Raw genomic sequence first — 57,671 nt, forward strand, 5'->3', positions numbered from 1 at the left:
ATGATGTTAACGGCATTACCGGTAATGAGTATAAATACTCCGATCTTATCGCTCAGGAATATGGGACAGAGCACAACCGAATTCATGTGAGCCCAAAAGAAACGCTTTCTGCATTACCAGCAGCCGTTGCGGCAATGTCTGAACCTATGATGAGCCATGACTCTGTTGGCTTTTACTTGCTCTCACAACAAGTTACGAAAACCGCTAAAGTTGTCCAAAGCGGACAAGGCGCTGATGAGGTTTTCGGAGGATATCATTGGTATCCGAAGCTGGAAAACTCACAAAATCCTCTAGATGATTATGCGAAGCTTTATTTTGACAGAGATCATGCAGAGATGCAAAAGACGCTCTCCCCACACTATATTGGCGACGACCACAGCAGAATTTTTGTTAAGGAGTACTTTGAAAAACTAAGTGCATCTTCACCGATCAACAAAGCACTTCAAATTGATACAGACATTATGCTGGTTGATGATCCGGTTAAGCGTGTTGATAATATGACAATGGCCTTCGGCGTAGAAGCAAGAGTTCCGTTTCTTGACCAAGAGCTCGTAGAGCTCGCTGCACGCATTCCTTCTCAGTTAAAAGTCGGGCATGGCGGGAAATACATTTTGAAAGAAGCTGCCCGAAAGATCTTACCGGCAGAAGTTATAGATCGTCCAAAAGGATATTTTCCCGTACCAGCCTTGAAATATATCCAAGGGGATTATCTAACTTTCATCAAAGAGATTTTAAATCAACCAGCTGCTCGTTCGCGCGGGTTGTTTAATCCGGCTTACATTGATGGATTATTTGCAGCGCCAGACGCAGCTCTAACCCCTAAAGGTCATTCCAAGCTTTGGCAGATCGGTTCTCTTGAACTCTGGCTGCAGTCACATGGAATTTAATAAGGGAGGATTAACAATGTCACTGACCGACCTGCACCGATTGAACGGTTTTGAAGGGTTGTGTCGCAAATTTTGCAGTAAGTTAAGTGCGGCCTTATCTGTGGGCACAATTATGCTGCGAGCTCCGCGAACACTACGAATGGCGATTGATTGTCGTTGGCGAATTGATTCTTGCGGATCATGTGAGCCACTTCGATCCCTGCAATGGTGGCTGAAGCGGAATGGAATGCTTTGAAGCCCATCATCGGCCGGGTGACCCGCTTGATGAAACGATGATCCTGTTCAAGAATGTTGTTCAGGTATTTGACCTGAAGAATCTCAATCAGCTTGTCCGTATCGGTGATCTTAAGGATATTATTTATAGCCTGCGCACCAGCCAAATTAGCTCCGCTTTTATCAATAACAATCTTGTTCGGAACACTATTGCTTGCGATAGCCTTTTTAAGGAAACGCCGCGCAGCGCTGAGGTTGCGGCGCTCAGAGAGCATGAAATCAAGGGTTTGGCCGTCACGATCAACGGCCCGATATAGATAGGTCCATTTCCCTTTGACCTTTATATAGGTCTCGTCAACACGCCATGAGCCTAGTGTTGCGCGTTTACGCTTCTGAGCATGAGTTGCAATCTGCGGCGAGTATTTAACAACCCATCGGTTCAGTGTTGCATGGTCAATCTCTACGCCTCGTTCGGCCATTATTTCCTGAAGATCACGATACGAAACTGAATAACGAACATAGAAGAAAACGGCATACAGGATGACACTTTTGGGGAAATGCGTTCCCTTGAAGTCGACCATGTTCAATGCCTCTCATCAATCTGTAACCGACGCCACTCATCGCATATATGGTCCGACATAAAAAGTTTGCGACAAAACCGGCACGATTGGGTTGGTGGCGTATGTATCTCAATCTGCTCAATATCAAGACCAGAGAAGGGTGTAAGGCGATGGACATCGTAAAAATACTCTATCCAGATACCGCTCATCTGTCCGACACTGAAATAACCGTCGAAGCATGGGATCTGAAATTCGAGCTTCAGTACGGCGTCCTGCGACGCTTATGCTGGCTCGGCCTGCTTTTTGAGGCAAGAGAAGGGCTCAACTTGCTTGACGACGGAACCTTCCACAAAACACCGCTCTGGGCAGCTTGCCTGCAATTGGAATCGGATACGCAAAGCGATATCGGCGTCCATTGACGCCCGTTATTCCGGCGCCGGCTGCCTCAATAAAGCTTGCTCTCGCCGGGCAATGACGGCGGGGTCGTTCATGTAAGCTGTGCGCGATTTACGCTCTCGCTTCTGATAGCCGTTGGCGGTACTGCCGTCGCGAACACCAAACATATGGTTGGTCTGACCGGTACGGCGCGGACCGCTTTTGCTGCGTTGCTGTTCCCGTCCCGCCTGCATCTCAGCGACGATCGACAGCATGTCATCCAGCCTTTTGTTCTCGACAACAGGCGAACGATGGATGGAGCGAAGCTTGTCGAATGTTGTATAGGGCAAGATGTCTGTGCCATGCAGGATCTCCAGACGTCCGTCGGGGTAGTCACAGACAATGACCTTCTGCCGCGCAAGCCGCTTTGCAACCTCGGTCGGTTCCAGGATGAACAGCACCTTATCATAGCGTAGTGTAAGTGTTTGTGACAGCGTTCGCACTTCCTTCCGGCACAGCGCGCCATCGATGTTCTCATACAGCTCCAGTGGCCGATGCATGTCTTTGGGATTGCGTGGCTCCTTGCCAAACCGCGCATTGAAATCTGCAATATATTCAGTCGCATACGCATTGGCAGCCTCGATCGTATCGATGCCCCGCAGCCGTAACTCCTTGACCAGACGATCCTGCAACGTCCTGTTTGCCCGCTCGACACGGCCTTTAGCCTGCGGAGTATTGGCACAGATAATGTCAATGTTGAGCTCGTAAAGAGCGCGACCAAACTGCGTCAAACCGCTCGTACGATCGAGCTCCGAGGCGTGGGTCGTGCGAAACACACCATGCTTGTCACTGTAAAATGCCAGTGGCTTGCCCCATTCCTTCAGATACGCCTTCGTCGCCTGAAAATAATCAAACGTGTTCTCTGAGCGGGCAAAACGCAAATGCAGGAGCTTGCCGGTGGCATCGTCGATATAAACGAGGAGGGCGCATTTGGGACCCCGATCCTCAAACCACCAGTGATGTGAACCGTCGATTTGCACCAGTTCACCAAGGCAATCCCGCCGGCCGCGCGGCTGATGCAGTTGCCGCTTGCGTTCGCGACGTGACGTCCACAAGCCAGCCGCCGTCATCCATTGTCGCAGCGTCTCCTTGCTGACCGAAATTTGATGGCGTTTAACCAGCTTCTCACAGGCCAGTGTCGGCCCGAAGTCCCGATAATACGTCCGTAAAAGATCCAGAACATCATTCCGGAAATCTTCGCTATAACGACGATTGCTCGGGTGGCCGCGCTTACCCGAAACAAGGCCCGCTCCACCGAACCGATCAAAGGCCTTTAAAAGCCGATGAACCTGGCTGCGACTGAGATCAAGCAGCGCCGCTGCCTCCACCACGCGAAGGTGATTATCTCTGATTTGCTGAACGGTCTTCAGCCGGTTGAGTTCTTTCTGCGACATAGTGATCAGACAAGACATGACGGCTCCCATCCGCTGTTTGCAGCTAAAAACCCAGTCTTCCTTTCCGCCTTCGATTTGAAAAGGGCAAGAGCTGCAAAAATTGTCGCATCTCTAAATTGCCCAACTGTCGCATCTGCATATTGCTGTTATAAGAATTGAGTTGATAATATATATTATGGAACTAATAAAGAGTTTTACATACAAGTATCTTGCAATTATTAATTGATTGCGCAATGATGTTTTATAGATCCCACGGCAAAAGGAGTTCACCAGTAATGGCTGCAGAAATCATTGATCACAATACGCTGTCACGCCTTGTTGAAGCCGGTGCTGTGCGTGGTGCCCATGTTATCGGTCAACCCGGCGGATGGTCGCTGATGGTCAAATATGGGATGGCCGAACGGGCTCTTGCCGCGCAACGTAGCCGTCAAGTGCGTGTATTCCGGCGTATGGAAACGCTTGTTACCTATCTCAAAGACATGGGAATTCAGCACTTCGATGTTGATGCTGCTGATTATGAGAACGACGGTGGAAAATCCTATACGCGCCCAGACCGCAGTGCTGCTTTACGCCAGACTCACGAAGCTGCAACCCATAATAAATGGTTCCTAGAACAGGTTGAAACAGCCCTACATGAGGCCGAAAATCCTAATACAGAGTGGGTTTCTCATGAAACTGTTAAAGAGGACATGGCACGCCAACGCATAGAATTATTGGCGCGTATCAAAGGCGAAACTGAATGAAAATTGTCTGGCTCCCACAAGCACAGGCTAATCGCATGGATCTCATTACCTATATAGGTCAGGAAAACCCACGTGCCGCTCTTAATCAACTCGACGAGATTGAGCAACAAATAGATAGGCTGATCGATTACCCTGAAATGGGACGTGTCGGACGAAAGCGTGGCACCCGAGAATTGGTTCTCAACCGAACGTCGTTTGTTCTTGTTTATCGCATTCAATTAAAGTTACAGAGTATAGAAATTTTGCGTCTGCTGCATGGTGCGCAAAAATGGCCGCCGACCTGAGGTATTTTGTTAAAGGTGGGTAATAACAGTTCTTCTTAAATCGAAAACAGATCATCCGAATAAGATTGACAAGGAATAACACATGACAAAACTACCCTTTTACCATAAGTTGCTTCACAACGATTTTGCTAACTGATTGAGTTGTTATTTCGCCCGTTTACGCTTGGCGCACATCCTTTTGGTCGGCTGCCGGTTTTTTGGACGCGAGGTTAAGCTAATCCCACCTTGGTTTCAAAGTCATTGGAGCTAAGATGCCCAGTGTCGAGTGGCGCCGCTTAACTGTTACGCCCATCAAGCGACATATGCGTGAATATGAAATGTAACCACGATAATTACTAATAACCTGAAATTTCACGGCTTTTGAGCCGCGAAGAATATTGCAGCTTTTTTAATATTTCTCTCTCCTCGCGAAGTATGCGTTTTTTACGCAAACACTCATTCTCACGCAGAAGATCAGCACCGTGTGCCGGAACCTGTTCTCATCGGTATCACTCACATTCCATTTTCCATGTGTCAAAAGTCCAAAGCTTAAATCCGATGTAACTTGATACCCTGTTAAGCCACTGGTGAGCGCAATGCGAACTGCGTCACGTTTGTGCTTTGCTGACATATATGGATTCCTTGATGATAAATGTTGCTCTCAAAAAGACCGCAAGGAAGCCAATCCAAATCCACTTTCTTTAAATCCACTGATCCGACCTTGACAGGTACGAATTTGCTCCATACCAATACACCTGTATACAGGTATAGCACACAGCCAAAAAGGGGGAACGTCATGCTTAGGTCTTGTCTTATGGGGGCGCTTGTCAGCCTCGCATCTGTTACGGGGAGTTCTTTTGCTCACGCAGGTCCGGTTTTCGATGAAGTGGTTTCAACTGGTAAACTTGTCTGTCTGGTGAGCCCAAGCGCTCCGGGTTTCTCGGTGCCAGACAGCTCCGGCGTGTTCCAAGGTTTTAATGCCGACTTTTGCCGTATGGCCGCAGCAGCAATTCTTGGTGATGCCAATAAAGCTGACATTCGTGGCGTTGGCTTTTCAGATTCTTTGAAAAATCTGGTATCGCGCCAAGCTCATATGGCATCGCGTTCAATAACGGAAACAGGCACACGTTCCGCTGATCCCGGCCTCTCCTTCGTCGCAACGACATTCTATGATGGTCAGGGCTTTATGGTGCCTAAAGCGCTTGGCGTGAAGTCTGCTAAGGAACTGAAAGGCGCAACGATCTGTGCGGAAGACGGCTCTACGACACTGCTCAATATTGCCGACTGGTTCGCCTCTGAAGGCATTGAATACAAGATCGAGAATATTGCAGACAAGACAGCACGATTGCAGGCTTTTTATGCCGGAAAGTGCGACGCTTATGCTTCGGACATGACCGCTCTTGCCGCCGACCGCCAACTCGCTAAAAACCCTAACGACTACGAGCTCTTGCCAGAGGTTATTTCCGCGGAGCCATTGACCTTGGTAACACAGCCGGACGAAACCCTTGGCAAGGCAGTTCGCTGGGCGTTTGAAGTCATGCTCAATGCAGACGAGTTAGGTGTTAACTCAACAAATATTGATGCGACAATTGCCGATCTGGACAAGCAGCCAAAGGCTGTTCAGCGCTTATTCGCGAAGGATGGTGCGACCGCCGATATGGCCGCCAAGATGAAATTACCGACTGACTGGGCTTATCAAGTGATTAAACAGGTCGGCTCCTATGGTGAAGTATTCGATCGTCATCTCGGACCATCGACACCATTTGGTCTCACACGTGATGGCAGTCAAAACGCTTCAGTTAAAAATGGCGGCCTGATGTATGCCTATCCGATACGGTAAGATGATAAACCTATGAATTGCGGGTTTTGAAAAACGGGAAGCAACGGATGATCGACAACCAACTGGATCGTGATAATGATGATTTTATATCTATCCGGGCCATAGTCGATTGTCCTGGTGGCGGGCGTCTTGTGACGCTCGGTGCCCCCGGCTTGATGATTAATCACCGTGGTGAAAGCTGGATCAATCCGGAGGGGATTGACAGGACATTGGAAGCCCTGACCCACCGACGGGTCGCCCTGCTTTTTCTTTTGGCGGGGGATGATGACTGTACGCTTGGGTTCCGGCATATGCTTCGAGAACGTGTCAGGCGGGCAGGCATTGCTTTTATTACCCTCCCAATTGTCGATTTTGCAACACCGAACAGATCTTGGATGCGAGCTTGGCAACGCCTGAGCGTGCCGATTTCGAAATATCTGGAGAACAATCAGTCGATTGCCTTGTGCTGTACCTACGGCGCTGGCCGCAGCGGTATGATTGCAGCCTATCTGCTGAACCGGTTAGGCCGACCTCTGGAGGAAGCTCTCTCTGAACTGCGTCAGCAGTTTCCAGAATCGGTTGAAAGTCCACTTCAAGAGGCTTGGCTATATGAACAATCCTCGGCCCGTTAACACTCACGGTAAGACTTTAAGGAAAGACAACAGCATGGCGTTGCAACAAACATTGAAATCCGGCCCATATCGCTCGGAAGAAATGTTACAGGAACTACGTTTTCGCATCTGCACGACGCATCCCGATACGCCGATGCTGCTGCACGAAGGCAAACTAGCGCAGGAATTCGGTGTGAGCCGCACGCCCATAAGACAGGTTTTACAACGGCTTTCGTTTGAGCATATGCTTGAAACACGTTCCGGCGTAGGCACAATGGTGAGAACACTTGACCCAATGCAGCGCGGGTTACATTTTTCCATGCTGTCGGATATCCTCCACCTGTGCACACGCTGTTGCGCGCAAAACTATACCACTCAATCACGTATTCATATTGCCACGATCACGGAATTGTCGGCCAATCCGGACAACGAACCGATTGCACGTTACTTCACCCTTCGTGCGCAATTTCTTGAGCTGATTTCCAGTCTTGTACAAGATCAGATCCTAGCTGAAGCGCATGCCGCGTTACACTGGCGGGCAATCCGCTGGCGTATGCAGGCTGCTAATAATGATGTCGATAGTGCCTTTGCGGCATTGCGCAATACAATAACAAAAGTCACTGCAGCAGACACTCCCGCAGCACTTTTCGAATGCCTTGCAGCGGAACCGGAGGAAGTGGCATGACCTTACAAAATACGAGTTTCATGCGCCCCGTTCATTTGCCGGACGGCGTATCAGGTGAACTCTGGCTCGGACCGATGCTCGGTCGGCTAAGAGGCTTTACCGAGGATATGAATGAGCTGCATGAGCACAAAATCACTCTGATCCTTAACCTCACACCAACCTGTGAAATTGAGGAGAAAGCGCCCGCTTATGCGCAGGCGCTGACTGATGATATGAATATCGCTATCCGGCGGTTGCCAATCACCGACTTTGGCGTGCCGGATGATGATACAGAATTTTTCGACTTGAGCATTCACGCAGCAAAAGTCTTACGCAGCGGTGGCAGAATATTTATTCACTGCGCCGCCGGTATAGGTCGGACAGGCACTATGGCAACTTGCGTTTTGCTGGCTCTCGGGATGACTGTTACGCAAGCTGTTTCCCGCATTAGTGATGCCGGATCAGGTCCCGAAACCAATACTCAAAAAGATTTGGTAACGCGTATCGCTACCCGTATGCAGCACCGCGAACCGGTTGAAACGAGCCAGTAAATCCATGGATCAGAAACCGCAACATCTCACATCATCGTCTGTCGAGAAACCGCCAAAAGGCTCTGCTATTTCCTGGATGGATATTGGCGTCGCATTTACCATCCTCGCAATCTTTGCTCTTATCGTATTTAACATTAATTCCAACATGATTGCGGCTGGGATTCAACCGGGTTTTTCATTTTTAACAAAGCAGGCAGGCTTTGATCTTGCTGAAAGTCTCATTTCCTATAATGCGAATGACAGCTATCTGCGCGCGATCTTTGCAGGTCTTGTCAATACGATTGTTGTAGCAGCAGTAAGCCTTATCATCGCTTGTTTGGTTGGTTTGGTCATTGGCCTGTTAAGCGTTAGCAATACGCGGATTACGCGACTGTTTGCGCTGGCTTATGTTGAATTATTCCGCAATATGCCTAAGCTGCTTGTGCTCCTAACAGGCAGCGCTGAGTTTTCGCTCCAAAGTGGTGAGTGGGAAACCAAAGGCAAATATTGCGAACCTAGCACTTTGCCAAAAGCAGACCAAGAGCGTACCGAGGCGCCAATCTATGCTCGCAGTTCTTTGGGCGAAACAGCCAGAGAAATAGAAGCTAATGAAACTACGCAAGCAGCTGAAAGCGCTCGTGTTCTACAAATGCTTGATGATTTGGGCAAAAGTCCCCACATAGAAAATCAGGACATGCAAGAACCAACTGCCCAGCAATCCACACCACCACAATCGCACCCTTCTACGCAGGCCATCCAAGCGGATGCCGCCTCTCCAAGCTCAAACTCACATATGCCTCTACGCGGGAAATCTATTGCATTAAGCAGCACAGATGAAGCTGTCATACGCGAGGCTGTTAGCTTAAATCTTGCTGATGAGACCTCAGCCCGGTTCCGCAATATTGCTGCCGTTGACATGGAGGATGGCACTTATATTGTGTGTGGTTTTGTGAACGGTAAGAACCAATTTGGTGCATATACCGGCTATCAGATATTTTACGGAGTATATCGGCCCGTGGATCCAATTTTCGTAACAAAATACATAATAAAACCCTCTTTTGGCTTGAGTTTATGTGTAGCTTCAGGGGGTGAATTCAAACACTAAAATATCTTAAGCCATTGTAATTACTTCTATATTTCTAACATCAATTTGACATTCAACATAATTTCTGTTTTGATATATCAATAATTTCAACGCAGAGGTCGCTATGTCACAACTACGACAAGCTCGCACAATCACTACAGCTCAATTTCATCAAGCGCTCAACACCGCTGTAAACCTGAGACACCCCCATCGCAATAAAGCCACTCTATTGTTGAGTTTCAAAGCAGGCTTGCGCGCTGGAGAAATTGCCCAGCTCGATTGGCGGATGCTGCTTGATGCGAATGGAAAACTTGGAACGACACTCAATCTGCCTGGAATTATTACCAAGTCTGGTCGGGCAAGGCGAATTCCAATTCATCCTGATTTACGCAAAGCATTGCTAAAACTATATCGAATAACGGGGCCTTTAGGCCCCGTTATTCTGAGTGAGCGCGGCAAGGCAATGTCAGCGAAATCTGTCGTTAATTGGTTTAAAAATATCTATGACAATACAGGCTTAGAAGGTTGCTCATCTCATTCAGGTCGCCGCACTTTCGTGACCAATGCTGCCCGGCTTATCCATAAAGCAGGCGGATCCCTGCGTGACGTTCAGCTTCTCGCAGGCCACCAATCTATCATTACAACACAGCGCTATATTGATGGTGATAGTGACGCTCAGCGTAAGCTTGTTAGCTTAATCTAACCTACCCCCCACCCTACCCAAAAATCAACAATAGGACCTCATGCATCATAGAGGAGAAGAAACATGCGCCCCAAAATAGAACGAATCAAGAACTTAAATTCCAAACCCATTAATGCCATCGCCATCCATAATGACCAACTCCGCAAACACCATATTGGTGGGCGAATAATGATGAGTAAGGGCATTTCAAATCTAGACGCTGCTCGTATCCATATGATCATGAAACAGATTGCGGATTTCAGTAACTTCAACAGTAGCAACGATCCGTATGAGGAACGTGATTGTGCCATCCTCGAAATCGACAATCTAAGCATCATGTGGAAAATCGATTATTACGATGAAACACTTGATGGCCATTCGCCCGATCCATCCAACCCAGATGTTACAGTACGAATAATGACAGTCATGCTTGCTGAGGAGTATTAACCTTGGCAGAAAAACCAATTCTCCCCTCAGATAGTAAGCTTAGCCCTTATCTACAGGGCAACTTAGATTCACTCTGTAGCGTTTATGCCGTCATTAATGCATTGCGATGGACCCTAGCTGACCACCCACTATCTGCCAAAGGCGAACACTGGCGCATTCTTTTCGCTGAATTGAATGATTATGCCGTCAAAGAACTAGGGCTGCTCAGTCTATCATCACAGGGAATGGGTCTTAATGGAATGATTTGGCTCCTACGTACCGCTCAGCAACATATGGCAGAAGCCCACGCTATAACCTTCAAAACCTACCGTCCCTTTGCATTACGTCGACCAGAGTCCAGCACCTGCGTTATCGGCGAAATCAAGGAGCACTTGCACTCACCTGGCACAGCAGTAATTACTGCGGTCTACGGCAAGCTGAACCATTGGTGCGTTATTAAAGGCATAAACGAGAAACATGCAATTTTATTTGATAGCGACAGACTCTACCAGACTCCTCTCACTATATTCCAACTCACCGCTCATTCAAATTCAGCTTCACATTCTAGCCGAGCTCAAACTGGAAGTATTCTGCTGCTTTCAATGGATAAAACAACCGCTTGTAAAAATATTATGCAGCATAGTTGACATATTTGATAATTAGATATTAATTCAAATAATGAGCCGGGCAAATTGTCCGCGATTTTAGTTCTAGCGAACTAAGACAGCTCGTACTTATGGCCTCCTAAATGAGGCAAGGTTTCAGAAATGAAGCTGTAAGTACGTCACTTAACTTGAAAAAGTTGAGTCCGCTCCGAAACTGACAACAATTCCAACATGCGTTGGGTTGAGGTTTCGGTGTGACGTCTTAGTGATTTTGTCCGCCTGCAACTTCATCCCTTCGCCACAGAAGGTGATATTATGAAGTTACGTAAAACCGGCCGACGATCAGAACCGACAATCCAAGATACTTACTTAAAGTTTACAGAGCTTCTTGTTCGAGAGCATGGATTATCCCTAAATTTCCTGAACTCTGCGTCTACCAATAAAGTACGCACAAGAAAGCACCCAACATCAACATATGAACTGACTGACCTCTTAAACGCTCAGCAGGCAGCGAGTGTCTTGGGCCTAAGTTTCAAGACCCTCGCGAATTGGCGCGTGTCCGGCAACCACTCTCTTAAATATATAAAGATCGGTGGAGCCATTCGCTATCAATATAGCGACTTAATTGCGTTTTCTGACATTAACAAACGCTCAAACACCTCTCAAAAACAATCAAAACGCGGGTGAGGAACATGTTGAAACACGACTACTTACCTGAAGCTTTCGAAACGTTTGGATCTACCAAAGAACGGCGCAAAAAAATTAGAAAGGCAGTACTTGCTTTAGACAACAAAGTAAAAATGGAAAAAAAGTGTTCTATTGATAATAGGTGTCATTCAGGGTTTTGCCCAACATGTCTACGTTTACTTAGAAAGAAGTTCCTCCGTTTTGTGCAACGAGAGGAATTAGCAAAACGTGAGTGGTATATGGTAACAGTCTTTGTTGAGGGGTGGACTAAACCTGCCGGCGATTTCGAACCATTTGGCGAACTCAAGAACAATCCAATCATTAAGAAGTTTCTAAAACAATTACGAAAAGTTGGGCAGCCAGATATGTTGCTTTTTGGATCAATTGAGACTGTTTTCAAGGTCCGAGACAATAAGCCAATTGGCAAACCATTTCACCTTCATATGTTAATCTCAGGGGCAAGTAAGGAACAGATCCGAGTTTCAGTTAGAAAAACTATCCCACGCCCAACTATAGGCGTCCCTCTTCGCATTGATCATGTCCAGCAAACCGCTAAAGACTTAGTTCGGAGTTCATCTTACATACTCAAACAAACTTTTTGGTTACGCTCCGAAAGCAAAAAGGGGTTCAAGAAACTGGAAAGTCCAAAGCCTCAACAGCTCGCGGAACTGCTATCCAATCTGGGCACACATCAATGGGGTGATCGATTTTTTTATATAGGCATACGTTTTTGCTATGGAAAATTTAGCATTACACCCAATGTGAAATCGATGTTTACTAAAAAAACGAATAACAAATCTCATAAATCACACACCCCCCTACCTAAAACACCTAAGAAATAGCGGGGTATGAGGTGGTTATATTGGTAACACTATGTAGCCACCTCAATCTTGCATACGTTGATATATGGAAGAAACTGCCAGCATCCCTATTTTACCGCCTGCATCCCCAAAAATCATTCCTCTTTAAACAAAATTTCACGCTATCTGATAAAACCTCATGGCTTTTGAGGACATCAAATGATTTTGTAAAAGCTCTCAACTGTAGTTTATAGCTATTATATCCCTATTCATCCCTCACATCCCCCCAATAGATTTCTTCATCCTCATAAATCGCCCTAAATCATTAATGTCATCGCACGAGTTGAATAAGGAATAGCGAGGAGGTTCGGTTTATTTGAACAGTTTTCGGCGTTTCGCTAAATGGATTTTCACCTTGATTATGATGCCACCATCATCAGCGCCAGTGCGTCAAAATAAGCCTGATCGGATGTCTTCCGGTCAAGAGATGAAACTTGACATCGAGTATTATAAAAACTTTGATATCGACCTATGCCAGCGCGGACCTTGGATACGGTTTTGTAGACATATCTACATAACCAGCTATAAATGGTCAGATTTAACGTGAGCAGGTCAAGAGCATATAAATATTCCGAGCATCAACAGCTTAGCCCGCAGTCTTTACTGACAACTGCGGGCTAAAGATCTACATATCTTCGCGCGAGGTCGACATACCGCCCATATCCGCCTGCGAAACGCGGGCAAAGCGTCCCTCGCCTTGATACATCCAGCTAAAAGATTTGGACGTTGCGAGATAATCATCAGAATAATTGCTAGTGATTTCTTTTTGCGGGAAACGCGGCAGCACTAGCACTTTCATCAGGATGACATAGAAGATCAGCCCAAGCGGAAAACCGATCAGGAAAGCGTAGGCTGAATAATAGGCGGCAATACCACCCGATGCGAGCCATGCAATCATCCCCGCCCAGTTGATACCGTTGGAATAGCGATATTGACCGGTAGTGCTGAACAGTTCCGGCACATTCACCCGACGATGGCGAATGATATAATAATCCGCAATCATGATCCCGCCGATGGATGCAAGAAATGCGCCGTAATAATTTAAAAATACGAACAGATTATCGAGGATCAGCCACGGAAAACACAAAGTGCCGATAATTCCGGCCAGTGCAACGCTAAGCTTGTAATTGATATAGCGCGGCGACAGATTAACCAGTGTCAGTGCTGAGGGCACCAGATTGGCGGCAGTATTGGTTGACCATTGCGCCAGAACTACCAAGGCCAGAAGAGCGATCAGAGCAAAACCCTGACTTTCGGCCTGGATGACTTCAATCGGGTTCCAGTTGCCGGTCGCAATATAAGAAATACCGCCAATACCGGCGATAAAGGCCTGTGTCAGCGGCAAAGCGATCAATTGTGCACCAAACAGACTTTTGTTGCGGCGTGTGAAACTCTTGGTACCGGGTTGCGTTTTGATAAAACGGGTCAGGTTGGGAATATCAATCGCCATCGTCGACCAAAAGGCAAGATTGACAACAAACAGTGCCAGCAGTGACATGCTTTTGCCTTCATTGACAAAGGTCCAGATATTGATCCCTTTGACATCGGCAATGCCTTCTAAAGTCAGATACATCCAGATCGAAATCGCAATGATGCATGGCGCTGCAAGCGCTGCAAGTTTCTCAATCGCCTTGATCCCCAATGCGGTATTGATCACCTGCACCACGCCAAAAGCCACATACCAGAGAAACCAATTATCAATGCCGAGAAAATGCGAACCGATACCATTGAGCGCTAATGCGCCAAGGTAGGTTTGAATACCGAACCACATCGCGGCAACCACGCCGCGCGAAACGGCCGGTAAATGCGTGCCATATATCCCGAAAGGCGCACGCAAATAGACCGCAAAGGTCAGGCCGTGTTCTGTGCCGATATCGGCAGTGAGCAGCATGAACAGGCCGATAAACAGATTGGCCAGAAAGATCGTGATAATGACAGTGCCCAGTGATACGCCATTTTCCACGCCGGATGCACCGAGTGAATAGGTGGCAATGATCACGGCAATGCCGATCCAGATCCACGCATAGCTATAGGCCGAGATCGGACGTTGATTGAGGCTGGTGGGCAGGATCGCCTCCTCAATCAACGCCTCACTCACCGGGCGTGCTGCGGGATTATCCAGTGCAATTGACATTTTATTCTCCCTTTTTTCTGCGGGCGACATTCGCAAGTTATTTTTCTGATGCGTTATGCTGCCCATAAAAAATCGCAGCCAAATGTTTCGCCACTTGACTGCGATTTGATTGAAGTTCCCGTTTAGTGCATTGTTTTCATTCTATAGATCAGGCCATAGCGATCCTTTATCTTGTGATCCGTTTTAGAGTTATTGTTTGGACAAGGTGGTGCGCAGCTTCGCCGTTGCCTCAACATCCACCGTTTCGTCTTCCAGATTAACGATCACCCCATAGATATCTCTGGCATGATCAGCGCTATAAAATCCGTCCAGCACATCCTCCAGCACCTGCTGCGGCTTGCGATTTAACGGAGAGCCATAGCCGCCGCCATTCGGCCCGTAATAGGCCATCACATCATTGGCCTTCACCGCCTCACCGGAGAATTTGGAATACATGTCCCGAACAGTTTCCGGCGTATCGCTATTGTAAATCAGGCAGCGGCCGGTAGCGCCTTCTGTCCCGCCAAAAACGCCCCAAGGCGCATCAGTATGGCGCTCGGATTCATGGGTGATAAAGCCGGGCGTCAGAACACGCTGCGCCTTGACCACTCCCAAACCGCCGCGATATTCACCGGCACCGGGAGGGGCATCATCGCGCAATTCATAACGGTCACAGATCATCGGAATGTGCATTGCCAGATCTTCAAGCGGATTGTTGCGGGTATTGGCCATCAGATTGTCGATGCAGTCCGGCCCGTCCGAACGCGGACGGCCACCATAAGCGCCTTCATTCACCTCAAGAAACACCCAATAATCACCGCTGGGCCGCACACCGGAATAGGCAGCAAAAGAGATCGACGCTGAACTGCCGGCAATCACCTTGTCCGGCATCACCGGTGCCAGTGCCCGCAAAATCAGATCGATCATACGGTTGCACTGGGTAAAGCGTGCTTCCGCAGAAGCCGGTGATTTCGGATTATAAATCGAGCCAAGCGGCGCAATCACATTGATCGGCCGGAATGACCCTTCATTGGAAGGCACGCGCACATCGCTGGTGCAGGCATCCAGCAAAAGTTTACGGAAGGCCGCATAGGCTGCAACTTTGGTGGAGCCTTCAAAAGGCACATTATAGGCGGTTGGTGTCTGGTCAGCCGAACCGGTCATGTCCACATCCAGCTCATCACCACGCACCCGCACCGTCACCTTGGCTTTGAGCTGCTGACCACGGTTACGGCCATCATCATCAAACCAACCTTCTGCACTATATTCACCATCCGGAATTTCCGAAATCCGCTGACGCATCATTCTTTCCGCATATTCCATCAGTTGCTTTGCCGCCTGAAACACGGTGTCTTCGCCGTATTTCTCCAAGAGCTCCACGAAACGTCTGGCACCAAGGCGGGCAGAGGCAACCTGCGCTTCAATATCGCTGACAATCTGCTGGGCGGCGCGGCTGTTATTGCGGATAAAATTCCACATCGCATTGTTTGGTACACCTTTGCGATAAAGCTTGGTACCGGCAAACAACATACCTTCTGCGTAAACATCCGGCACATCGATGATCAGGCCGGGCGTTGCCGCACCGATATCCACATGATGCGCGGTATTTCCGGCAAAACCGACTAGGCGCCCCTGATAAAAGACCGGCATGACAATCGCCAGATCCGGTGTATGGCTGGAGCCATGATAAGGATGGTTATGTACCACCACATCACCCTCATACCATTCACCGTCCTCCAGCGTGTCACGGATGCCGCGCAAATAAGCAGGGATTGAACCGATATGCATCGGTGTGGATTCCGATTCACACAGCGTGTTGAAATCCCTGTCAAAGAGACCGGCACCAAGATCTTCCGATTCACGGATAATCGAGGAAAAAGACATCCGGTACAGCACATGTGCCATTTCTTCGGCAATCGTCTCAAGCGATCCACGCATCACCTGCAGTGTCACCGGATCGATCTCTGCCACTTTGACCGGATGGAGGGCATTGGGGTGGGTATTGATTGGGGCTGCAATATTCATTGACTATTCTCCCGGATAAGTGTCAGACGACGCTGTTGAAGCGGCCGTTGTGACAAATGCGTGTGTTGCCGTAATCAAGCATTTCAGCCACATAATCGGGCGGCACCAGCGTGGTCGAATCCTGCTGAATGAGAATGGCCGGACCATGCACAACATCGCCGGCAAAAAGCTTTTTACGATTATAGCGTGGTGTCTCAAGCGTTCTGCCGCAATCAAATGTGGTGGTGCGTACAAACATCAGTGCACGGTCGATGCTGGAGTGATCAGTATCGGCGATTTTCGGGATATCAATCCGTTCCACGCTCGCCCGGCCGATCGCCCGCAATGTAATCAACTCAACTTCCGCATTGCGATAACTGTAGCCATAATCAATGTGATGCTGATCATGGAAACTGGTGATGATCTGCGTGATGTTTTCTCTTGTTACCGCACCATCCGGCATGGTTGCACGCAGCTCAAAACCCTGCCCCTGATAGCGGCATTCAGCAACAATCTCGATGCTCTGATCTGCAGGTGGTATGCCGTCTGCATCCAGTTCTGCCTTGATCATCGTGCGCAATTCATCGCTTGCTTTGTTGATACGCGCGATCTGGTCATCATTGGCCTTGGTCAGTTCTGTAATAACCGCTGCGGTATGATCATATTGCAGATCAGTCTTAAGCAGGCCGACAGCGGCTGTGATGCCCGGCGCAACCGGCACGATCACATCGCGGGCTGCAACGGCTTCGGCCAGAGCTACGCCATGCAACGGGCCTGCACCACCAAACGGCATGATCGAAAATTCACGCGGATCGACACCACGCGCCACCGAAGAAGAGCGGATTGCTAACGCCATATTCGAATTGATAATTTTGAGAATACCGAGGGCTGCTTCTGTCACACTCATATTCAGCGGCTTGGCAATTTTCTCCTCAATCGCCTTAAAGGACAGCTCCGGATCGAGCTTGAGACTGCCGCCCAGCGCATGGTCAGGATCAAGTCGTCCCAGCACTATCTGCGCATCGGTGACAGTTGGTTCGGTACCGCCGCGACCATAGCACGCCGGGCCCGGCTCTGAACCGGCAGACCGCGGGCCGACATGAAAACCGCCCGCCTCATCAATATAAGCGACCGATCCGCCACCCGCACCAATGGTGATCAGATCAATCATGGGTGTGAGAACCGGATGCCCGGACACATAGGTGTCACGCGGGTTCATGATCTTGATTTTTCCATCAGGAATAGTGCTGATATCGGCAGAAGTACCACCAATATCAACGGTGATGATATTGGCTGTGCCGGCCATTGTCGCTTCGGATGCACCGCCGATAACCCCGCCGGCAGGCCCTGACATCAGAATGCGCACAGGACGGGTGGCGCAGGTATCAACAGTGGAAATACCGCCATTCGACTGGATAATCCGCAGTTTTGATTCAACACCTGCCGAGCGCAACCGCTGTTCGAGATCGCGTAAGTAGAAGGCGGTTTTCGGCCCGACAAAACAATTCATCGCCGCTGTCGAGAAGCGCTCATATTCACGCATCACATTGGCAACTTCGCTCGATAAAGTCACATAGGCGTCGGGCATTTCCTGCAAGACGATTTCTTTGGCGCGGCGCTCATGGCTGTTGTTGAGAAAGGAAAACATAAAGCCGACAACCACCGAATTGATGCCGCGCTTCTTGAACAGCTTGCAGGCATCACGGATTTCATCTTCATTCAGGACAGTTTCAACATCGCCATGCGGCGGCATAATGCGCTCGGAAATGGCGATGCGGTTACGTCGTTTAACCAGCGGTTTATCCTGCCACGGCACGGTAAAATGCAACGAGAAATTATAGGGGCGCTTATGTCTGCCGATATGCAGAATATCGCGAAAACCGCGTGTGGTTAGCATACCGGTCTCGGCACCATTATGCTCAATCGTAATATTGGTCGCAGTGGTTGTGCCATGCACAATCAGATCAACTTCTGCAGTTTCAATCTCTGCCAAGCGACAAATCTCTTTGACACCGTCAACAACGCCAATCGATTGATTTTTAAGCGTGGTCGGTACCTTGTGATAGAATACGCCCTTGGTACATTCCAGCACCAGATCCGTATTGGTTCCTCCGACATCGACACCAATTCTGGCCATATTCCTCGTCCCTTTTATTGTTTTATATATTTTGAGAAGATTGTTCTGTTCCGACCCGCTAAAGCGGTTCAGTTGATTGATTTTTTGATTTTAATGCGCTCCAGCCACCAACACCGCAGCGTCCTCGCCCCACGACAGGGCAATGTCCTGACCGGCCTTCAGGATTTGCGGGCCACCGGCCGCGGGCGCAGGACGACGCGCTGTCATCTGCACACCGGAATGCGTTTTGATCCGGTAATCGATCATCAAGCCGCGATAGACTGCCTGTTCGATTGTCCCGTTCAATCTGTCCGGCTGATGGTTGGCTGCGTTACCCCCTGCAACTTGCAATATCTCAATCCGCTCCGGGCGCAGTGCTAAAACAAGATCTTCATTCATATTGTGAACACTGCCTGTATCGCGCGCCGATTGCGGGCTGATAGGCACTACATCGCCACCCTTAAGGCGAAAGCGGTTAGCCGCCTCCATTTTGCCTGACAACAGGTTTGTAACACCCATAAACTCAGCAACAAAACGCGAGCGCGGTGTATCAAACACCTCTGTCGGTGTACCAACCTGCTCGACAATCCCCTGCCGCATCACCACCACCTTGTCGGAAATGCTCAGCGCTTCATCCTGATCATGGGTCACGAATATCGTGGTGATGCCGAGAGAATTCTGGATGCTGCGGATTTCTTCTTTCATCTCATGGCGCAAATTCGCATCAAGATTGGAAAGCGGTTCATCCAGCAACAGCACATCCGGCTCAATCACCAAGGCACGGGCAAGTGCCACACGCTGCTGCTGACCACCGGACATTTGCTTTGGAAGACGTTCCGCAAACGGACGCAGACGCACCCGATCCAGTGCTTTATTCACCCGTGTCTGAATGTCCGCTTTTGAAACGCCGCGCATTTCCAGACCAAACGCCACGTTAGCCGCCACACTCATATGCGGAAACAAAGCGTAATTCTGGAAGCCGAACCCCATGTTGCGCTTATGCGGTGGCAGATGCGTGATATCACGCCCGCCCACAGTGATCCGCCCGCTTGTCACATCAACAAACCCGCCGATCATCCGCAAAGTTGTAGTCTTGCCGCAACCTGACGGCCCGAGAAAAGCGACCAGTTCGCCCTGCTTGATGATCATAGAGACATCATTGACGGCGGTTACCGCGCCGTATTTTTTGGTAATGCACTGTAAAACAACATCAGACATGGGAATTTCCATTCTTGGTGATGACGGTCAAAATACACGGCTCAGCTTGGCGTAGCGGTCACTGATAACGAGCAGAACGCAGATGATCAGGATCTGCACACTGGCAACCGCGGCAACGGTCGGATCGAGGTTCCACTCCATATAATTAACCAGCGCGATCTGCAGGGTTGTGCGGCCGGGGCCGACAAGAAACAGTGACTTTTCCAGATCAATGAATGAGATTACAAAAGAAAATAGCGCTGCTGCGATCAAACCTGAGCGGATGGCTGGCAAAGTAATCCGGCGAAACACGGTGAAAGGCGCAGCGCCCAAACTTGCCGCAGCTTCTTCAATGGTGCGGTTTGTCCCGGTCAGTGAGGCAGTGACCAGACGTACTGTCCACGGAAAAGCGATCAAGGCATGGGCTGTGAGAAGTCCTCCCAATGTGCCAGCAACCTGCACATCAAACAGGATCTCCAGTTCAATAAAGGCAATATACAGTGCGGCGCCACCGACTATCCCCGGTACAATCATCGGCGATAATAACAGGCTCTGAATGGCGTCACGTCCGGGAAACGGATAGCGCACCAGCGCCAGACTTGCAGGCACACCGAGCAGCAGACTGATACCGGTTGCGATTACCGCGGTCTGGATACTGACCAGAAAGCCCTCACGAAACACATCCATCGACCAGGCGCGGATATACCAGTCAAATGTATAGCCGGTTGGCGGAAAAGTGAGGATTTTATTGGCGAAGAAGCTTGCCCACACGATGATGCCTAAGGGCAGGACGATGAACGCCAATACCAATCCTGACAACAGGGCATAGATGCGGTTTAAAGCAGCGTTCGACATGTGATCCTCCCAAATCAGGCCGAAAGAGTTCTCGTATTTTAGACAGAAAAAGGGGTCTCATTCACTCCATTTGCGGTAGCGGCGCTGGACGATCACGTTGGAAACGGTGGTCAGGATCAGCGTGACGCCCATCAGAATAAAGGCCAGCGCTGCGCCAAAAGGCCAGTTCATCGCTTTGGTGATCTGCTGATAAACCTCTGGTGCCATCATATGAAACTGCGGGCCACCGATCAGAACCGGTGTGGCATAGGCATTCATCGACAGGATAAAACAGAGCATGGTGCCAGCGAGAAGTCCCGGCAGCGCAAGCGGCAGAACAATCCGACGCAGCACCGTCAGATGACCAGCACCAAGGCTTGCTGCCGCATCTTCCAGATTACTTTCAAGCCCCTGCATCACGCTTTGCAGGGTGATAATCATGAACGGCAACAACACTGACACCAGCCCGATAATCACGGCTGTCGGTGTATACATCAGTTTGACCGGATCAAGCCCCAGCATGGTCATGCTGGAAGTGAGAAGTCCTTTATCGCCGAGAATGACCATCCATGCGGCGGTGCGCACCGCATTGCCCATCAAAAGCGGCAAGATAATCAGAATAAAGAACAACGAGCGCATTTTCGGCGTGGCCAGCCGCACCATAAAATAGGCAACCGGAAAGCCTGCAATCAGACAGATCACTGTGGCCAGTGCCGAAATTGCTAATGTCGTCATCAACACGCTCTGATAAAAGCTGTCCTGCACAAACTTGGCATAATTTTCAAAGGTGAAGGCAGAAATCATCAACTCTGCCGGATCATACTGATTGAAGCTGTAACGAAGCATCAATGCCAGAGGCGCCAACAGGCCAAGCAGTACAAAAATTGTGGCAGGTGTGATCAATCCAACAGCAGGCGGCACCTTTTTAGGCCGTTGCGGTGCGCCTTCCAGCTTGTTCCAGCCGGAGCCGGAGATAACAGGCGCTGGCGTCTTGATCAGAGCTTCTGTTGGTAGCATTGATTTTGACTTCCCTGATTATGTGGCACGACGTGTTAATCACGCCACTGGCTTGTTGCTTTTACCGGTGATGATCACCCCGATTAAACGGCAATGTTTTTACTCCACCATTCCAGCCATTCCGCTGTATTATGCGCAACATAGTCATAGTCCGGAAATTTCAGAGCCGTTTGTTCATCCGCAGAAAAATCAATCTTCTGGCGCAAATCATCCGGCAGATGCGAGGCACTGTTGGCAGGCGCGTAGAAACTTGCTTCTGCCAGCTCGGCCATCGCCTTACGGTCAAGCATCGCCTCAAAATATTGATAGGCCTGCTCAGGATTGGGGGCGCGTTTTGGTAGGCATGTACCAAACATCACGGCAATTGCCCCTTCGCGCGGATATTGAATGGCCAACGGTGCCCCGTCATGGATCCATTGCAGACCACGAGCTTTATAATTGACCGCAACATCAATCTCACCGGCAAGAAGGGCTGCCTGCAAATGCTGATGCGTTGCATAAATACGCGGCGCAGTCTTTTGTTTAAGTTCCAGCAGCCGCTCTTTGCCCGCATCAACATTGGTCATATGCCCGTCATTGATCAGGCCGGCCATCATCATATAATTAAAAAACAGCTGATTGGTGAGACCGATTTTACCTGCCCATTTTGCATCCCACAGATCGGCATAGGATTGCGGCGGTTGGGCGATTTTGTCCTTATTATAAATTAGCACCACACCACTATAAAGCCATGGCACAAAATAAGGACTGGCTTTCAATGCGTCCGGCACATCGCTGAAATTAGCAATTTTGCTTTGATCAATATCGGCCAGAATATCCTGTTTAAACATATCATAGGCATCGGCCTGATTGAGATGCAGCACATCCACAGAGCCGCGGCGCAGACGCCGTTCCGCCAACATTTTCGCTTTGCGTTCGGCTTCCATTCCCAGATCGCGGGTAATCCGCACGCCCTGACTTTCCAGCAACGGCGCTTCAACAAAACGCACGGTGCGGTCGTTCCAGTCACCGCCCCAATTGGAAACAACCAGATTGCCGCCAGCCGCTTGCGCCGGCTTCAATCCGCCAAGTGAAAGTCCGGTCAGTCCTGCCAGTGCGCTTAAACCAAGCAGCGTCTGACGGCGTGAAACCGGATGCTGTAATGCTTTTGAAGTGTCATGCATGCTCTTCCCTCCCGATGAAGAAATGCGCCCTTTCATCAGGGCGCATTCAGTGCAATGACTTATTCTGCAGCTTCCCGCATACCATTGACGGTATTCAGATAGCTGACGCATTCGTCGACGCTGTGCACATCGGCAAATTTGGCGTCAATATCATAAAGATTCCAGGCAACAGCACCCGGCACCCGATCACCGATACATTCACGCACAGCGATCGTGCGGAAGCCGTCAGCCAGGCCATCACAGATTGTTGTGCGAACACAAGCTGTTGCAGTCACACCGGTAACCAGAATTGTATCAACGCCGGCAGCACGCAGAATGCCTGCAAGTTCGGTGCCATGGAAGGAACTGGCACGTTTTTTCAGCAATGTATATTCACCTTCAACCGGAGCAATGCGGCTGTCGATGGCCCAGAGATCCTTGTTTTCAATATTCATGACATCAACAGGGATCTTGTCATGCCACAGGCCCATATCGGTAAACTGGGCATCACGGTCAGTGATTTCATAAGCGGTGGTCACATGAATAACCGGATGGCCATTGGCGCGGCAGGCTGCCAACAGACGCTGCATGCCCGGAATGATTTCATTGTCCATGGCATCCTGATCGCAGGTAAAAGGATTGCCCGGACGGGTCCATGCATTGGCCAGGTCCACGCTGATCAGAGCCGGACGTTTTCCAAAGCCGACGCGACGCTGAAAACCGCGCTCCTGATAGATTTTGCTGGAAGCGTCAAAAGCCTGCTTCAGCATACGGTCCAGTTCTTTATTATCAACTTCGCTCATAACTAACCCTCTTGCCGAGCCGTTTTTCCGGCTCAAATTGCGATGAACGATGATCGGCAGAAATGCTTCCGGCGATTATCTGAACCCAGATTGGCAAATGCTGAAACTGAAATGAATTGGTATTTTGCCAATTATTATTGCGTCTGGTGCATAAATGATTTTCTATGCTGTCTGGCTCGGGAGAAGCCCTGTCTTTGCAATTGGCCGCGGCTGTTGGTTTGCGTCACGGATCAGAGCAGACAGAAAAAATGTTCAGGGGGAACATCTTGATTGCAAATCTCGAATTTGAACTGACCCAATCCTTTTTGGTGGTGGCAGAAGAACTGAATTTTCGCCGCAGTGCCGAGCGGCTGAATATTGATCAATCCGCACTGACGCGCCGCATCCAAAAGCTGGAAAATTATCTTGGTTTCCCGTTATTTGAACGCACAACACGCGAAGTTTCTGTGACCCCTGCCGGGCGGATTTTCTATGAAGAAAATGCCCGGCTGGTGCAAAATTATGACCGTTCCGTTCAGGCAGCAAGACTGGTTGCCGATGGCAAAACCGGCAGCCTGCGGGTGGCCTATATGGCTTTTGCGGCAACCGAACTCATGCCGCGTGCCGTATCGCGCTATCGCCGGCTATATCCGCATATTAATGTCGGCTTACGCTATGTCCGATCACAAGGGCAAAAGCTGGAGCTGATGCATGATCAGATTGATGTCGGCTATATGATCGGACCGTTTGAACATTCGGAGTTCAGTTGCCTGACCCTAGCTGATGACCCGCTTTATGTGGTGACACCCCGCAATCATCCTTTGACACGTAAGCATAATATCGTGCCGGAAGATGTGCTTGATTATGATCTGATCCTCGGAGATATGGCAGAATGGGAGGCATTCCGCTGGCGTCTTAATGATATGTTTGCCGGTGCCGGTGTGCCGCTCGATGTCAAGCTTGAGGCATCCAATACGCTGGCATTAATCGGGCTGGTGGCAGCAGGGCTGGGAATTACGATTTATCCTGAAAGCCTGATCAATTATCTTGGCCACAGTGTTGAGGTTCGGCCGCTGGTGCATCCTGATTTTCGGGTGCAGACAATTCTGGTATGGAAGCGTTCAAACCGCACCAAAGCGGTGCGGCAGTTTGTGGATATTGCAAAGAACCTGTCAATTCGTTGAGGACTTTTTTGCGACATGCACTCCCAGTTGCAACGACTACCATAGTGCAGTCCCTCCCCTACAGTGCTGCATATCACCGTTCAAAGGGGAAAAGCCAAAATTTCAACACACGATGACACCGTGAGGCCTCAACGGGCTTAAACGCCAGGAATGGCGCTCAGGCTGAGTATACACAACCTTAAATCCGTGTCATCCAATGGAGCAGACCACACTATATTTTCGTAGGTTGAAATACAGATAATCATTACGAGAAACGCTTATATATTCAATTCATTACTCTTTGGATTATGGGGCAAGCCCTGCACAACGAGCCGTGTTGAGAATGTGGTTTTCCATTTCTCTTTGCGCTAATAAACCATCATGTGCACGCAACGCCGCGATAATCCGCCGATGTTCGGCAATAGAGGCACGCATCCGCGCAGGCTCTGTGATCGGAATAGGATGCCGTTGAGTTTCCGAAATCTGTTCCCTAACCATCTGATATAGTGATCTCAACATAGCATTACTGCAACTGGAAGCGATAATGGCGTGAAACTCAAGGTCGGCTTCAACATTGGAAAGCAAATCCTGACGTGCCCAGCATTCTTCCATTTGTTGCGTTAAATTTTCCATCTGATCAAGCTGGCTTGCAGCCAGTCTTCCTGCGGCCAGACTGGTAATGCGCCCTTCCAGCATAATCCGCGTCTGAAAAACATCAAATGCCGAATAGCTGTCTGAATAACGCCACGATGCCATATGACTGGATGATGATGGCTTACCACCCACAACAAAGGTCCCGCGACCTGTTTCGGTTTCAAGCAGGCCAAGTGTCTCCAAAGTCAGCAATGCTTCTCTCAATGATGCACGACTGACACCCAGCTGCTGAGAAAACTCCCGCTGCGACGGAATTTTATCACCCGACTGAAACTCCCCCGTCTGTATCATGCCCTGAATTTTACGGGCCACTGACTGCGGAACCAGAGTTTTATTTAACATTATAAGTCCCGTCATCATTTCACTTAATATGGACTTCGCGTATCAAAACCCATGTAGTCGTTCTGTTTGCAGACAACACGCCCAGTTGCCCGAGCGATAGATACATAAATATCAACCTTATTTATCCTTACCCTGCCTTGCAAACAGTAAGTATGTGTGCTTTCTTCCTATCAACTGGTCTGACCAGTCTGACCAGTAAACAAAACTAGATTAACTAGTAAAAAAGAACAAGGGGAACTTATGAAAACGCTTCAGATCATAAAAGCATCTGTCATAACAGGCATGCTCACTTGTGCCGGATTGGCTATTCAACCTGCGAATGCAGCTGACCTGACCGTTGGCGCCAATATCGGCAATGTTCCATGGGAATTCCAAGACGAGACAGGTAAGGACGTTGGCTTCGAAATCGATCTGGTCAATGAAATTGCCAAGCAAATGGGCAAATCAGTCGAGATCGTCAACATCCCGTTTAATGGGCTGTTTTCTGCGGTACAATCAGGCCGCATTAATATGGCAGTTTCGTCCATAACCATCACGGATAAACGTTTAGAGTCAGTCACTTTTGCACAACCATATTATGACAGCGACCAATCATTGACCGCACTGTCTTCCAGTGGCTTCACCAGCCTGAAAGATATGGAAAACAAAGTCATCGGCGTTGATACCGGTTCTACCGGCGATATGTGGGTTACCAACAATAAAGCAGAATATAAGCTTGGAGAAATCCGTAGTTTCGAGGGGCTTTCATCTGCCATGCTTGATCTGGCGGCCGGACGCATTGACGGCTACATCAGCGACATTCCTGCCCTGCAATATTACGTCAAAGATAAACCGGAACTGAAAGTTATCGAGCGTATCCCCACCGGCGAGAAATATTCGGTGATGTTCAAAAAGAATGATCCGCTGGCAAACGAAGTCAACGATGTGATCTCAAAGCTCAAAGAGCAAGGCTACATCGCCAAGCTCCATGAAACATGGTTCGGCGCAAAAGCAGATGAGGGAACCTCAACGGTCAAGATCATGGATATGCCCGCTGCAAAATAATGGCAGCGAATAACGCAAATATTCATTCTGGACGGCGATATTTTCGCCGTCCACCTGATCAAATAAAGGCCATAGCGCTATGGAAGTCCTCGATACATTTTTCAATATACCCGTCCTGATAAGGACATTCCCGCTGCTGCTGTCCGGCCTGCTGGTAACCATCAAGATCGGCATTACCAGTATTATTGCCGGCCTTGTCGGCGGGTTAGCTTTGGCATTGATCCGGCTCTACGCACCCCGCTTTTTGCAAATATCTGCGAAAATTTACATTGATATTTTTCGCTCTATCCCGCTCTTGGTGCTTCTGATTATTGTCTATTACGCACTGCCTTTCGTCGGAATTCGATTATCCCCGTTTTTCTCTGCAGTAGTCGCCCTGACGTTGGTTTCAGCCGCCTATACAGCAGAAATATTTCGTGCAGGTATTGAAGCCGTCCCACACGGACAATTCGAAGCCTCGGCCGCGCTTGGCCTCTCCCCGCGACATAGAATGATGGATGTGATCCTGCCACAGGCAGTTAAAATCGTTATTCCGCCTTTGACCAACAATTGCATAAACGTACTCAAGGACACAGCACTGGCCTCGGTTGTTGCTATGCCGGATCTTCTTAAACAAGCCACGCAAGCACAGGCACTGGCTGCCAATCCTACCCCCCTGATTGGCGCAGCCCTGATCTATCTCGCATTATTATGGCCGCTTGTTGTGATTGTCGCGCATCTCGAAAAACGCTTTAACCGGGGGGCACGCTAAATGAAGCCGCTTATTGAAATTAAGGATTTAAAAAAATCCTACGGCCACCTACAGATTTTGCATGGCATAGATCTCACTATTGCTGAGGGCGAAGTTGTCTGCATTATCGGACCATCCGGATCGGGTAAGTCAACTCTGATCCGTTGCATCAACTATCTTGAACCATTTTCCACCGACAGCAGTATCACTGTAGATGGCATGAAGGTCGGACGCGGAAAAAACCTCGCAAAAGTGCGTGCTGAAGTTGGTATGGTGTTCCAATCCTTCAATCTTTTTCCCCATTTGACTGTTTTAAAAAACGTCATGCTGGCACCGATGCGTGTTCGAGGCACATCGGCAAATGAAGCAGCCAGAAAGGCACATGAGTTATTGGCGCGTGTAGGCATTTCTGAGCAGGCCGACAAATATCCCGGCAACCTCTCCGGCGGACAGCAGCAACGTGTCGCCATTGCCAGAGCGCTGGCTATGGAACCTAAAGCCCTACTGTTTGATGAGCCGACCTCCGCGCTTGATCCGGAGATGGTAGGCGAAGTTCTTGATGTGATGAAAAACCTTGCAGATGCAGGTGTGACGATGATTGTTGTCACTCATGAAATGGGCTTTGCGCGGCAGGTCGCTGACCGCGTTGTCCTCATGGATAGTGGCCGCATTATCGAAACCGGAACACCGACGCAAATCTTCGACAACCCGAAGGAAGAGAGAACCAAGAGTTTTCTGCGCGCCGTCCTTAATCATTAAAATTACTATGCCGTCTGGAGGATAAAATATGCAACAGCCTCATAAGCTGGATATCGATTATGTACGCAGCCAATTTCCTGGTTTGCAAAGTGAGTGGACATTTTTTGACAATGCCGGTGGCTCACAAATTCTCAAAAAAGCCGTTGAACGAATGAACAGCTTTCTGTTCAACAAAAATGTACAGATCGGTGGCAGTTACGAAATTTCCCAGCAAGCGTCCCAGGCTTTACAAGATGCCCGAATTGCGGCGATGCAGCTGGTCAATGCTTCTCGACCTGAAGAGATTGTATTCGGCAGTTCCACCACCGTATTGCTGCAAAACTTAGCACAAGCAATGATAAGTCAGCTGTCTGCTGGCGACGAGATTATTGTCACCATATCAGACCATGAGTCCAATATCGGCCCGTGGGACAGATTGCGTGCAGCAGGTATTGTCATCAAGTTCTGGCCCCTGAATAAGCAAACCTATTCACTGGATCTTGCAGATCTCGAACCTATAATGTCTGACAGGACACGACTGGTTTGCGTAACTCATGTTTCCAATATTCTGGGTACAATCAACCCAATTGAGGAGATTGCAGAGTTTGTACATGCGCGAGGTGCACGAATTTGTGTCGATGCAGTCGCCTATGCACCACACCGTGCCGTTGATGTACAGGCATGGAATGTTGATTACTACGTTTTCAGTTTCTACAAAACCTACGGTCCGCATTATGCAATGATGTATGGCAAATTCAGCCATTTGCTCGAGCTTGATCCGCTCTATCATTATTTTTACGGCAGAGAGAAAGTTCCGGGAAAGCTGGAGCCGGGCAACCCGAATTATGAACTGGCTTATGCGACAGTCGGTATCGTTGATTACTTATGCGAGCTGGGAACGCGTGCAGGATCAAACGGTGATACGCGTGAGAAAATCGTCACCGCATATGATGCGATCGCACAGCAAGAAGATGCGCTGACCGAGCGCTTGTTGTCCTACCTGCACAGCCGAAATGATTGCCGCATCATCGGTCAATCTGCCAAGCGTGATGGACAGCGTATTCCGACAATCAGCTTTGTTCTTGATGGTCACGATTCCGCAGAAATCTGCAAATCGATGGATGCCTATAAAATAGCCATCCGGTTTGGCGATTTTCATGCCCGCCGACTGATTGAATATCTCGACCTCACACCGAGCAATGGAACTGTGCGTGTTTCAATGGTGCATTACAACACAATCAGCGAGGTTGATGCATTAATCGCTGCCTTCGATCAGATCCTTGGAAAAACTGTGTAACCGTAAATTCCAAAGTTCCTCTGTTCATAAATTCTACCCCCCAATGACATGGAACCATCTGGAATTGGTTCCCAATCGGATTTTAAAAGAGAAGGCGAAGGTTGATGCAATTCGACACCATCATCAAGAACGGTACAGTAGTGACCGCAAGCGACACATATCGCTGTGATGTGGGCATATCCGCTGGAAAGATCGTAGCTCTTGCAGAGAATTTAAACACGGCAAAAGAGATCATCGATGCAACAGGCCTGCTGATTATGCCCGGCGGTATTGATAGCCATGTGCATATTTCACAATATTCCGGTGATGGTATTGTTATGGCAGATGACTTTGCCAGCGCAACCTTGTCTGCAGCTATGGGTGGTAACACGACAGTCATGCCTTTTTGCTTACAACAAAAAGGCATGACTTTACGTGAGGCATTAACCGACTACCATGCATTGGCGAAGGACGACTGCCACATCGATGTTAGTTTTCATATTATCATCTCGGATCCAACCAGTTATGTGTTGGGCCAAGAACTTCCCGCACTGGTGCATGACGGCTATACATCAGTGAAGATCTTTATGACTTATGACGGCCTGCGGCTGCGTGATGACCAAATTCTTGAAACGTTAGACAGCGCCAGAAAATCCGGCGCTCTGGTGCTTGTTCATTGTGAGAATGAAGACGTAATCCGCTTTCTGATTGCACGTCATGAAGACAACAGTGAATTCGCCCCCAGATATCATGCATCCAGCCGTCCTGCTGCCGCTGAACGCGAGGCAACGCATCGTGCCCTATCACTGGCAGAAGTTGTCGATACGCCTATCGTCATTGTTCATGTCTCCAACAGGCAGGCAATGGAAGAAATTCAACGGGCGCGTTTGCGCGGCAGCAAAGTGGCTGGTGAGACCTGCCCGCAATATCTGGTTCTCACAGCTGATGATCTGGACACTGCCGAGCTTGAGGGGGCGAAATATGTTTGCTCGCCGCCGCCCCGTGACCAGGCCAGTCAGGAAGCGTGCTGGGAAGGGATCGAAAACGGGACTTTCGATTTATTCTCCTCAGATCACTGTCCATTTCGCTATGCTGCACCTGAAGGAAAACTCAACGCCAAGGGTAAGGAAAATTTTCGTTGGATTCCAAACGGAATTCCGGGCGTGGCAACCCGACTTCCTATCCTGTTTTCCGAAGGTGTTGGCAAAGGCCGGATTGAGCTGAACCGTTTTGTGGCCCTTACTTCAACCAATCATGCAAAACTCTACGGGCTTTATCCGCAAAAAGGTACGATTGCTATCGGCTCTGATGCAGATCTGGCACTTTGGGACCCCAACAAATCTGTCGTGATTACCAATGATATCTTGCATCATGGCGCCGATTATACGCCTTATGAAGGTATGACAGTACAAGGATGGCCAGTCAGAGTGATGTTACGCGGCAAAACCATCATTTATGATGGTAAACATGTATCAGAAGAGCGCAACGGTACATATCTCAAGCGCCAGCGTTCAATGCTTAAATAACAAGCAGTCTCAAAACAGCTTTAATATCAAAATCGCTCCACCTTCCAGTTGAGACCGAGACCTTGTGCTGTTACATGTTACAATTCCCGACTATTATGCCTCCTACTTACACCCTAATACCTTCGAAACGGGTGATCGCGTTTAGCGAAATCCAACATATGGCAAAACTGCCCTTTTGCCATGAGTAGGTAGTATCTGATTTCAAAAATAGCTACGACAGTAATGGGGCCGGGAGCAGACAGACGGGTTTCGACGTCAAATTAAATGAAGCTGACATTCAAACGTGCATCAAACCTTCACTCGCCTCCCCGATCAACAAGCTCCGAAACCGCGTCAGAATATCGGCGCTGCTGCCAACGTCGATGCTTGCCGTCTCTAGAATCGTGGCGTGTCCGGTTATGCGGTGGCATGCGTGCACAGCATCTTCGGCACCAAGACCCAGATGGTGGGGATAGAGCAGCGTCAGGCGCGGCGCGCCATAAAGCTGGGCATAGGCCATCATCTGATAGACATCGGCTTGCGTGACGCCCTGCTTGGGATCATCGATCCGAGCAGATATGCGCTTCCACTTGGTGTCGATAACATGGACGACCCTGCCACGCTGGCGTATGAGTATATCGGGTCGGGTCTGGAATAGGGCACCTCCGCTGTCCTGCGCACTCAAGCAGAACAGCCGTCCCCCTTGCAATGAAACGGCAAGCCCAGTTCCCGCCAACGCCCGAACAACCAGACGTCCGACGTACTCTTCGAACAGAGCGTTCATCTCGAACAACATCGCCGTACCCTGACCTGCGCCGCCCGTGGTCGTCTGATAACGGTTCTGCAAGAACAGGCGAGCCATAGCGAAGAGTTCCTGCCAGGACCGATTGGTGCGATCAATGACAACCTCATCACAGCGCAGTGCTGAAGGCGGGACATCGGCAATGTCGGCATAGATGAATGCCAACTCGCGCAAACGTTGCTGATTGGTACTACGCCGTGAGACGCGAAGAAGACGTACCACGGCCGCCTTCATGAGCCGGTTGAGCGCGATGTCTTCAGACAGCAGGTCAAACCGGCAGGCAAGGCGCGAGGAGTTGACCGCATGACGGGTGAACTGACGGGTGATGTCGAGTTGGCCGCGCAAGGTTGGCAAGTCCTCCTCACGTTCGAGATACCGGCGGGGCATCCCCTTGCGCAGGGCCGTGGTCAGCTTGTCGCAAAAGATGCGAATCAGGATTTCAAGCAGAGTTTCGCGCTGCCAGGCGAGATCGGTGATGACACCCAGGTCGATCTTGAGATCGAGCGCGACGGCCAGCATATGGACCAGGCGTTTGCGTATCACCGCGTTCTGGTGATTGGGCGTTTCACCGGGCGCCACATCGATCTTGGGCAGTATCTCCAGGCTCGCATCGCCCGCGGCCAGAATCCCGACCACGCCACGGGCGCGCAAGGCATGCCGGCCATGTTCAAGCACCCCGTCTCCGCCGCGGCCCGCAAAGACCGAGCGCGCCGCGAGAGCTGCCAGCCGGTCGGCATGGTGAGCCGGGATCTGCCCCTCGCCATCGCCATAGGAGAGCTTGTCCCATTCTCGGACAGTATAGGCCGGCATCAGGCTGCAAAGTCCGAGAAATCGAAACTGGCCTTCACACTCCAGCGCCGTTTGTCACCACCCAGCTCATCATCGACGAATCCGGCCGGAGCTGGCAGACTCTTTGATTCGAGGAAATGGGCGCCATTGGTGCCGTCGCCGTCGCCGAGCACTGCGGCGACCTTCGACCAGTCCTCATAGAAATACTCGGCCAAAAGCGGGATGACCTTATGACGCATGACGTCCTCGACATCGGCGCGAGTGCTGCATCCGGTGAAATAGGCGTGGCCGATCTGATGCTCGCGATCGAAGAGATATTCAATCCGCTCATTGAGTGTGTGCAGCAGCTTGCACAGATCAATCCCGTCGAGATTTTCGGCATCGAGCTTCCGAGCATCCAGCGCCCGGCGAAGCTCTGCAACGTCCGGCATCAGCTCGCGGAAGGTGAAGCGGCGACGCAAGGCAGTGTCGAGCAGCGCAATGGAGCGGTCCGCGGTGTTCATTGTGCCGATAATGTGCAGATTGGCCGGCACGCCGAATTCATCGCCTGAATAGGGAAGATGCACCTTGATGGCGTTGGGCTGTCCCAGACGCTTGTCCGGCTCCAGGAGGGTGATCAATTCACCGAAGACCTTGGAAATGTTGGCCCGGTTGATTTCGTCGATGATCAGCACGAAAGCCTCGCGCTCGACGTCGGCATCAGCCTCCTTGATTGCGCTGTTCATGTAACGCTCGAGGGCCGGAATATTAAGACGCTCCTTCCTCAGCCCGTAAAGCGACCGCATCGTAAAATTACCGTCATAGATCTCAGTGACTGGCACGCCAGCAGCATCGTGCCAAAGCCAGCGCACGGCACGCCTCTGGCCATAGTTCCCCTCCGGCCGCGGATGATATTCATAGGGACCCGTCACCTCGCCGATGGCGCGGATCAACCGATTCCCTTTTGACACGACAATGATGTCACCCGGCTTGAGACGATTCCGAAACGTGTCGGTGATCGACACCTGGCCAGACTGCAATGTGACCGGCCCTTCGATCTTGCCCTGTGCCTGGCATGTTTTCAGGATTTCTTCGGCATCCTCATACTTCGGGTCGCTCCAGTCTATGTCTTCCCAGCTCAGCAGCGTGTAGCCGCCCTCAATCACTTCCTCGAAGAGTTCCTGATCGCCGGCGTCACGGCTAAAACCGACCGACATCTTGTAGATTTGGCGACCATCACTCGTGATCCGATTGCTGATTGCGGTCTTGCCCAATCCGGTTTCGGCCCGCTTCGCAATACGCCGGAAAATCCCAGGCACTGTTTCCAGTCGAAAGCCTGCTGAGGATGCACCTTCATCGTCATCCGATCCGGTCATGGGCTGGCGACCCTCGACAAAATCTTCATAGGCCATCGACTGGTGAAAGGTGACAAACTCAATCCGGCCTTCACCGGCAAGACGGCGATACTCGGCCATCAGCGCATCACGATCATCACGCATCGCTTCGGTTGCAGCGTCACCCAGGCAGAGCCGTACCGCTTCCCAGGCTGTGGCGTAGGTCTTGCCGGTGCCCGGCGGGCCGTAAAGGATAAGATTGGTTGCAGCGGGCAATGTAGTGATGGGAGCAGGCGTCATGGTTGGGTGCCCTTCTGCCGAGGTGAGCTGATATGTGAAAACTGTCGAACTGCTAGGATTCGGTTCGGTGTGCGTCGGTGGCGGAACCTGGGCGCCTCGCTGGAAATCTTCGCTCCCAAGCGCGCTGCAGATCGCCGGATTCCGATCGTGCAAGCCCATATCGCGCCCAAGGTCGCCAGCACGGATCGCAACCTCTGCTGCGCCGTTCTCGCGGGCTTGTTCGACATAGTAGTTGCGGGCGCAGAGCCGGATCCGGTCGGCATCGCCGATTAGATGCTCGTATCGCTCTGGTGGCGTAACCGGCGCATCATCGCTATCGACGATGATATAGCCGGCATTGTAGAGCTGGGCAGCGGCATCGCCCTTCTGTCCCCAACCACCATTGAGCTGCGTCTTGCTGCGCAGGAAGCCGACGAGTGGTTTGGAGGGGTATACTCGATTGGGTCTCTGGCGTGTCGAGCGCACCCAATAGTCGCGCGGCTCACCAAAGGCATCGAAGATGGAGCTGTGCTCCTGCGACTGGCGATAGCTGTCATAGGCGTCCATCGCCGCCTCGATCGCCCCGCGCGAAAAGGTTGCCACATCTTCATCCTTGTAATTGTGGACGATCCACAGCGCGCTTTGCACATCGATCATGTCGCGCGGTGCCAGGCCTAGGTCCGAAAATGCGCGGCGAACCGCGTGCATGAAGCGCCATTCGTCGCGATAGGTGTCGGCCATCGACGCGTAATCGGGAAAGCGGCTGCCAACGGCTTCCAACCAGAGGTCTTGGCGCACGGAATGGCGGATGTAGATGCCTTCGTCGGGCGCGAGATGGAGGAACAGGAATTCACCAATCTGGCGGGCCGGATCGGGTTTGCCGTCCGGGACGGCCGCGATCCAGGCATTGACGAAGGCTTCCAGTGCAGAGGCGTGACCGTCCGGCGCGCCGAGCGCAGCGTCGATAAGTACGCGCAAGGCTGGCCAGAGCTGATCGCGGTCGGCGTTGCCCTTGGGCGACATGGGCCAATAGACTCGCCATTGCAGCAAATTGCTCTTGGCCAGCGCGGTGTTGACGACATTAGCCAGATCCTGGTCGGAACCGCCCCGCGAGATCGCCGCCTTGAGCTCCGCGGCAATCTCCAGTTTGTACGTTCGCTCTGCCTGATCGAAATGCGGATCGGGCGGGTTGAACCGCTCGAAAGCGGGAAAGAAATGGCGCAGCCGCTCGATCCAGCGTGCGATCGCAGCCGGGTTGAGCGTCAACACGTCGCCGGTCTGCGGCAGCACGGCAATCAGCCGGCGCAGTGCCTCGGCATTTTCAATCCTCACGACAAAACAGTCAGCATCGCCAAAGGACCAATCGCGGCTAAGAGCGGAATGCCGCGCGCCGTCCTTCATACCGCTCTGATAGGGTCGCAGCTCGGTGGGGAAGCCATTCGACTCGACCAGATCTCGCCATTTTGCGTGCAGGAAGACGTTGGCCGGGTTCTGGATTTCCCATATCAGCCGCTCGCCAGCACCAAATTCAAACCACGCCATCTTCTTGGTGATGCCATCGCCCGGACGCAGGCCCGCGCGGCGAAACACGTCGAATAGCACCCGGCGCAGCGGTATCGGACGATCGCGTTCATTTTCATCGAGGCGCGCCTCGAAAGTCTCCCACATTCAAAATTCTCCAAATTCAGGCAGTGCGCATAGCGTATTGACGAGGCGCATCTGTTCGACGGTGTTGCATTTGGCTTCGCGCAGCCGCGGCGCGCCGAAGACGAGCGCCAGGCCTTTGGCGCGCGATACGGCGACATTGATGCGGTTGAGCGAGAACAGGAAATCCATGCCGCGCGGCGTTTCCTCGACCGAGGAGGCGGTCATGGAAACCAGGCAGACAGGCGCTTCCTGCCCCTGAAACTTGTCCACCGTGCCGACACGGATGGCGGCAGGCAAAGCATCCTGCAGGGCGTTGACCTGTGCATTGTAAGGCGCGACGACGATGATGTCGGCGGGACAGACAGGGCGCGTTGTCCCATACTTGTCAGTCCAGGTTCCCGTCAGGAGATCCGTGATCGTCGCCAGAATGGCGGCGACTTCCTCGGTCGCGATCTGGGCATTGCCCTCATGCACGACCGGCACCCAGAATGCGCCAGCTTCGGGGCAGCCCGTCCCGCGTATGGCCTGGACAGTAGTATCGGGAGCACTGGCAAGCCTGCCTTCATAGACCTGCTGCGATATGAACGCACAGACTTCAGGGTGCATCCGGTGTGAAACCGGCAGGAAGATGCCGCGATCGGGGGGGATGGTGGCGTGATCGCCCAGCATCCATTCCAAGCAGGACAAGTGTGCCGGGTCGGGATGCGCGCCCTGGATGACCTGCGGCAATTGACGCGGATCGCCGACCAAGACGATGTTGCGTGCGCAGCGGCCCATAGCGACCATATTGGCCAGCCCCACTTGCCCCGCTTCATCGACGAAGAGCCAGTCGAGCGCCTGCTCCTGTTCGGGTCGGGCAAAAAAGAAGGCCGTCCCGCCCACCACATGGGCCCGACTCCATAAAGAATCGTCATTGGCTGTCGAGCGGATGACGCCGGTACAGTTGTCCGGATAGCCGTCCTCGCCGCTACTCACCTTGTGGCCGATGCACAAGCCCGGGACAGGATTGCCATCATCTTGCGCGGAAAGACAGCCCATGAGCACATTGCGAATGGCCTCGTGGCTGTTCGAAGTCACGCCGACGCGGTGCCCTTGGCGTACCAGCGAAAGGATCGCACGCGCGGTGACATAGGTTTTACCGGTTCCCGGCGGCCCCTGAATCGGCAGCACGGTGCCCTCCATCGCAGCGATCGCCGCAATGGTGCCTGTCAAGGGATTGGCGCCATTGAGCATATCGGTACGCGGTCTCGTCACCAGACGCGGAGCCGCACGCGCAAGCAGATCATCGAGCGCGGTCAGGCGGCGCGCGCCGCATTGATCGTCGATCACATCGCGCAGGGCAGCGGCAATGACGTCCGTATTGAGCGGCCAGTCGGGGTGGAGCGTCAGGCGATCGGTCAAAAGATGTGCCTTGGCCGCCCCCGCCTTGATCGCGATAATCCGCTCGCTGCGGTTGAGCTCTTCGATGCTGACACTGGCTGGCGGCCCATCGATGACCTGCACCGTCGCCTTGCGGCCAGCACGCAGCTTGGTCTCCTGGAGCGGAAAGCGATAGCGACGCAGCACCGAGCGCTTGACGGGTTCTGCCTGACCAATGGCTTCCAGACCTGCAAGCGCATCGAGATCGTCGATCAGCACGTCCTCGTCTTTGCCGGCGCTGTCGAAAACCGCCCATTGCGCCGGCTTGGCCTCGCGCTTGTGGAACAGGCCGAGGTTGAACAGCATGTCCTGCCGCTCCGGTGGCAGACTGGATGAGGCAAGCTTAACGCGCAAGGCCTGCGTATCGGCATCTTCTTCGACCTCCTTGTCGCTGGCATCGGCGGACAGCACCGGCCAGGGCGCTGCGGGCCGTATGCTCACCAACCAGTCGCGCAGTTCCTCGGTCGAAATGCAGTCGATGCGGTTGTAATCCTCGATCTCAACGAGGATCTGCTGTTCACCTGTTTCGCGCCAACGTTCATAGGCAACGACCGAGCCGCCAGCGGTTTTGACCTCACCCTCGCGTACACGACCATAGTAGGCTTCCATCGACTTGATCGAGTAATTTTCTTCCGATCCGATAAGCGCGCCGCGCACCACGGCGAAGAGATCAACAAAGCGCCGCTCGCGTAGCAGGCGGTCAAGGAAGGCCTCACCGATCCCGTATTTGGCGGTCAGCCGCCGCAAGGCGGTAATCTCGTAGGGCGCATAGTGATAGATGCGGGCTTCGGGATAGGCCGCGAGCCTTTCCCGGAAGAAAGCGAGGAGCTCGGCTAGGGCCTGCGCTTCGGCACCGTGGTCATGCGCCCAGAAAGCCTTGAACTGGCCATCGAACCAGACGCCGTGAAGATATTCGAGTCCGCCTTCGTAGTGTGGATCGCCCTCGATATCGTAGAAGAGATCGCTTGGCTGCGGCGCGGGCAAAAGATCGAATCCCTTGCCCGGTTCCGGCTCACGCAACTCGAAGGCCGGCGCCCCGGTCTTGCGGGCATGCTGCAGACACGCCTGCGTTACCAATCGCTTCTGGGAGGTCTCAGACATGCTGCGGATTGGATGATCAAGCCTGGCGAGTGCTTCCATGGTGGTAATTCCAGCCGCCTCGAGCTTCTTGACCTGTGTACGGGTAATATTGGCGACGTTGAACAGGCTATCCTCAGCCTGCCACTGGCTTTCGCAGTGATCGCCCCAGCGGCACAACACACAATCGGCGCAAGGGATGGGTCGTGTCGGCACAGGCTTCTCGATAAAAGCCTCGAGCCGCTGGCGCGTCATACGTGAATAAGCCTGATAGTCGGTGAGGCGTAGACGTGCGCGGCTACCATCGCCCAATTCGACATGAGAAAATTGAGGGGCGACACCCTGAATCTGGGTCAGCAAGTCCGAATAGAGAACCAACTGCAGCACATGTTTGGGATGTGGCCGTCGCTTGAGCTTGGTATCGGTCACTTCATAGCTGAAGTTGCCAAGGTTCGAAGAACGCTCGACGCGCTCGAGAAAGTCCGACCAGCCGCCCCAATTGTCGCCGAGAAGCGCTCCTTGAAACAGAATCTGCGGCCCCTTAGCTAATGCTATCCGGGTTTCCTGCGAATTTTCGGCCAAATCGGATCGACCGATCTCGATCACCAACGCACCTGACGCCTTGAGTTTCGCCAGATGAGCAGCTTCATGGGCGTCACCCTGTTTTTGAAGCAACGCTACATCGTCGCTGTCCTCACGGGGCACAGGTCCGTTACCGCGCATATACGCTAAATCGAGTGCGGTCGCGTGATTACACCCCATGAACCGCATCAGATCCGATGCGGACAAAAGTATTTTGTTACCCTCAATTGTTCGCATCTCCACCCCTATGATCGAGCGCAATCTGCAACAAGAATCGTATCTCGACAGATTGCAGATTCAGCCGTAACGTATGTGGGTGTCAATATCTGGCATAGTAGTTGGTCTGGAGTTTTATCATGTCGTTCTTAAAGGCTCAGGATCTGATCAGGTTAGCCCGTCTGGCCGCCACGCGGCGGGTCGGGATCGGCCTCGATGAAATTTGCGAGGAATTCGCCGTCTCGCATCGAACAGCACAACGCATGACCGAGGGACTTGAGACCGTGTTCACCAATGTTGAAGCAGTGGATGGCCCAGACCGACGACGGCGCTGGCGTGTCACCGACCCAATGCTCGCTCGACTGCAGATTCGTCAAGAAACAGCGATCGAGGCTCTGGATATCGCCAGCAGAACAGCCCGTAGCGAAGGACGTCTACGCCACGCTGCCGCCCTGAATGATCTGCGCGACGGACTGCTAGCCCGTCTGACGCCGCGAGATGCCCTGCGCACTGAATCTGATGTCGAGGCGGTTCTCCTAGCTATGGGTTCGGTCACCCGACCCGGACCACGTGTCAATTTGGCACCGAAAGTGCTGGATGCAATAATTGAAGGGCTACGCGGCCCATTCCGCCTACGGATACACTACAAAACGGAGGATGCACCCGAACGGATCATTGAGCCACATGGCCTTCTTCTGGGGCATCGCAGTTATCTTGTAGCGCGGCAGCCGACACGTGGCAAAGAGATACTTAACTTCCGGATGGACCAAATCCTAAACGCGAAAACGTTGGACGAAAGCTTCAGCTTGGCGCCGGGCTTTTCGCTGGAAAATTACGCGGCGCAATCGTTCGGTGTCTACCAAGACCCAGCCCAATATGACGAGGTGATATGGCGTTTCGCTCCGCACGCCGCCGCAAGGGCGGCGGAATTCTGTTTTCACCCCAAACAGACCGCTGAAGCGCAAGAGGATGGCAGCCTCATCATACGCTTTCATGCCGCGGGCTGGCTCGAGATGGCGTGGCATCTCTATCAATGGGGCAATGCGGTCGAGGTCGTCGCCCCCGAGGGGCTACGCAATCTAATTGAATACCACCGCAGAAGCGATTTCGATGCCTTACCATAAACTTATTGGAATCCAAGCACGGAAGTGATGACACGTCATGCTCGTACGATTTAGAGGGTGACGACTTCTGACACCCTTGTAAGTTATTGTGGAAATGGTCCGATTTCTCGGGTCGTTCGATAAGGAGCAAGTAAATGGCAAAGAGCAAAGGAGGCGGAAGTAATTTCCGCAGTGCGATTAATGGTCGGTTTGTTACGGCGAAACATGAACAAGCAAGTCCGCGTACAACGGTCAAAGAAGCTCGCGATGGCGGGAGCACCCAGAGCACCTATCGAAGTGCGATCTCCGGTCGGTTCGTAACCACTAAGCATGGTAAGGCCAGCCCGCATACAACAATAAAAGACAGTTGATCGTAACATGAGGGCGCCTTTGTGCGCCCGTTTTTTGTTTATACGCCAAGAAACACATATTTTGCACTAATTCGTAATAAATCCGACAGGAGCTGCACCCACAATGACTATAAAACTTACAGACCTACGAGATGATATCGACGCCGTAGTCATAGATCTTCGTCGTGAACGAAATGATGGCGAAATTCCACTCGACGAAGCTATCGTTCGTGTTCGATCGAAGTTGGCTGACAGAATCACCCATACAGCAGACCAGTTGATTGATTTGGCGCTTCGAAAGCTAATCCATGATGTCAGCGGACGGAAGCGACTTAGTCTCGCTTTGGCAGGCCAAACCAATTTGTTCGGCCGCTATTCAGGCGTTCCCGCAATGATTACTACAGGGAAAGGCAAGAAGCGTGACACAACGAAGGCCACCTTCCAAGAAGCGGATAATTGGTTGTCCGCACGTGAGAATAAGGATATCGACGTACGATCAAAGAACGACAAATTCAAACAGATGGTAGAGGAACTGCGTCCATATTTGCGGTCACCAACTGATACTCTCGAGGAAGCTGCACGCCGTAAATTCGAAGCAGAGAGCCCTCGCCAAGGCGACCTGCTTGTCGTAAAATAATATCCAATTATCTGTTCGTTGCCTGAGGCGTTAAATCGATCGTATCCTTACTACATAAGTCAACGAAAACTTGTCCCTCACCCCTCAGGTTCCAGAGAGCATTCTGGATATCCGAAGGGCATATCGATCGGTCATGCCGGAAGTGAAATCCGCCAGTGCATGAAGCGCCTGTACCGGACTATTGATGTCACGTAGATCCAGATCGAGCGCGCGTGTAAGTTGCTGGCAGTGCTCGCTCAGCTTTGATGCATCCCATTTCACCTGCGCCAAATTCTCGTAGACAGGGAGGATACCGGACATAACATTACCAATCGTACGTCGCCCAGATACCTCAAGCTCGGTTTTTCTGCGAGCAGTGAAAATCTGGTCGCGTGACAGCTTCTTGATATCGTTAAACAGTGGCGCGAGTGGACCCGCCTCAGCGAGTGACGCTGAAAACGTTCCCGCCATGATTTCTTCGTAATTTCTGGTGAAAGCCTCGAAACAGCTATCGATTGCCTTTCCTATGCTGAGCGCTCGTAAAAAGGCTATGTGTTCGGCCTGGCTATATCCGGTGACGTCCCGATTAGGTTTGCCAGCTACCTCATGAAGTATTTTTTTTACAGTATCGAAGGGAAGTTCACCTGTAGTGAAAGCGTCCTCAAGATCTACGATATTGTAGCAGACATCGTCTGCTGCTTCGACTATGAAGACCAGCGGGTGCCGGCGCCACCATCTTGCGTCAACATTGGTTTCCTCCGGCAAACCAATAGCCTTCGCTACCTCACTAAACAGCTCAAGCTCAGAGCTGAAGAGGCCGAATTTTTTAAGCCCGATATAATCGTTTTGGGACGTAGAATTTAGGTTCTGCAACGTACTTGCGCTTACAGGATATTTGGTAAAAGCCCCCAGAGTTGCCTTAGAAAGGCGCATCCCACCAGCATTCCGATACATTTCGAGTCGTGTGATGATACGGAATCCCTGCGCATTTCCTTCAAACTTAATAAACTCCGATTGCTGCGCCTTGTCGATGTCCGCCAGAATCCCTGTAGGTGCGGCAAAACGCTCAGCGAACCATCCACCCATCGCCTCTTCACCGGAGTGGCCAAATGGCGGATTCCCAATATCGTGCGCGACACATGCTGCTTGGACAATATTAGCGATACTACTCACGTCGTTGGCACCAATATGCCCGTGCTCTTCCAGCCAGTGACCTATCTTCATCGCAAGCGAACGCCCAACACTACTCACCTCAATAGAGTGAATAAGCCGATGATGCACATGGTCATGTTCATAGAGTGGCTGAACCTGCGTCTTGTTGGCTAGACGGCGAAAGGGCGCCGAGAAAACAATTCGGTCGTGATCTTGCACGAAGATGGAGCGACTGGCTCCCGGTTGATAATTTTTATCACCCAACCGCTCGCTGCACAGCAGTTCAGTCCAATTCATTAAGTGCCCCCCAAATGATGAGACATGCTTACCATGGCAACGGCGATAGATCAATTTAGCATGCGCTCGCCGAGTAATCGACTTTGGTGCGCCGCACCAGTTACTATGCCTACGTGTCTGACGTCAGCGCCTGTGGGACGAATTTGAGCATTTGATTAAGGGAGGATTTCTGGTTCATTTTATCAATTGGGAGATTGAGAGGACACAGAAGGCCGGAACATCAAAAGACGCTGCTGATAAGCTGGTCAAAAATATTAGACGCAAGACCCGACAGCACTATTCTGCGGAGGAGAAGATCCGCATTGTTTTGGCGGGGCTACGCGGTGAAGAAAGCATTTCTGTGCTGTGCCGTCGCGAAGGTATAGCCGAAAGCCTTTATTATAGGTGGTCGAAAGAGTTCCTTGATGCTGGGAAACGTAGATTGTCCGGTGATACAGCCCGTCAAGCAACCTCGCCTGAGGTAAAGGATCTGCGCTCTGAAGCTTTGGCTTTGAAAGAATAGTTGCTGACCTGACACTCGAAAACCGTCTGCTTAAAACATTATGACCGGAACTGGGGTGGTGGGGAATGATATATTGCGCATCTAAGAAGCTGGTGATCATCCGCACTATTGATATGTCACACCTGCCCATCAAACAAACCCTTGATATGATACCTATCCCACGACTACTTTTTATCGGCGGTATGATCGCTATCTTGAAGGCGGATTAGATGCGTTGACTGATCGCACCCCTCGGCCGAGATCGATCTGGAATCGTACTCCAGAACAGAAGTTCTCAGCCGATGTCTGCAATGCATTAAAACAGTCCTGTTGCAACGCTGCATTTAACCTGTCCAGTACACTAGCCATAAATAACGCAAATCCTCAGCCCCACGTAAAACGCTTTATCCATAAGCGGCAAAGGTAATTGTTATGATTGTAATTATGTTACAGCGGTCTGATGGTCTGACCCCTGTTACGATTGACCCCGTGTCATTGTGTTGACGTGTCGGCCATTAGATCGCCCTGGCAACGGGCGAGATGTGACTTCATAGGAGCATGACGGGAGCGCCCCTTCACAGTCCTGTCCTCTCTGATCGATGCCTGGGTATCATCAGCCAGAGGAGGATCTATGCGTATTATCAATTCCAATAATATCATTATCGGTATCGACACTCATAAAGCTACACATGTGGCTGTGGCCATCGATAAAAATGGTGCAAATTAGCCACTTTATCCATACCAGCCAACGCGAAAGGCTATCTTGAGCTTGAACGATGGGCAACTAGCCTCGGAACCATCATAGCATTTGGCATTGAAGGCACTGGGTCTTACGGTGCAGGGTTGTCTCGATTACTTCTGGAACATGGTTACACGGTGGTGGAAGTGACGCGTCCTCATCGTCAACTGAGATATAGCCACGGAAAGTCCGACAGCTTGGATGCAGAAGGTGCGGCTCGCTCTGTTTTAAGCGGTCAGGCGACAGCTAAGCCCAAAACGCACGCCGGGTCTTCAGAGATGATCAGACATCTTAAGATCGCGCGTGATACCGCAGTTAAATGTAGATCGCAGGCCATGGTGACGCTTAAAACCCTTATCATCAATGCACCGACTGAATTACGGGATAGCCTTGATCAGATCAAAGGTAAGATCATCCTGATACGACATATCGCAGCCTTTCGGCCAGGTGAGATCACATCGACGCTAGCATCCGCAAAAGTTGCATTACGTGCATTGGCTCGACGATGGTTAGCTCTCCACGACGAAATCCAGACGCATGACAAAGAGCTGGAGCGCCTCGCTGCGGCGTGTGCACCAGTGTTGATGGCGTCGCACGGCATTTCTACGATGACGGTTGCGGAAATGCTCATTCTTGTCGGCGATGATCCGACAAGAATCCGGTCCGAATCCGCATTGGCGAAATTGTGCGGCGTTTGTCCGATCCCGGCATCCAGTGGAAAAACCAATCGCTTTCGGTTGAACCGCGGAGGCAATCGTCAGGCCAACGCAGCCCTCTATCGGGTAGCCATCATAAGAATGCGTAGCCACGAGCCAACGCTTGCTTACGTCAAAAAACGCACAAACGACGGTAAGAGCAAAAGTGAAATAATCCGATGCCTAAAGCGCTACATTGTTCGGGAAATCTTCAAGCATCTTTGTACGCCCCAAAATGCTGAAATCGCGACTTGACGAATATAGGAGCTTCAATTCATTGATGAAGCCAGTATCTAAACAAGCAAGGCAAAATTAATTTGGCTTAGGCACTGGCAAACAAGGTTTACTGAGATCGCATTCTTCTAATATATAAATGCACTTCATTATCTACGCCGAAAACATCCCGCGTCTATCTATAATTCCCTGTAATTTCCTGAGTATGCGCATGAAATACGTATAACACCATAAGAATTAGTACAGTTTTATACTTGTTGAATCAGGCAAAGAAGCATCAAAAGATGTTTGACTGCGAATTAATAAATGGTAAGTATTTAATAATTTTTCTTGATTTGTTGTCGGAGATATTTGTTGGTAGACGCATCTCGCACCCAGAAACTGGGCTTTATTAGTGACCATGAAACTAAGATTGATCTTCTCCGTAACAAGGCCATTGCCACTACCATCTTGGATATCATCGCAGGCAGTGGCACTCAGCCTCTGACGATTGGTGTCCACGGTTATTGGGGAGCGGGTAAGTCGAGTGTTCTTGAGATGATCGCGGATCATGACTTCGAAGACGAGAAGACACTCGTCATCCGCTTTAACGGGTGGCAATTCGAAGGTTTCGAGGACGCAAAGATCGCGTTGATCGAGGGCATTATCGACCAGTTAATCGCCAACAAGACGATTTACAATAAGGCCAAAGATCAAATTTTAGATGTAGTCAAACGTATAGACTGGCTCAAGGCCGCAAAGAAGGCAGGGGGGCTGGCTTTCACAGTCGCCACTGGTCTGCCCTCCCCTGACCAAGCTCTAGAACTGACGAAATTCGCGATAGGAAAAGTTGCCGGTGGCGAATGGGCTACGCCAGAGAATATCGCGGCGGCGACAGAAGGCGTAAAAGGCTACTTGAAAGAAGCCGAGGATAAGCCGACCGTCGCAAAAAACATCCGAGAGTTCAACAGTGCTTTCAAGTTGCTGATCGAAAAAGCCGAGATTGATCGCCTAATAGTGCTCGTCGACGATCTCGATCGGTGCCTCCCCGAAACCGCGATCGAAACACTCGAAGCGATCCGGCTCTTTGTGCTGCTGCCTCGAACGGCCTTTGTTATCGGAGCAGACGAGACAATGATCCGATATGCGGTTACAAAGCACTTTCCTGATTTGCCAGCGGGAGCAGCAAACCAAGATTATCCACGGGCCTACCTCGAAAAGCTGATCCAGGTGCCATTTCGCATTCCGGCCATGGGGGAGGCAGAAACAAAAACCTACCTTACGCTGCTGGCAGTCGGATCAATAGTTGGCGAGAATAGCGAAGAGTTTAATAGTCTGTTGGAAAAGGCCGAAGACTACATGTCGACACCATGGCTCCAGAAGTCCATTGGCGACATAGACGTGTCGAACTCACTTGGCGCGATGTACACTTCTGAGGTTGTCTCGGCTGTTTCCATGATGGCACAGATATCGGCGGTGCTTGCTTCGGGCACCAAGGGGAATCCACGCAACGTCAAGCGCTTCCTCAACTCATTGACCCTTAGGCTTGCCGTGGCGGAGGCAAGAGGTTTCCAGAACGTAATCGAGAGCCAAATTTTAGCCAAGATCATGCTGGCGGAACAGTTTTTCCCCGACATATTTGAGGAAATCGCTCGGGAGGTTGGCACGAATCCCGACGGCGTCAGCTCCAGTTTAGAACGTCTCGAAGAGCGCTGTAGCAAAACAGCTGCACCTAATGAAAATTTGTCGCCGGACGACAGCGAAGTCTCGGACTCGGATAACACCGTGACGACTTCAACCGAACAGATCCACGAACCGCGAATTGATGCGTGGATGGTCCAACCGAACATCCTTCCATGGGCGAGGCAAAAACCAAAGATCGGAACAAAAGACCTGAGACCGTATCTGTTCGTGGTCAATGACGTTAAAAATTTCGCTATTATGACGGCAGCGCTCGATGCACGCCTCCTCACACTCGTCGAAAAACTCTCAAAAGACGATTTGGCGGCCGCCTCCGTTTTGCCCTCAGTCGCCGCGCTTGTCCCTGAGGACAAAATGTTAGTATTTGAAGAGCTCCGTGCCATTGTCCTCAAGACTACAGATTGGGACCGAAAGCCTGCGGCGATCACAGGCATGATTTTGTTCCTGACAAAAGTCTCCGAGTTTGAGAGCAGATATCTCGAATTGTTGGAACAACTACCTGCGGAAAAGCTCGGCTCATGGGCCGCAGCAGGCCATGACCGCGCGGTGAAGACGCCAGATGGTAAGACCCGTCTTAGCAAAATCGTGGAGGGCTGGAAAACAACTGGTAGCGAGAGCCTCAAATCCATGATTCAGGCAGATGGAGGACGCTGATGGGAACATCTACTCCTTTTAATGGCGGCAAAAACTCGAACCCATTGCTACCATCATGGCTTGACGATCCGTCTGGTGATCCGGGAACATCTCCAGCCGAACCGCCCACTCCATTAATACCACAGTCTCCTGCACAACCAGATAACTTACCACCAGGAAGCCCGCAAACACCGCAGACCCCCCCTGCAGCCCCTCCACAGCCTCTACCATCAGAACAGAGGTACACACCGGGTCGTAAAGCTTTCAATAAGGGAGCGCGGACAGGAAACTCGGCCGACCGAGAGCGGTCGTTTAAACAGGCGGCGGCATCATACGTGTCCCGCTCAGGCGGTGGAGGATCTGCTTCAGCGAGGGCGAGCGCCGACCGTCGAGCGGCGGGACGACTTGTAGATCTACTTGTGCGAGCGGGTGCCGATGGGTCGGATATCCGGCAGGAGTTGCGACGCCTTGATCTGGCGTCGCTAGCACAGCGTTCAACCGCCGAGATATTCGAGGCGCTGATCGATTATGTCTGCGAGCCAGGCGGTGACCTTGATCAGGCTTTCGTGCGTGACGCTTATTCCGAAGCATTACACGAAGTGCCTAAAGACATGATCAGTCGGCTTGAACGGCCTGATGGCGCGATGATCAATTTCATACTTGAGCGATTTATTGCGAACACTATCATGAGTAGGCTGCTCAATGCAGTTGGAAACGGTGCTATTACTCTACCAGAGACGGCAACCTCTGCAATATCGCTAAATGACTCGTTCCGCGATTGGATTCTTGGCCGCGTCCAAGATGCCATGGAGGCTACTAAGGGTATCTTCCGCGAAGGACAAGTAGCTATGCAGATAGATCATATCTACGAGACGGCCTACGGCATTCTCGAAAGGACAGGCCAAAACGAGGGAGACAACCAGTGACTAGATACGTACTTGCCCCCGTCCTTGGACCTACTGATCTGTTCGACCCGAAACCTAGAGGTGCTGAAAAAATTTATCGTTTCGATATCCTCGCAGATGGTCAGTTGAGGCTTGGTATAAGCACTGCGCTAAAGCAGCTCAAAGAAGCAGAAGGAATGCCAACTGGTCACGGCCTCGAACTACTGGTTCTTGCTACGCTCATTTCCATCGCCGACACCCGCATTAATAGATCAAGATCGAGTCAAGATGGATGGACCCGCGAGATTGGACTGTATCTCCCTGTTGCGCAACCGGTTTGCTGGTATCCCGCTAAGTCGACATTGGAGAAAATGTTGCGTTTTCTCACGGGTGATTTGTGGACAGTTGATTTCAGGCCTTGGGTTGGTGTTCTCGGTCGATCTGACCTTCAAGGAGCATTGATGACGCCGAAATTTAATGCAATATCGTTGTTCTCTGGAGGGTTAGACAGCCTAATCGGCGCGATCGATAAGCTCGAAAATGATAGTGAAAACATCTATTTCGTCAGCCATAAGGCAGACAGTTCTATTAGCAAACCCCAAAGCGACGTATTTGAACTTGTTACGAGTATATACCACAACAGATCCCCGTCGCGACTGGCTCTCCCACTCGGGAGAATACAAAGTGTCACAGATATGGGAAGGGAAAATTCGACGCGCGGCCGCTCATTCCTTTTTATTGCACTCGCCGCTTTTGCAGGCTCGGCGCTCGGAAACCCCTTTCCGATCTATGTACCTGAAAATGGCCTCATTTCACTGAACGTACCTCTTGATGCGACCCGATTAGCGAGTAATAGCACAAGGACTACGCATCCTTACTACTTCCATCGTTGGAACGATCTGCTGGCGATCCTTGGCATACCAGGCACGGTTCAGAATCCCTATTGGAACAAGACGAAAGGAGAAATGATCGTGGAATGTGCCCGCCCTGATATTCTCAAGGAGACGGCTCCGCTCTCAATATCCTGCGCCAAGCCCGCACACGGACGATGGGAGGGCAGTAGCGAACGACATTGTGGCTATTGTCTTCCGTGTATCATCCGACGAGCTGCATTCCTTAAGGGAGAGAAGGTTTTGGTCGATACGTCCAGATACCGCATGGAGGAACCTGCTAAAGAGGACCTCGACAGTACGAACAAGAAAGGCGAGCAGTTTCGAGGATTCGAATTCGCTATCGAACGTCTACGCCAAGACCCTAGCAGGGCTAGGTCTTTTATATACAAGACAGGCCCCCTTCTCGAAGATCAAGACAAGATTAAGGACTTGGAAGGCGTCTATTCCAGAGGTATGGAGGAGGTTGCCACGTTTCTTAACGGTATCAAGACTATCTCTTCAAAGGCCTCATTGTGACACCATTTGTCGATTTCCACTGCCACCTCGACCTCTATCCGGATTACGAGGCCTTAGTTGCGGAGTGTGAGCGCCATTCCGTTTATACGCTCGCAGTAACAACAACGCCGAGAGCTTGGGCGAGAAACAAAACCGTTGCATCCAAGACTAAATACATCCGTGTGGGTCTGGGGCTTCATCCCCAACTCGTTAGCTCACATGGCAAAGAGATTGATCTCTGGGAGAAGCTTCTTCCAGAAACCAATTATGTGGGTGAGGTCGGGATCGATGCTAGTCCGCAATACGCTAATTCGCTTTCGGAGCAAAAGTACGTGTTTGAACGTATCCTCAAGGCCTGCTCGTCTCAAGGAGGTAAGGTTCTGTCAATTCACGCTGTACGATCCGTGCCGTTAGTTCTAGACATGCTGGAAAAATATCTGGACTTTGCTACGAACGTCCCGGTTTTCCATTGGTTTTCCGGCTCTCCAACCGAGGCAAGGAGAGCCGCCAAGCTCGGTTGTATGTTTTCAATCAATGATCGAATGTTACATGGTAGTAAGACGCAATCATTGTTAAAGGCTATTCCGCTTCAACTAATGTTGACCGAAACGGACGGACCTTTCACAACTACGAATGGTCGCGTAAATAGACCCTTAGATGTTAGTGTCTGCGTAGCTCACCTTGCCAGAGAGATTGGACAAGACAAAAATGATGTCCAGTGTTTAATATTTGAAAATCTACGGAGAATTCTTGATCAACGCCATAGGTCTAAATAAATCTGTAGATCAATTTAGACTATATATAATAGTTTTATTTTTAATAAGGATGTTATTAAGTATTTCTACCAAGTTATAATTTTAAAAAATATAGAAAATCATTTGTTGAAAATTAATCTAAATGAACGGCAATAGGGGATTTTGCACCCACTCCTCGAATCTACTTTTCTTTCTCATACCCCATATTCTTGCCAATCATATCAGCAACATTATTTGCAGCTTCGCGCAAGGGATCCGGCGCTAAATGTGCATAGCGTTGGGTTGTTTGTGCCTGGCTATGGCCCAATAGTTTTCCAACCAAATACAGACTTTGCCCAGATGAAACTGCTAAGCTTGCAAAGTTATGCCGTAAATCATGAATTCGCAGATCTTCAAGATCTGCATCCGCACGAATTTCATTCCATACTTTAAAAAGACTTATCGGCGTTTCACCACCAGACGCTGATGAAAATATTAATGGCGAGCCTACCATCCGAGGCAGGGATTTGATGAGTTCAACAGCTGCAGCGCCCAGATGCATTACTTTTTGGCCGGTCTTACTATCCGGCAGCTTAGCTATACTATGATCAAAATCAATCCATGACCATTGCAGGGTCAGCGCTTCATTCTTACGGCAGCCTGTCATTGCTATGAAACGAATCGCAGCGACAGCGAATAGACTAGCACCCCTCTCTTCAGCTGCATCTAAAGCACGGCCAAGTCGCTCCAGTTCCTGAGGATTCAGATATCGATCATGCTGCTTGAGTTTAAACTGTTTTGTGCCCAATGCTGGATTATCAGTGCGATATTCATGCTCCACTGCAAATGACAACATAGACGACAATAGACCCAATGTACGGTTGGCTGAGCCCTTTCCGCCGGTTACCCGCGCTAAACCTCTTGCCTTAGTTTTAACTTTAGCTGCAGTTTTACCGGTTGCCACGTCGTTTACAAATTTTTGAACATCTGCACGCCGTATCTCTTTAACTTTCATCTTGCCAAATAAGGGCGCGATATGACGTTTCATCAAACCTTTTTCGTTTGTAACTGTAAGCGGCTTTTTATGCGCGCAGGCAATCTCCCAATAGAGCTCAGCGAATTCATTAATCGTAATATCATGGCGGCGAGATCGTTTCTCCTCATGCGGGTCATAGCCTGATACAATTTCACCAAGGAGCCGTTTGGCTTCTTCACGTGCAGCATCAGCAGTCCAGGGCGCTCCATAAGTCCCAATCGTAAACCGTTTAAGACTACCATTGAGACGCGATTGCAGCACGAATATCTTCTTACCTGCGGCAGTTACTTTCAGCCCCAAGCCTTTTAGTTCATCATCCCAGTGAAAAGCATCCTTCTCACCCGGAATGATTTTATCGACATTGCGCTTTGTTAATTTCATCGCTTTCACCCTGATTGCTAGCAATCAAATAGCAATCAATTAAACAGGTTTCGCGAGGTCTTTCAAGGTATGTCCGGGAAATTGTAAATTCATAAAACATTGATATAATTATATTAAATGACTTTCCGTGATTTTACGGGAACAGCCCAGGCACCATTCGTAATGATGGGGTCACGTGTTCGAGTCACGTAAGCGGCACCATAAAGTTAACCAGCCAGAGCATCTCTGTTTTTAAATTTCAGAGCTATCTAAAAGCGCCCTTTTATATAAGCGCTTCAAGATACATGGCAGAACACGTTTCAACTATTGACCAACACGGAAATAATTACCGGCTGCGGTACCAAAGCCTCCCGTTGTAGTTTCATCACAAAAAGGCGTCGGAATATTAAGAATTGCACCCTGCAATTTCAGGGTCAGCGGCCCGCCTTCCCCCTTGAATTTTGCCTCAGTTGCAGACTTCTGCTCAAGCTCACCTTCAAAGCTGCACACCCAACTCCCGTTTGCCTGATCGGCAACATCAATATTCACGATGAGTTTGCCAGAGGCATTTTTTTCCGCTTTAACGAGACCCCAGACATTTCTCCAGTTTCCTTCAAGGGAAGTACTGTCTGCAACAGATATCCAGTTGAGAAACTCAGCGCGCATTTCCGTCCGGTCCAGCAGGCTCTCCTGCCTTACTGCAGCATTCGACAGATGGCTTTCAAAAGCTTGATCGCGCAGTTTAATAAAGTCAGCCTGATCCACCTTAAGCGCTTGCTTTAAAGCTGCGTCAGCTCTTTTAATAAGTGCTTCATAAGCAAGCGACATGGCACGATCTGCCTCAGCAATTTCAGGCGAAGCACAGATTGCCTTTTCCGTTTCTGTCGAAGCTTTCGCGCAATCAAAACCCGCTTGCTCTAATGCTTGTGCAGGAGAAAATGCATAAATTCCTAAGGCAGTGCATAAAGCGAGGCAATATTTCATATGACGCGTTCTTTCTTCTCAACATTTTCCATATAATTTGATTTGCGACGATGAGCACACCATCTAGCCTATGAGTGTAGCGGCTGACCATCCCGTATAAATAAAGATTGTTTTCTATATAGAATTATAAGTAATTTCTTGTCGTCTTTATGAGACATAAACTCATCTGCATCGATAGCGGATAATCTGACCTTAATGACAGGAAGTTCTGAGACCATCGATTTTGCCACACCGACATATCTGTCGTGGGAATTTGTGAGCTCACAAATGTTCAACTTTACACTTGATGAATCCAAAAGTGCTTTTGGCGTTAAATACCAAACTCAGGAAGCGAGCGATCCGTTGAAAGCTCAGGTGTATGAGAAATTGATCTTGTTAAGAGCACCATCATCCGTAACACACATATGGTCGGCGAAACAGATAACGGCATATGCAAATCAATTACGGCTGAAGAAAGCGGCTTTGTATAATAAATATACCTTATAAAATCTGGGCGCTCCGAGCCGGTCTGATTTTATAAGCCAAAGGTCGAATCTCAACCGTGCTTTCCGGCTGAACATTGAAAGCCTTAGTAATGGATTATCAATCCACCGCTCTGATCAAAGAACATCACCTCAACACTCCGCCTGCCCTGTATAATTTGCAACAGCCCAATCTTAATGGGTAAAGCTGATTTCAGTCAGATCGCACAGCGTCAGAAACAGCACATCAACACCCTTGGCCAGCTGATCACAATCTGTCCATTCTTCCGGCGCATGGGAGATACCGTGACGGCTCGGTACGAAGACGAGTCCGGTCGGTGCAAAATCCGCCATCACCATGGCATCATGCCCTGCACCGCTGACCATAGTCCGGCTTTTCAAGCCTAGTTTGTTGGCATGGAATTGCAGACGCTCGTGCATTTGCGCGGAGAGCGGCACCGGCGAAATAAAGATTTGCTGCTCCACATCAACCGACAAGTCATTGCCGCCTGCGCGCTCAATTACATCATGCGCCTGATCCATCAGCGCACGCACGACATTTTCTTTGGGTGCACGGATATCCGCAGTAAAGACCACGCGGTCAGGAATGACATTGGCACCGCCCGGATGAACTTCCATTTTTCCCACTGTCAAAACAGCATCTTCGCCGATTGTCCGCGCCAGATCGGGCAATTGCGCCAGCGCCGTTACAGCACCAACCAACGCATCCCGACGTGCATTCATCGGCGTTGTACCCGCATGTCCCGCCTGCCCGTGAAATGTTGCTTTAAGCTGACCAAGCCCCACGATCCGGTCAACGATAGCAACATCGTCACCGCTCGCCTCCAGCACCGGCCCCTGCTCAATATGCAATTCCAGAAATGCGTGAACAGAACCGGCTTGACGGACAGCTTCATGCGCTTTGGAAGGTTCAAGACCATAGTCCTGCATAGCATCACGGAACAGGATGCCGTCATCATCGGCATAATCCAGCAGCGCAGCCATATCCACTTTGCCGGTCATAATACGTGAAGCCAGCAGACCGCCGCCAAAGCGCGTCCCCTCTTCCTCAATCATTGCAATGAACTCAACCGGCCGTTCCGGTGTCAGCCCACGCTCTTTCAGCTGAAACGCAATTTCGATACCGGCGATCACACCGGCCTGACCGTCAAACTTACCGCCATTCGGCACAGAGTCAAAATGAGAACCGATCAGCACCGGTGCAAGATCCGGTTGACGCCCTTCCAGTCGCCCGATCAGATTACCCACCGCATCCTCACGTACAGTCAGCCCTGCCGCTTCCATCTGCCCGCGCAGATAATCACTCGCCTGCCGGAATTCCGGACTATAGGTCAGACGGGTTGTGCCTTTGTCGGGCGTGGCATTGAACTGGTTCAGCCCGTCAATCAGAACTTGAAGGCGTTGCGGATCAGAAAACTGGGTCATGACAATAAACCTGCGGATAATAAGATCAGCCATTTATGGGTCTTATGAAATTTCGGCGCAACACACAAAACCACCACGAACCAATTTTATAAATGGTTCGTGGTGGTTTTTAATAAAATTACTTTATTTGCGACATCAACTTCGCTTAAAGCGCATAAATTTTAAATTAATTGACATAAAATGCACAAAGTCATTCACTTCTCGCAGAATCATGTTACCAATATTGAAAGTGGTTCAAATGATCCGCACTGTTAAATAGAATGAATGACCTCAGCCAGAATTCTGACTTTGCTTTAGAACAATTACGTACCCTGCTGGCTGATCAAACATCAGATCAGGAGCACCGTCTGCCGTCTGAACGGGAGCTGGCTGCACGCTTCAATGTCAGCCGCCGTGCTTTGCGTGCTGCACTCGACATTCTGGAAAATGAAGGGCAGATCTGGCGTCGACAGGGACAAGGCACTTTCAGCGGTGAACGCCGCCCGACCGGCAATATGCCTGTCAACCAGATTGCTACCTTTACCAATCCGATCGAAGTGATGGATGTGCGTATCGAAATTGAACCGGCACTGGCGCGCATGGCAGCAGCGCGTGCAACACCGGCTCTGATTGAGCAACTGGAAAAACTGGCACAAAAAGCCGAGCAGGCCGACGATGTTGCATCATGGGAAAAATGGGATTCAGCATTTCACAGCAAGATCGCCGATGCTTCCGGCAATCAACTTTTCATCGCTATTATGAGCATTATTGATGAAATCCGCCGTAATAATGCATGGCAGCAGTTTCGTACGCGTGTGCGCTCCACAGGCAGAAACTCGCTCTCAGTCACCCAGCACAATGCCATTCTCGATGCTATCCGACGGTTTCACCCGCTTGATGCAGAGGAAGCGATGCGAACACACCTGATTTCGTTGCGCGAGGCAGTTATCGAAGAAATCGGCGGCGTTGCAAGGGCGCAGTCACGCCAGACCAGCCAAACAAATTAACAATTACGATCCGCAGCAGTGCATGCGGATCAACAACAGAGCGGATTTTCTGCCGGAGGAGAAAGCCCGTTCTGTCCGAACTTTATGAAAACCAACGCATTATCTGATTGTTCAGCAGAACAAAATAAGGGGTGGAGATGAAATCAATCTACAAGATTGCGCTGAAAAGCGCGACATTATCAGCCGCAGCAATTGCTTTGACTGTACCGGCACTGGCCGCCGATCTGCGCATCGGCCTGCAGGATGATCCGGATGTTCTGGATCCGCACCGCGCCCGCACCTTTGTCGGCCGTATTGTGCTGACATCCATGTGCGACAAGCTGTTTGACATCAATGACAAGCTGGAAATTCAGCCGCAGCTCGCTAAAGAGTGGAAATGGTCAGAAAACGGCAAAACCCTTCATGTCAAATTGCGTGAAGACGGCAAATTCCATGACGGCGCAACAATTACTGCTGCCGATGTCAAAGCCAATCTGGAACGTGCCAAAACCCTGCCGGAATCCCTGCGCAAAAGTGAAATCGCTGCTATCGATAAGATCGAGGTACTTGATGACACCTCTCTTGATATCCACGTGACCAAGCATGACGCCGCACTGCTCACCCAGTTGTCAGACCGCGCCGGTATGATCCTCTCCCCTAAAGCCTTTACTGACGGTGAATTCACACAAAATCCGGTTTGTTCCGGCCCTTATAAATTCACAAGCCGTGTTCAGAACGACCGTATCGTTCTGGAAAAATTTGCGGACTACTGGGACGCAGCAAATTATCACTTTGATAAAGTGACCTATCTGCCAATTCAGGATTCCACTGTCCGTTTCGCCAATCTGCGCTCCGGCGATTTCGACCTGATCGAGCGTCTTGCTTCCTCTGATATTGAAGCCGCAAAAAGCGATAAGAACCTGACCTATCTGCCGGTGACCAGTATCGGTTATCAGGCGCTGACTTTCAACCTGACCAAGGGTGACAAAGACAGCTTCCCGATCGGCCATGACAAACGTATCCGTCAGGCTTTTGAGCTTTCGCTTGACCGCAATGCCATCAATGAAGTTGTTGGTCAGGGCGTATTCCAGCCTGCACACCAGCCTTTCCCGCCATCAAGCTTTGCTTATAATCCGAAATATGATGCGGTAACGCGTGATGTTGAAAAGGCCAAGCAGCTGATGAAAGAGGCCGGTCATGAGCGTATCAGCTTTGAACTGGCCTTCGGCAATTCCACCACTTCCCAGCAGGTCTATGAGCTTATTCAGGCAATGTCTTCCGAAGCCGGTTTCGACATTTCCCTTCGCCCGACCGAATTTGCGGCATTGCAGAGCACGCTGAAAGAAAAAAGCTACGAAGTCGGTCAGAGCGGCTGGTCAGGTCGTGCCGATCCGGATGGCAACATCCATCAGTTTGACACCTGCAAAGGCAGCCTCAATGATGCCGGTTTCTGCAATGAAAAAATAGATGCATTGCTGGAAGAAGCCCGTGGCCTTCAGGATCAGGCTCAGCGTAAAGCACTGTATGATCAGGCTCAGGAAATCCTGCAGGATGAACTGCCGATCATCTATCTGTACTACCAACCATGGATCTTTGCGACCCGTGCAAACCTGAAAGGTTTCTCGGCGCATCCAGATGGTATGATCCGCCTGAAAGGCGTGACTCTGGAACAATAACAGCGCGTTACCCGACGATTATGCCAGCCGGCATAGTCGTCGGGCACCTTGTTGAAACGCAGCCTCAGCCAAATTGAAACTGCCCGAAGGGCCGGCTGGAAAACCCAGACTGCAAAGCTTGCTGCTTGATGTCTGATGCCCGCTGTTCTGTTTTCAAGATGATGGAACTTAACCTATGTTCGAATTAATTATCCGGCGTTGCCTGGTGGTGATCCCGACCCTGTTTCTGGTCTCGGTCATCGTTTTTGGCATGCAGAAACTGCTGCCGGGCGATCCGGTTCTGGCGCTGGCCGGTGAAGACCGCGATCCGCAAACCATTGCCTATCTTCAGGAAAAATACCGGCTCAACGACCCGATTGTTACGCAATATACGAGCTGGCTCGGGCGTATTCTGACCGGTGACTTCGGTGTCTCGATCCGCACCGAAAAGCCGGTACTGGATCTGATCGTACAGAAACTGCCGGTTACATTGCAGCTTGCAGCCTTTGCCATGATCGTTGCTCTGCTGATCGG

At 50.7% G+C, this 57,671-nt stretch carries 48 protein-coding genes and 4 pseudogenes (1 of these 52 running past the window's edge); 32 read left to right on the forward strand and 20 right to left on the reverse strand.

The window, feature by feature from the left end:
* On the forward strand, positions 1–887 hold an 887-nt coding region (locus DFR47_RS04645), incomplete at its 5' end, for an asparagine synthase-related protein (RefSeq protein ID WP_245416456.1).
* Between the two features lie 110 nt (positions 888–997).
* Here DFR47_RS04645 and DFR47_RS04650 read toward each other — a convergent pair.
* Positions 998–1,681 carry an IS6 family transposase gene (locus DFR47_RS04650; RefSeq protein WP_113943263.1) on the reverse strand — a complete coding sequence of 228 codons (684 nt, stop codon included), beginning with the start codon at positions 1,679–1,681 and terminating at the stop codon, positions 998–1,000.
* 77 nt (positions 1,682–1,758) lie between these two features.
* On the opposite strand from DFR47_RS04650, the pseudogene DFR47_RS04655 reads away from it, so the two are divergent.
* A pseudogene (locus DFR47_RS04655) lies at positions 1,759–2,079 on the forward strand (hypothetical protein); the annotation flags it as partial.
* A gap of 6 nt (positions 2,080–2,085) precedes the next feature.
* On the opposite strand, the gene DFR47_RS04660 reads toward DFR47_RS04655, so the two are convergent.
* Entirely contained in the window at positions 2,086–3,507 is a 1,422-nt protein-coding gene (locus tag DFR47_RS04660; protein WP_113943264.1) for an ISNCY family transposase, read from the reverse strand.
* 257 nt (positions 3,508–3,764) lie between these two features.
* On the opposite strand from DFR47_RS04660, the gene DFR47_RS04665 reads away from it, so the two are divergent.
* Positions 3,765–4,232 carry a hypothetical protein gene (locus tag DFR47_RS04665; RefSeq protein WP_113943265.1) on the forward strand — a complete coding sequence of 156 codons (468 nt, stop codon included), beginning with the start codon at positions 3,765–3,767 and terminating at the stop codon, positions 4,230–4,232.
* Positions 4,229–4,516, forward strand: a complete 288-nt coding sequence (locus tag DFR47_RS04670) for a type II toxin-antitoxin system RelE/ParE family toxin (protein ID WP_113943266.1) — start codon at positions 4,229–4,231, stop codon at positions 4,514–4,516. Before DFR47_RS04665 ends, DFR47_RS04670 begins: the two co-directional genes overlap by 4 nt.
* A gap of 280 nt (positions 4,517–4,796) precedes the next feature.
* On the opposite strand, the pseudogene DFR47_RS22070 reads toward DFR47_RS04670, so the two are convergent.
* Positions 4,797–5,126: pseudogene (locus DFR47_RS22070) on the reverse strand (IS3-like element IS1133 family transposase); the annotation flags it as partial.
* Between the two features lie 165 nt (positions 5,127–5,291).
* On the opposite strand from DFR47_RS22070, the gene DFR47_RS04675 reads away from it, so the two are divergent.
* The 10 genes from DFR47_RS04675 to DFR47_RS04720 all read left to right on the forward strand — a co-directional run bounded on the left by DFR47_RS04675 (position 5,292) and on the right by DFR47_RS04720 (position 12,445).
* On the forward strand, positions 5,292–6,335 hold the full coding sequence (locus DFR47_RS04675) for a transporter substrate-binding domain-containing protein (RefSeq protein WP_170137442.1): 1,044 nt from the start codon (positions 5,292–5,294) through the stop codon (positions 6,333–6,335).
* Positions 6,336–6,382: 47 nt separating this feature from the next.
* On the forward strand, positions 6,383–6,946 hold the full coding sequence (locus DFR47_RS04680; RefSeq protein WP_113943268.1) for a protein-tyrosine phosphatase family protein: 564 nt from the start codon (positions 6,383–6,385) through the stop codon (positions 6,944–6,946).
* 34 nt (positions 6,947–6,980) lie between these two features.
* A complete protein-coding gene (locus DFR47_RS04685) occupies positions 6,981–7,610 on the forward strand; it encodes a GntR family transcriptional regulator (protein WP_245416457.1) in 630 nt (209 codons plus the stop codon).
* Positions 7,607–8,140, forward strand: coding sequence for a protein-tyrosine phosphatase family protein (locus tag DFR47_RS04690; protein ID WP_170137443.1), 534 nt, complete (start codon positions 7,607–7,609; stop codon positions 8,138–8,140). Before DFR47_RS04685 ends, DFR47_RS04690 begins: the two co-directional genes overlap by 4 nt.
* 4 nt (positions 8,141–8,144) lie before the next feature.
* Positions 8,145–9,224: an ABC transporter permease family protein gene (locus tag DFR47_RS04695; protein ID WP_113943270.1), complete on the forward strand. Its 1,080-nt coding sequence runs from the start codon at positions 8,145–8,147 to the stop codon at positions 9,222–9,224.
* A 103-nt stretch (positions 9,225–9,327) separates the two neighbouring features.
* Positions 9,328–9,906, forward strand: a complete 579-nt coding sequence (locus tag DFR47_RS04700; RefSeq protein WP_113943271.1) for a tyrosine-type recombinase/integrase — start codon at positions 9,328–9,330, stop codon at positions 9,904–9,906.
* A gap of 63 nt (positions 9,907–9,969) precedes the next feature.
* On the forward strand, positions 9,970–10,332 hold the full coding sequence (locus DFR47_RS04705) for a DUF3768 domain-containing protein (RefSeq protein WP_113943272.1): 363 nt from the start codon (positions 9,970–9,972) through the stop codon (positions 10,330–10,332).
* Positions 10,333–10,334: 2 nt separating this feature from the next.
* A complete protein-coding gene (locus DFR47_RS04710) occupies positions 10,335–10,958 on the forward strand; it encodes a hypothetical protein (RefSeq protein WP_113943273.1) in 624 nt (207 codons plus the stop codon).
* Between the two features lie 273 nt (positions 10,959–11,231).
* Complete coding sequence (locus tag DFR47_RS04715) at positions 11,232–11,603, forward strand: helix-turn-helix domain-containing protein (protein WP_113943274.1); 372 nt, start codon at positions 11,232–11,234, stop codon at positions 11,601–11,603.
* A gap of 5 nt (positions 11,604–11,608) precedes the next feature.
* Positions 11,609–12,445 carry a hypothetical protein gene (locus tag DFR47_RS04720; RefSeq protein WP_113943275.1) on the forward strand — a complete coding sequence of 279 codons (837 nt, stop codon included), beginning with the start codon at positions 11,609–11,611 and terminating at the stop codon, positions 12,443–12,445.
* A 377-nt stretch (positions 12,446–12,822) separates the two neighbouring features.
* On the opposite strand, the pseudogene DFR47_RS22075 reads toward DFR47_RS04720, so the two are convergent.
* The 9 genes and pseudogenes from DFR47_RS22075 to DFR47_RS04760 all read right to left on the reverse strand — a co-directional run.
* Positions 12,823–12,969: pseudogene (locus DFR47_RS22075) on the reverse strand (IS3 family transposase); the annotation flags it as partial.
* A gap of 119 nt (positions 12,970–13,088) precedes the next feature.
* The gene (locus DFR47_RS04725; RefSeq protein ID WP_113943276.1) at positions 13,089–14,597 is read right to left on the reverse strand and encodes an NCS1 family transporter; all 1,509 of its coding nucleotides are present in this window, start codon (positions 14,595–14,597) and stop codon (positions 13,089–13,091) included.
* A 189-nt stretch (positions 14,598–14,786) separates the two neighbouring features.
* Positions 14,787–16,601: a hydantoinase B/oxoprolinase family protein gene (locus tag DFR47_RS04730; protein ID WP_113943277.1), complete on the reverse strand. Its 1,815-nt coding sequence runs from the start codon at positions 16,599–16,601 to the stop codon at positions 14,787–14,789.
* Between the two features lie 22 nt (positions 16,602–16,623).
* Entirely contained in the window at positions 16,624–18,717 is a 2,094-nt protein-coding gene (locus DFR47_RS04735) for a hydantoinase/oxoprolinase family protein (RefSeq protein WP_113943278.1), read from the reverse strand.
* A gap of 90 nt (positions 18,718–18,807) precedes the next feature.
* Positions 18,808–19,914, reverse strand: coding sequence for an ABC transporter ATP-binding protein (locus tag DFR47_RS04740; protein ID WP_113943279.1), 1,107 nt, complete (start codon positions 19,912–19,914; stop codon positions 18,808–18,810).
* Between the two features lie 27 nt (positions 19,915–19,941).
* The gene (locus DFR47_RS04745; RefSeq protein ID WP_113943280.1) at positions 19,942–20,748 is read right to left on the reverse strand and encodes an ABC transporter permease; all 807 of its coding nucleotides are present in this window, start codon (positions 20,746–20,748) and stop codon (positions 19,942–19,944) included.
* Positions 20,749–20,805: 57 nt separating this feature from the next.
* Positions 20,806–21,744 carry an ABC transporter permease gene (locus DFR47_RS04750; protein WP_113943281.1) on the reverse strand — a complete coding sequence of 313 codons (939 nt, stop codon included), beginning with the start codon at positions 21,742–21,744 and terminating at the stop codon, positions 20,806–20,808.
* 83 nt (positions 21,745–21,827) lie between these two features.
* Entirely contained in the window at positions 21,828–22,907 is a 1,080-nt protein-coding gene (locus DFR47_RS04755; protein WP_113943282.1) for an ABC transporter substrate-binding protein, read from the reverse strand.
* Between the two features lie 59 nt (positions 22,908–22,966).
* Entirely contained in the window at positions 22,967–23,689 is a 723-nt protein-coding gene (locus DFR47_RS04760) for an isochorismatase family protein (protein WP_113943283.1), read from the reverse strand.
* Positions 23,690–23,955: 266 nt separating this feature from the next.
* On the opposite strand from DFR47_RS04760, the gene DFR47_RS04765 reads away from it, so the two are divergent.
* Positions 23,956–24,852, forward strand: a complete 897-nt coding sequence (locus DFR47_RS04765) for a LysR family transcriptional regulator (RefSeq protein WP_245416458.1) — start codon at positions 23,956–23,958, stop codon at positions 24,850–24,852.
* Positions 24,853–25,137: 285 nt separating this feature from the next.
* Here the strand turns inward: DFR47_RS04765 and DFR47_RS04770 are convergent, their stop codons facing one another.
* Positions 25,138–25,827, reverse strand: a complete 690-nt coding sequence (locus DFR47_RS04770; protein ID WP_113943284.1) for a FadR/GntR family transcriptional regulator — start codon at positions 25,825–25,827, stop codon at positions 25,138–25,140.
* Between the two features lie 282 nt (positions 25,828–26,109).
* On the opposite strand from DFR47_RS04770, the gene DFR47_RS04780 reads away from it, so the two are divergent.
* From DFR47_RS04780 to hydA, 5 genes are all read left to right on the forward strand, one after another.
* Positions 26,110–26,871 carry a transporter substrate-binding domain-containing protein gene (locus DFR47_RS04780; RefSeq protein WP_245416487.1) on the forward strand — a complete coding sequence of 254 codons (762 nt, stop codon included), beginning with the start codon at positions 26,110–26,112 and terminating at the stop codon, positions 26,869–26,871.
* Positions 26,872–26,950: 79 nt separating this feature from the next.
* Positions 26,951–27,622 (forward strand): amino acid ABC transporter permease, encoded by a 672-nt coding sequence (locus DFR47_RS04785; protein WP_113943286.1) that lies wholly within the window; start codon positions 26,951–26,953, stop codon positions 27,620–27,622.
* Positions 27,623–28,360 carry an amino acid ABC transporter ATP-binding protein gene (locus tag DFR47_RS04790; protein ID WP_113943287.1) on the forward strand — a complete coding sequence of 246 codons (738 nt, stop codon included), beginning with the start codon at positions 27,623–27,625 and terminating at the stop codon, positions 28,358–28,360.
* Between the two features lie 28 nt (positions 28,361–28,388).
* The gene (locus DFR47_RS04795) at positions 28,389–29,636 is read left to right on the forward strand and encodes a cysteine desulfurase-like protein (protein WP_113943288.1); all 1,248 of its coding nucleotides are present in this window, start codon (positions 28,389–28,391) and stop codon (positions 29,634–29,636) included.
* Positions 29,637–29,740: 104 nt separating this feature from the next.
* Entirely contained in the window at positions 29,741–31,141 is a 1,401-nt protein-coding gene (gene hydA, locus DFR47_RS04800; RefSeq protein ID WP_113943289.1) for a dihydropyrimidinase, read from the forward strand.
* 277 nt (positions 31,142–31,418) lie between these two features.
* Here the strand turns inward: hydA and DFR47_RS04805 are convergent, their stop codons facing one another.
* Genes DFR47_RS04805 through DFR47_RS04815 form a run of 3 tightly spaced genes read right to left on the reverse strand, consistent with a single transcriptional unit; the run spans position 31,419 to position 39,265 of the window.
* The gene (locus DFR47_RS04805) at positions 31,419–32,732 is read right to left on the reverse strand and encodes an McrC family protein (protein ID WP_113943290.1); all 1,314 of its coding nucleotides are present in this window, start codon (positions 32,730–32,732) and stop codon (positions 31,419–31,421) included.
* Positions 32,732–35,971: an AAA family ATPase gene (locus tag DFR47_RS04810; RefSeq protein WP_245416459.1), complete on the reverse strand. Its 3,240-nt coding sequence runs from the start codon at positions 35,969–35,971 to the stop codon at positions 32,732–32,734. Before DFR47_RS04810 ends, DFR47_RS04805 begins: the two co-directional genes overlap by 1 nt.
* On the reverse strand, positions 35,972–39,265 hold the full coding sequence (locus DFR47_RS04815) for a TM0106 family RecB-like putative nuclease (protein WP_113943291.1): 3,294 nt from the start codon (positions 39,263–39,265) through the stop codon (positions 35,972–35,974).
* Between the two features lie 119 nt (positions 39,266–39,384).
* Here DFR47_RS04815 and DFR47_RS04820 point away from each other — a divergent pair, with 119 nt between their 5' ends.
* The 3 genes from DFR47_RS04820 (at position 39,385) to DFR47_RS04830 (ending at position 41,334) form a co-directional block, all read left to right on the forward strand.
* Complete coding sequence (locus tag DFR47_RS04820; protein ID WP_113943292.1) at positions 39,385–40,368, forward strand: helix-turn-helix transcriptional regulator; 984 nt, start codon at positions 39,385–39,387, stop codon at positions 40,366–40,368.
* 134 nt (positions 40,369–40,502) lie between these two features.
* Positions 40,503–40,718, forward strand: a complete 216-nt coding sequence (locus DFR47_RS21985) for a hypothetical protein (RefSeq protein ID WP_113943293.1) — start codon at positions 40,503–40,505, stop codon at positions 40,716–40,718.
* A 103-nt stretch (positions 40,719–40,821) separates the two neighbouring features.
* Complete coding sequence (locus tag DFR47_RS04830; protein ID WP_113943294.1) at positions 40,822–41,334, forward strand: hypothetical protein; 513 nt, start codon at positions 40,822–40,824, stop codon at positions 41,332–41,334.
* A gap of 84 nt (positions 41,335–41,418) precedes the next feature.
* Here the strand turns inward: DFR47_RS04830 and dgt are convergent, their stop codons facing one another.
* Positions 41,419–42,762: a dGTP triphosphohydrolase gene (dgt, locus tag DFR47_RS04835; protein ID WP_113943295.1), complete on the reverse strand. Its 1,344-nt coding sequence runs from the start codon at positions 42,760–42,762 to the stop codon at positions 41,419–41,421.
* Positions 42,763–42,955: 193 nt separating this feature from the next.
* On the opposite strand from dgt, the pseudogene DFR47_RS22080 reads away from it, so the two are divergent.
* The 6 genes and pseudogenes from DFR47_RS22080 to qatD form a co-directional block, all read left to right on the forward strand.
* Positions 42,956–43,568: pseudogene (locus DFR47_RS22080) on the forward strand (transposase); the annotation flags it as partial.
* Between the two features lie 413 nt (positions 43,569–43,981).
* Positions 43,982–44,932: a transposase gene (locus DFR47_RS04845; protein ID WP_210207274.1), complete on the forward strand. Its 951-nt coding sequence runs from the start codon at positions 43,982–43,984 to the stop codon at positions 44,930–44,932.
* A 333-nt stretch (positions 44,933–45,265) separates the two neighbouring features.
* Entirely contained in the window at positions 45,266–47,245 is a 1,980-nt protein-coding gene (qatA, locus tag DFR47_RS04850; protein ID WP_170137445.1) for a Qat anti-phage system ATPase QatA, read from the forward strand.
* Entirely contained in the window at positions 47,245–48,150 is a 906-nt protein-coding gene (gene qatB, locus DFR47_RS22270) for a Qat anti-phage system associated protein QatB (protein WP_342633950.1), read from the forward strand. Before qatA ends, qatB begins: the two co-directional genes overlap by 1 nt.
* Positions 48,147–49,517 (forward strand): Qat anti-phage system QueC-like protein QatC, encoded by a 1,371-nt coding sequence (qatC, locus tag DFR47_RS04865; RefSeq protein WP_113943300.1) that lies wholly within the window; start codon positions 48,147–48,149, stop codon positions 49,515–49,517. Before qatB ends, qatC begins: the two co-directional genes overlap by 4 nt.
* The gene (gene qatD / locus DFR47_RS04870; protein WP_113943301.1) at positions 49,514–50,272 is read left to right on the forward strand and encodes a Qat anti-phage system TatD family nuclease QatD; all 759 of its coding nucleotides are present in this window, start codon (positions 49,514–49,516) and stop codon (positions 50,270–50,272) included. Before qatC ends, qatD begins: the two co-directional genes overlap by 4 nt.
* A gap of 160 nt (positions 50,273–50,432) precedes the next feature.
* Here the strand turns inward: qatD and DFR47_RS04875 are convergent, their stop codons facing one another.
* From DFR47_RS04875 to DFR47_RS04890, 3 genes are all read right to left on the reverse strand, one after another.
* A complete protein-coding gene (locus tag DFR47_RS04875; protein ID WP_113943302.1) occupies positions 50,433–51,647 on the reverse strand; it encodes a tyrosine-type recombinase/integrase in 1,215 nt (404 codons plus the stop codon).
* Positions 51,648–51,950: 303 nt separating this feature from the next.
* On the reverse strand, positions 51,951–52,610 hold the full coding sequence (locus DFR47_RS04880) for a lysozyme inhibitor LprI family protein (RefSeq protein ID WP_113943303.1): 660 nt from the start codon (positions 52,608–52,610) through the stop codon (positions 51,951–51,953).
* 656 nt (positions 52,611–53,266) lie between these two features.
* On the reverse strand, positions 53,267–54,517 hold the full coding sequence (locus DFR47_RS04890; protein WP_113943914.1) for a Zn-dependent hydrolase: 1,251 nt from the start codon (positions 54,515–54,517) through the stop codon (positions 53,267–53,269).
* Between the two features lie 260 nt (positions 54,518–54,777).
* Between DFR47_RS04890 and DFR47_RS04895 the strand changes: the two genes are divergently transcribed.
* The 3 genes from DFR47_RS04895 to DFR47_RS04905 all read left to right on the forward strand — a co-directional run.
* The gene (locus DFR47_RS04895) at positions 54,778–55,503 is read left to right on the forward strand and encodes a FadR/GntR family transcriptional regulator (RefSeq protein WP_113943305.1); all 726 of its coding nucleotides are present in this window, start codon (positions 54,778–54,780) and stop codon (positions 55,501–55,503) included.
* 137 nt (positions 55,504–55,640) lie between these two features.
* Entirely contained in the window at positions 55,641–57,158 is a 1,518-nt protein-coding gene (locus tag DFR47_RS04900; RefSeq protein ID WP_113943306.1) for an ABC transporter substrate-binding protein, read from the forward strand.
* Positions 57,159–57,333: 175 nt separating this feature from the next.
* Positions 57,334–57,671, forward strand: partial view of an ABC transporter permease gene (locus DFR47_RS04905; RefSeq protein WP_113943307.1) — the 5' portion only. The gene runs 610 nt beyond the window's last position; 338 of the gene's 948 nt are visible here — the first part of the coding sequence; it begins with the start codon at positions 57,334–57,336; its stop codon lies off the right edge, out of view.

It is taken from the genome of Pseudochrobactrum asaccharolyticum (assembly GCF_003314995.1).
GTDB classification, from domain to species: domain Bacteria; phylum Pseudomonadota; class Alphaproteobacteria; order Rhizobiales; family Rhizobiaceae; genus Pseudochrobactrum; species Pseudochrobactrum asaccharolyticum.

What these genes read in the sequence shown, in the direction of transcription:
- DFR47_RS04650 (WP_113943263.1), bottom strand. Translation starts at nt 1,681, where the DNA reads ATGGTCGACTTCAAGGGAACGCATTTCCCCAAAAGTGTCATCCTGTAT.
- DFR47_RS04660 (WP_113943264.1), bottom strand. Translation starts at nt 3,507, where the DNA reads ATGTCTTGTCTGATCACTATGTCGCAGAAAGAACTCAACCGGCTGAAG.
- DFR47_RS04665 (WP_113943265.1), top strand. Translation starts at nt 3,765, where the DNA reads ATGGCTGCAGAAATCATTGATCACAATACGCTGTCACGCCTTGTTGAA.
- DFR47_RS04670 (WP_113943266.1), top strand. Translation starts at nt 4,229, where the DNA reads ATGAAAATTGTCTGGCTCCCACAAGCACAGGCTAATCGCATGGATCTC.
- DFR47_RS04675 (WP_170137442.1), top strand. Translation starts at nt 5,292, where the DNA reads ATGCTTAGGTCTTGTCTTATGGGGGCGCTTGTCAGCCTCGCATCTGTT.
- DFR47_RS04680 (WP_113943268.1), top strand. Translation starts at nt 6,383, where the DNA reads ATGATCGACAACCAACTGGATCGTGATAATGATGATTTTATATCTATC.
- DFR47_RS04685 (WP_245416457.1), top strand. Translation starts at nt 6,981, where the DNA reads ATGGCGTTGCAACAAACATTGAAATCCGGCCCATATCGCTCGGAAGAA.
- DFR47_RS04690 (WP_170137443.1), top strand. Translation starts at nt 7,607, where the DNA reads ATGACCTTACAAAATACGAGTTTCATGCGCCCCGTTCATTTGCCGGAC.
- DFR47_RS04695 (WP_113943270.1), top strand. Translation starts at nt 8,145, where the DNA reads ATGGATCAGAAACCGCAACATCTCACATCATCGTCTGTCGAGAAACCG.
- DFR47_RS04700 (WP_113943271.1), top strand. Translation starts at nt 9,328, where the DNA reads ATGTCACAACTACGACAAGCTCGCACAATCACTACAGCTCAATTTCAT.
- DFR47_RS04705 (WP_113943272.1), top strand. Translation starts at nt 9,970, where the DNA reads ATGCGCCCCAAAATAGAACGAATCAAGAACTTAAATTCCAAACCCATT.
- DFR47_RS04715 (WP_113943274.1), top strand. Translation starts at nt 11,232, where the DNA reads ATGAAGTTACGTAAAACCGGCCGACGATCAGAACCGACAATCCAAGAT.
- DFR47_RS04720 (WP_113943275.1), top strand. Translation starts at nt 11,609, where the DNA reads ATGTTGAAACACGACTACTTACCTGAAGCTTTCGAAACGTTTGGATCT.
- DFR47_RS04725 (WP_113943276.1), bottom strand. Translation starts at nt 14,597, where the DNA reads ATGTCAATTGCACTGGATAATCCCGCAGCACGCCCGGTGAGTGAGGCG.
- DFR47_RS04730 (WP_113943277.1), bottom strand. Translation starts at nt 16,601, where the DNA reads ATGAATATTGCAGCCCCAATCAATACCCACCCCAATGCCCTCCATCCG.
- DFR47_RS04735 (WP_113943278.1), bottom strand. Translation starts at nt 18,717, where the DNA reads ATGGCCAGAATTGGTGTCGATGTCGGAGGAACCAATACGGATCTGGTG.
- DFR47_RS04740 (WP_113943279.1), bottom strand. Translation starts at nt 19,914, where the DNA reads ATGTCTGATGTTGTTTTACAGTGCATTACCAAAAAATACGGCGCGGTA.
- DFR47_RS04745 (WP_113943280.1), bottom strand. Translation starts at nt 20,748, where the DNA reads ATGTCGAACGCTGCTTTAAACCGCATCTATGCCCTGTTGTCAGGATTG.
- DFR47_RS04750 (WP_113943281.1), bottom strand. Translation starts at nt 21,744, where the DNA reads ATGCTACCAACAGAAGCTCTGATCAAGACGCCAGCGCCTGTTATCTCC.
- DFR47_RS04755 (WP_113943282.1), bottom strand. Translation starts at nt 22,907, where the DNA reads ATGCATGACACTTCAAAAGCATTACAGCATCCGGTTTCACGCCGTCAG.
- DFR47_RS04760 (WP_113943283.1), bottom strand. Translation starts at nt 23,689, where the DNA reads ATGAGCGAAGTTGATAATAAAGAACTGGACCGTATGCTGAAGCAGGCT.
- DFR47_RS04770 (WP_113943284.1), bottom strand. Translation starts at nt 25,827, where the DNA reads ATGTTAAATAAAACTCTGGTTCCGCAGTCAGTGGCCCGTAAAATTCAG.
- DFR47_RS04780 (WP_245416487.1), top strand. Translation starts at nt 26,110, where the DNA reads ATGCTCACTTGTGCCGGATTGGCTATTCAACCTGCGAATGCAGCTGAC.
- DFR47_RS04785 (WP_113943286.1), top strand. Translation starts at nt 26,951, where the DNA reads ATGGAAGTCCTCGATACATTTTTCAATATACCCGTCCTGATAAGGACA.
- DFR47_RS04790 (WP_113943287.1), top strand. Translation starts at nt 27,623, where the DNA reads ATGAAGCCGCTTATTGAAATTAAGGATTTAAAAAAATCCTACGGCCAC.
- DFR47_RS04795 (WP_113943288.1), top strand. Translation starts at nt 28,389, where the DNA reads ATGCAACAGCCTCATAAGCTGGATATCGATTATGTACGCAGCCAATTT.
- hydA (WP_113943289.1), top strand. Translation starts at nt 29,741, where the DNA reads ATGCAATTCGACACCATCATCAAGAACGGTACAGTAGTGACCGCAAGC.
- DFR47_RS04805 (WP_113943290.1), bottom strand. Translation starts at nt 32,732, where the DNA reads ATGCCGGCCTATACTGTCCGAGAATGGGACAAGCTCTCCTATGGCGAT.
- DFR47_RS04810 (WP_245416459.1), bottom strand. Translation starts at nt 35,971, where the DNA reads ATGTGGGAGACTTTCGAGGCGCGCCTCGATGAAAATGAACGCGATCGT.
- DFR47_RS04815 (WP_113943291.1), bottom strand. Translation starts at nt 39,265, where the DNA reads ATGCGAACAATTGAGGGTAACAAAATACTTTTGTCCGCATCGGATCTG.
- DFR47_RS04820 (WP_113943292.1), top strand. Translation starts at nt 39,385, where the DNA reads ATGTCGTTCTTAAAGGCTCAGGATCTGATCAGGTTAGCCCGTCTGGCC.
- DFR47_RS21985 (WP_113943293.1), top strand. Translation starts at nt 40,503, where the DNA reads ATGGCAAAGAGCAAAGGAGGCGGAAGTAATTTCCGCAGTGCGATTAAT.
- DFR47_RS04830 (WP_113943294.1), top strand. Translation starts at nt 40,822, where the DNA reads ATGACTATAAAACTTACAGACCTACGAGATGATATCGACGCCGTAGTC.
- dgt (WP_113943295.1), bottom strand. Translation starts at nt 42,762, where the DNA reads ATGAATTGGACTGAACTGCTGTGCAGCGAGCGGTTGGGTGATAAAAAT.
- qatB (WP_342633950.1), top strand. Translation starts at nt 47,245, where the DNA reads ATGGGAACATCTACTCCTTTTAATGGCGGCAAAAACTCGAACCCATTG.
- DFR47_RS04875 (WP_113943302.1), bottom strand. Translation starts at nt 51,647, where the DNA reads ATGAAATTAACAAAGCGCAATGTCGATAAAATCATTCCGGGTGAGAAG.
- DFR47_RS04880 (WP_113943303.1), bottom strand. Translation starts at nt 52,610, where the DNA reads ATGAAATATTGCCTCGCTTTATGCACTGCCTTAGGAATTTATGCATTT.
- DFR47_RS04890 (WP_113943914.1), bottom strand. Translation starts at nt 54,517, where the DNA reads ATGACCCAGTTTTCTGATCCGCAACGCCTTCAAGTTCTGATTGACGGG.
- DFR47_RS04895 (WP_113943305.1), top strand. Translation starts at nt 54,778, where the DNA reads ATGAATGACCTCAGCCAGAATTCTGACTTTGCTTTAGAACAATTACGT.
- DFR47_RS04900 (WP_113943306.1), top strand. Translation starts at nt 55,641, where the DNA reads ATGAAATCAATCTACAAGATTGCGCTGAAAAGCGCGACATTATCAGCC.